The following is a 56,372-nucleotide window of genomic DNA, read 5'->3' on the forward strand; positions in this document are numbered from 1 at the left end:
CTTCCTGCCGTGGCTGTCCGCCCTCGCCGGGCCGCAGGCCGCGCCGCACGTCGCCGAGCTGTCCCGGCGGTCGTGGCGGACGCTGAGCGGGTTCATCCGCGCCCAGGCGGCCGTCGGCCTGGTGGACGCGGTCGCGATCGGCATCGGGCTGGTGATCATCGGCGTCCCGCTGGCGCTGCCGCTGTCGGTGCTCATCTTCTTCGGTGCGTTCATCCCCATCGTCGGCGCGACGGTCACCGGGATCCTGGCCGCGCTGGTGGCCCTCGTCAGCAACGGCCCGACCGCCGCGCTCATCGTCATCCTGCTCGTCCTGGTGGTCCAGCAGATCGAGGGCAACGTGCTGCAGCCGATCCTCGTCGGGCACACGCTGAACCTGCACCCCGCGCTGGTGATCCTCGCGGTCACCGCGGGTGGGTCCTTGTTCGGCATCGTCGGCGCGTTCCTGGCGGTCCCGATCGTGGCGGTCGGCACCGCGATGGTCCGCTACGGGCGCGAGCAGCTCGACGGCCCGGACGCTCCGCAGCAGGTCGAGCCGCCGCCGCCGCCCGCCCCGGCGCCCGTCCCGAGCGACGGGACCGACGGCGCCCCGCACACCGAGGACGACGCGTGACGTCGGGGCGGCACCGGCGCGCCGTCGTGCGACGCTGGGCGACATGACCGACCGCGACCCCGCGCCTCCGCACCGCCCCTCCCCGGCCCGGCCGGCCCACCCGCCAGCTCACCGGGCGACACCTCGGCCGGCGCGTCGCTGCGGGACCGCTGGTGGTGGTCGCCGACGCTGGCGATCGCCCTGGGCGTCGTCGTCGTGGGCTACCAGGTGGGGGCGCTGCGCAGCGACGACCCGATCTGGCTCAACTGGGTCGTCGCCGCCCTGGGCGCGGTCGCTGTGCTCTACGGCGCCGTCGCCCTGCTGCGCGCCTACCGCTCGCGCTGAGCCTCGCGGTGGTCCGGCTCCGACCGCGCGACGTCGGCCACCTCCTCCTCGGGGCGCGGGGGCACGGTCTCGTCGGGCTCGAGGTGCGGGACGTCGTCGTGGGACGGCTGGTCGGTCATCGTCAGACCTCCGGGGTGCGGATCGATGGGTGGAGCCACACCGTACGACGCACCCCCGCAGCGGCGCGCGCACCGCCGCGCTGACGCATCGGGGTGATTCCTCGCTCGCTGAGCCGCGTCGGTTGCACCGTGGCAGCCGGAGCCTCCTACGCTGTGGCGTCCGCGTGTCCCAGCGCCCCGAGGAGCGAACGCGTGCTCGAAGGTAGTCCCTGCACCGTGCTCGTCGACGACGAGGAGGTCGCCCGCGGCGTCGTGAGCGTCGACAGCGGCCTGTCGCTGGAGGTGTCGCTGCACGACGGCGCCGACGCCGTCCCCGACGCCGGCAGCTCCATCGTGCTGCGCACGTTCGAGGAGTCACGCGGCCGGCGCGACTACGCCGTCGTCGTCCGGGCCCGGACCGACGACGGCCTCGTCCTGGACGAGCTCGCCCTGCTGTCCGCCTACCAGCAGCGGGCGATCGTCCGGGTCGCGACCGACCTGGGGATCACGCTCGAGTACCAGGTGGTCGACGACCGCCCGGTCGATCTCGACCCGCCGATCGAGGCGGCCGTGATCGACCTCAGCGCGACGGGCATCCGCGTGCACTGCCGGGTGCCGCTCACCGAGGGGCAGCGGGTCGGCTTCACGCTGCGCACCGACTTCGACGAGCTGCCGCTGGTCGCCGAGGTGCTGCGCCGCGAGGAGGCACCTCGCGGCTACCGCTACGGCTGCCGGCTGATCGGGACGACCCAGCGCGAGGCCGACGCGCTGCACCGCTACGTCCTGAGCGAGCAGATCGCCCGCCGCTTCCGCGCCGGGGACGACGACTGACCCCACCGGAGGACCCGGTGGGGTCGGCGCCGGTCGCGTCCCGGGTCAGCCGGCGCTGATGGTCTCGCCCGGCTGCACGCGCGTGTACTGAGTGTCACCGATGCCCGGTCCGCGCTCCCCCAGCAGGCCGTCGACGAGCGTCCGGCCGGCGTCGGCCAGGATCGCGTCGTGGATCGGGACCGCTCGGCGGGCGCCGACCGCGCGCACGTAGTCGATCGCCTCGGCGGTCTTGAGCCAGGGCGCCGCGACCGGGACCAGCAGGACCTCGACCGCGGCATCGGGCACCGTGAACGCGTCCCCGGGGTGCAGCACGACGCCGTCGACGAGATACCCGACGTTGGCGATCTGCGGCACGTCCGGGTGGATGACGGCGTGCTTGTCCCCCACCACGTCGACGGCGAAGCCGGCGACGTCGAGGTGGTCGCCGGGGCTGACGGTGTGCACCCGGGACGCGACGGCGTCGTCGTCGCCGACGACGGCGCCCACGACCGCCTCGGGCGCCCACACCTCGAGCTCCGCGCGGCCGACCAGCGCGGCGCGCAGCTCGTCCGGGACGACGTGGTCGACGTGGTCGTGGGTCACGAGCACCGCGGTCGCGTCGTCGAGCGCGTCCGTGGCGCTGAACGCGCCGGGGTCGATGACGAGGCGGGACCCGTTCTTGTCGAGGCGTACGCAGGCGTGCCCGAGCAGGGTGATGTCCATGCCGGTCAGCCTGCCACGACCGCCGCGGGCCCACCGCTCGAGCGGCGGTGGGCCCGCGTCCCGCGGGGTCGGGCGGAGCTCGGGCGGGGTCAGCCGACCACGAGCACGAGGTCGCCGCCCTCGAGCTGCTGCACCGCGCCGATCGCGAGCCGGGTCACCTTGCCGGCCACGGGCGTGGTGATGGCGGCCTCCATCTTCATGGCCTCGACCGTCGCGACGGTCTGACCCGCCTCGACGCTCTGGCCCTCCTGGACGACCGGGGTCACCGCACCCGCGAACGGTGCGGCGATGTGCCCGGGGACGCCGGGGTCGGCCTTCTCCGCGGTCGCGACGTCGACGTCGACGGTCCGATCGCGCACCTGCAGCGGGCGCAGCTGGCCGTTGAGGGTGAACATGACGCTGCGCATGCCGCGCTCGTCCGGCTCCCCCACCGCCTCCAGGCCGACCAGCAGCCGGACGCCCTTCTCCAGGGCGATCTCGACCTCGTCGCCGGCCTGCATCCCGTACAGGTAGCTGCTCGTGGTGAGCACCGACACGTCGCCGTAGGCGGCCCGTGCGGACTCGTACTCCTTCGTCGGCCCGGGGAACAGCAGGTGGTTGAGACGGTCCCGGCGGGTCGCGGAGTCACCGGCGAGCTCGGCGCGGTCCTCCTCGGTCAGCGGGGTGACCCCGCGGCGGACCGTGCGCCCGGCCAGCGCCTTGGTCCGGAACGGCTCGGGCCATCCGCCGGGCGGGTCGCCCAGCTCGCCGGACAGGAAGCTCACCACCGAGTCGGGGATGTCGAAGCTCGCCGGGTCCTCGGCGAACCGGGCCGGGTCCGCCCCGCGCGCCACGAGGTGCAGGGCGAGGTCGCCGACGACCTTCGACGACGGTGTGACCTTGACCAGCCGGCCGAGGATGCTGTCGGCGGCGGCGTAGGTCGACTCGATGTCCTCGAACCGGTCCCCCAGGCCCAGGGCGATCGCCTGCTGGCGCAGGTTGGACAGCTGCCCGCCGGGGATCTCGTGGTCGTACACGCGTCCCGTCGGGCCGGGCAGCCCGGACTCGAACGGCCGGTACAGCCGCCGGACGGCCTCCCAGTACGGCTCGAGGTCGGACACCGCGCGCAGCCCCAGGCCCGTGTCGCGCTCGGTGTGCTCCAGGGCCGCGACCAGCGCGGACAGCGACGGCTGGCTCGTGGTGCCGGCCATCGCGGCGCTCGCCGCGTCGACGGCGTCCGCGCCCGCGGCGGAGGCCGCGAGCAGGGTCGCGAGCTGACCGCCGGCGGTGTCGTGGGTGTGGACGTGCACCGGCAGGTCGAACCGCTCGCGCAGCGCCGTGACCAGGCGCGACGCGGCGGCCGGGCGGAGCAGGCCGGCCATGTCCTTGATCGCCAGGACGTGCGCGCCGGCCTCGACGATCCGGTCGGCGAGGTGCAGGTAGTAGTCGAGGGTGTAGAGGTCCTCGGCCGGGTCCAGCAGGTTGCCGGTGTAGCACAGCGCGACCTCGGCGACCGGCGTGCCGGCCTCGCGCACCGCCTGGATCGCCGGGCGCATCTGCTCGACGTCGTTGAGCGCGTCGAAGATGCGGAAGATGTCGATGCCGGTGTCGGTCGCCTCGCGGACGAACGCGTCGGTCACCTCGGTCGGGTACGGGGTGTACCCGACCGTGTTGCGACCGCGCAGCAGCATCTGGATGGCGACGTTGGGCAGGGCCTCGCGCAGCGCCGCGAGGCGGTCCCACGGGTCCTCGCCGAGGAAGCGGAGCGCGACGTCGTAGGTGGCCCCGCCCCACGCCTCGACCGAGAGCAGGCCGGGGGTCAGTCGCGCGACGTGCGGCGCGACGGCGACGAGGTCGAGCGTCCGCACGCGCGTCGCGAGCAGCGACTGGTGCGCGTCCCGGAACGTCGTGTCGGTGACCGCGAGGGACGGCTGGGCGCGCAGGTCCGCCGCGAACCCCTCCGGGCCGAGCCTGAGCAGCCGCTGGCGGCTGCCGTCCGGCGCGGGCGCGCCGAGGTCGATGGCCGGGAGCTTGACGGCCGGGTCGATGAGGGACGGCGCGGGGCCGTTCGGCTTGTTGACGGTGACGTCGCCGAGGAAGGACAGCAGCTTGGTCCCGCGGTCTGCGCTGCGGCGTGCGGCCAGCAGCTCGGGGCGCTCGTCGATGAACGACGTCGCCAGGTCACCCGCGACGAAGCTGTCGTCCGCCAGCACGGCCTGCAGGAACGGGATGTTGGTCCGGACGCCGCGGATGCGGAACTCGGCCAGCGCGCGACGGGCCCGGCGGACCGCCGTCGGGAAGTCCCGGCCGCGGCAGGTGAGCTTGACCAGCATGGAGTCGAAGTGCCCGGAGATCTCGGCGCCCGCTGTCGCGGTGGCACCGTCGAGCCGGACGCCCGCGCCGCCCGGGGAGCGGTAGGCGATGATCCGGCCGGTGTCGGGGCGAAAGCCGTTGCCCGGGTCCTCGGTGGTGATGCGGGACTGCAGCGCGAAGCCGTTGACGTGCACGGTCTCCTGGCTGATCCCGAGGTCGGCGAGGGTCTCCCCGCGGCGATCCGCATCTGCGACGAGACGAGGTCGATGTCGGTGACCTCCTCGGTCACCGTGTGCTCGACCTGGATGCGCGGGTTCATCTCGATGAACACGTGCTTGCCGGCACGCTCGCCGACCGTGTCGACGAGGAACTCCACGGTCCCGGCGTTCTGGTAGCCGATGCTGCGCGCGAACGTCACGGCGTCGCGGCACAGCGCGTCGCGGATCTCCGGGTCGAGGTTCGGCGCGGGCGCGATCTCGATGACCTTCTGGTGACGCCGCTGCACCGAGCAGTCACGCTCGAACAGGTGCACGACGTCGCCGGTGCCGTCGGCGAGGATCTGCACCTCGATGTGGCGCGGGCGCAGCACGGCCTGCTCGAGGAACATGGTCGGGTCGCCGAACGCGCTGTCGGCCTCGCGCATCGCCGCGGACAGCGCCTCGCGCAGGTCCTCGCGGCGGTCGACGCGGCGCATGCCGCGCCCGCCACCACCCGCGACCGCCTTGGCGAAGATCGGGAAGCCGATGCGGTCGGCCGCGGCGACCAGCTCGTCGACGTCCGACGACGGCTCGGACGACTCGAGCACCGGGATTCCGGCCTCGCGCGCCGCCTTCAGGGCGCGGACCTTGTTGCCGGCGAGCTCGAGGACCTCGGCGGGCGGGCCGACGAAGGTGATGCCGGCGTCCTTGCAGGCCCGGGCGAGGTCGGGGTTCTCCGACAGGAAGCCGTAGCCGGGGTAGACGGCGTCGGCGCCGGCGTCCTGGGCGACCCGGATGATCTCGTCGATGTCGAGGTACGCCCGGACGGGATGGCCGGCCTCCCCGATGGGGTAGGCCTCGTCGGCCTTGAGCCGGTGCTCGGAGTTGCGGTCCTCGTGCGGGAACACCGCGACGGTGCGGGCTCCGAGCTCGTAGGCGGCGCGGAACGCCCGTACGGCGATCTCGGCCCGGTTCGCGACGAGCACCTTCGAGAACACGGCTCACTCCATCCATCGATCGGCAGGCGCACGCGGAGGACCCACGCGGGCCGGCGGCGCTGCTGGTGGGACGCCGCGGCGCTGCCGTCGGCCGTCCTGACGGCGGCGATCCTCCCACGGCTCGACGCCGTGCGTCGTCACGGTCCGGATCGTGTCCGGGTCATGCGGGGTCACGCACGCGTCATGGACGCCTGGGGACGCGTGCAGCGGACACGTGTAGGTGACGCGTGCCGGGGCCGGCGAGGAGCGCCGGGGGTGGATCCGGTCGCCGGCTCAGCCGGCGGTACGTGCCTGACGACGGCGCGCCAGCTCGTCCTGGGCGGGCGTCGGCACGACCGCCTCGTCCTCGGCGCGCTCGGTCGGCAGCTCGGCGAGCGTCCCCTCCACCTCGCGCCACACCCGGCCGACGGCGATGCCGAACACACCCTGCCCGCCCTGGACGAGGTCGATGACCTCGTCGGCGGAGGTGCACTCGTAGACCGACGCGCCGTCCGACATCAGGGTGATCTGCGCGAGGTCCTCGACCCCGCGCTCGCGCAGGTGGCCGACCGCGGTGCGGATCTGCTGCAGGGACACCCCGGTGTCGAGCAGCCGCTTGACCACCTTGAGCACGAGGATGTCGCGGAAGCTGTACAGGCGCTGGGTTCCGGAGCCCGTCGCGGGGCGGATGCCGGGCTCGACCAGGCCGGTGCGGGCCCAGTAGTCGAGCTGGCGGTAGGTGATCCCGGCCGCGCGGCACGCCGTCGGGCCGCGGTAGCCGGTCGTCTCGTCCAGGTCGGGGAGGTCGTCACCGAACAACAGGCCCTGGGCGCGCTGCGGAACACCGCCGGCGGCCTCCAGGGACTCTCCGCTGCCGCTCACGCGTCCTCCAAGTCGAAACCTCTGCGCATCCGCCGGGTTCGGCGCACGCACCCCGATCGCGGCGCGTGGCGCCGGCGGGAGGGTCGAGTGCTACGGATGTCATTCTGCACGCTAGGCCGACCGGGGGCCGGGTCAACGACGCGGCCGCCGACACGCTGACCGCGTGTCGCACCCGGTGTGTCCGAGGTCCAGGTCGAGGTCGAACGTCGCTACGGGAGCCCGCCGCCCCCGGACCGCGGACCCGGGCGGCCGCCGGGCGGCTCACCGCCGCCCGCGTCGCCCTCCTCGAAGTCGTCGGGGGTGACGTGGTCGAGGAACTCGCGGAACCGCTCGAGCTCGGCCTCGGCCGGCTTGGTGGAGACCTCGACGCCGGCGACCGCGACCACCTCGGCCGAGCACAGCACCGGGCTGCCGGTCCGGACGGCCAGCGCGATGGCGTCCGACGCGCGCGAGTCGACCCGCGCACCGGTCCCCAGCACGAGGGCGGCGTGGAAGACGCCGTCGGTCAGCTCGGTGATCTCCACCCGGGTGAGCCCGACGCCGACGGCCGCGAGCACGTCGCGCAGCAGGTCGTGGGTCATCGGACGCGGCGTGACGATGCCGGCCTGGGCGGTGGCGATCGCGCTGGCCTCGGTCGGGCCGATGAGGATGGGCACGAAGAGCTCGGCGGCCGGGTCCAGGAGCAGCACCACGATCTCGTCGTCGACCAGGTGCTGACGCACCCCGACGACCTCGACCGGCACCATCTCCTCGTCACCCATCACACGCCCACGCTACGACCCCTGCAGCCTCAGGGCGCAAGGTCGGCGACGCCGGCGCGGACCATCACCGTGTGCAGCTGACCGCACAGCTCGCCGACCTCCGCCGCGAGCGTCGCGGCCCGCGCCCGCGACGAGCTGGTGTGCTGGCCGCGCCACGGCGCGACGACCTGCTCGACGAGGTCGACCTGGCGGTCGGCGGCGGCACGGAAGCCGCGCAGGTGCCGCGCGTCGATGCCGTGCTCCCGCAGCGTGGCGGCCAGCACGACGACGTCACGCGCCCACAGGTCGAACTGCCCTCGCGGCCCCGGGCGCAGCACGCCGGCCTCGACGAGCTCGGTCACCACCTGCTCGTCGACGCCCGCCTCCGCGGCGAGGCCCGCGGCGGAGAAGCGCCCGGCGACGGTGGGTGCCTGGCGGACGCCGTCGGCGGTCGCCAGCCGGGCCGGCGCGGGCGCCTGGCTCTCGTCGCCCGCGTCGAGCGCCGCGAGCTGCTCGCCGATCACCTTGAGCGGCAGGTACCGGTCGCGCTGCTGGCGCAGGACGAACCGCAGCCGCTCGACGTCCGCGGGGCTGTACTGGCGGTAGCCGGCCTGCGTGCGCACGGGCTCCACCAGGCCCTGCTCCTCGAGGAAGCGGAGCTTGGAGTTGGTCACCGTGGGGAACTCCAGCTGCAGCGCACCCAGGACGTCGGAGATCCGCATCGACGCCCGCCGTGAGATGCCCCGGGGCCACGGCTCGACGACGTGCGGCGACGACCCCGCCGGCGTGGTCGCCTCGGGGGCGGCCGCGGGGCGCGCGTGGTCCTGCGCTCGGCTCACGACCGGCTCACGACTGGGCGGCTGCGCCGGCGCCGCCTGCGTCACGCCGGGGGCTCGGGTGGAACGTCAGGCGGTACTTGCCGATCTGCACCTCGTCGCCGGCCCGCAGCACGGCGGTGTCGATCCGGTCCCGGTTCACGTACGTCCCGTTGAGCGACCCGACGTCGCGCACCACGAACTCGTCGCCCTCGCGGACGAACTCCGCGTGCCGCCGGGAGACGGTGACGTCGTCGAGGAAGATGTCGGTCTCCACGCTGCGGCCGGCGACGGTGCGCTCGGCGTCGAGCAGGAAGCGGGCGCCGGCGCTCGGCCCGCGCTGCATGATGAGGAGGGCCGACGTCGGCGGCAGGGCCTTGACGGCCGCCGTGTCGTCCGGGGTCAGTCCCGCCGGCGCGAACGCCTCCGGGTCCTGGTCGACGGTGCCGAGGTTCCCGAGGTCGCCGAGGTTCACGGTCGTCTCGGCGCTGCTGCGCGGCGCGCTCACGGAGTGGGCCCCGCCTCGCCCGGGCGTCGGCGTACCGCCGTCGCGCACGGGGTCGGGCACGTTCGGGCCGTCCGTCATCTCGCCTCCCGGGAAGGTGGTGGGTACGGCGGCGCGCCGCCGACCCGGATATGAGCACAGACTATGGGGTCGCGAGGGGGCGTCGCAGCCCTACCCCTCGTCGGCGGGGAGGGGCGTGGCGAACCTCGGCTCGGGGACGCTCCGGGTCGCCGTCACCTCGACCTGGAGGCGGCCCCGCGGGGTCCCGCTGCCGCCGTTGTTGCGCACCGCGGACATCGCACCGCCCGGGATCTCCAGCGCCGGACCGAGGGTGTCGGGGTCCCCGATCGCGATCCACCGGTACGGGGGCCTGACCAGGCCGCCGTCGACCACGACGCCGTCCGCGCCGTCGAGGAAGTAGCTGCTCGCCACGATCCGGCGGTCGTTGAGCTGGACGGCCTCGGCGCCCGCGTTGCGCAGCTCCTCGAGCACGTTGAACAGCACGAGCGCCGGGACCTGCGCGTCGGGGTCGGCGATGACGAGCTCGATGCCCGGCCCCTGGGCGGGCAGCCGCCCGGAGAGGATGCCCTGGGTCGCGGCCGCGGCGGTCGCCGCCTCCAGCGCCGCCTGCTGCTGGTCCGAGCCGCTGAGCAGCTCCTCCCGTGTGGCCTCCAGCGCGGCGGCCTCCCGCTCCAGGTCCTCGGTGCGCTGGTTCGCCTGGTCGAGGATGCGGACGAGCTCGGACTGCGGCAGCCGGTCCAGGCCCTCGACCTGGTTCTGGCGCACCTGGACGACGACGGCGAAGCCCAGCAGCCCGCACAGCACGCCGGCGAGCACCTGGGACCGGGACCCGCGCGGGCGCAGCGCCCGGGCGAGCGTGCGCCACGGCGAGCCGCCCCCGCGCGACGGCGCGGGCTCCGGGGTGCGGTGCGGGACGTCCGGCACGGTCACGCCTTGAACAGGTGCCGACGGATCGCGGCGGCGTTGGAGAAGATCCGGATCCCGAGCACGACGACGACGGCGGTCGACAGCTGCGTGCCGACCCCCAGCTGGTCGCCGAGGAAGACGATGAGCGCGGCCACCACCGCGTTCGAGAGGAACGAGACGACGAACACGCGGTCGTCGAAGATGCCGTCGAGCAGCGCCCGCATGCCTCCGAAGAGCGCGTCCAGCGCCGCGACGACCGCGATCGGCAGGTACGGCTGGAGCGAGGGAGGCACGGTCGGCTGCAGCACCAGCCCACCGACCACACCCACGATCAGCCCCAGCACTGCGATCACGAACCGCTCCCTCGTCCGGAGCGCCCGACGATGCCACATCCGACGCCGCACCCCGCACCACCCCGGTGCTGCGTCCCGGGCCGTGCCGGCTCGCGGGTCGGGGGCGGGCGGCGCCAACGGGCGGGCCGACTGCAGCCGGGTGCGGGCCGAGCCGGGGAGCTGCATCTCGCTCTGGACGGCGACCTCGCTGTCGATGTCGTAGTTGTTGCGCAGGATCGCCAGGCGGTCACCGGCGCTGGTGCGGGCGAAGGCCGGCTCCATCGCCTCGGGGTCGCCGATCGCCTCCACCACGTACGGCGAGCTCAGCGGCGCGAGGTCCACGAGGATCGCGATGTTCGCGCTGCGGATGGCGGTCAGCGCCGTCAGCCGCTGCCCGTTGATGGCGACCGCCTCGGCGCCGGCGGCCCACAGCCCGTTGACGACCACCTGCAGGTCGACGTCCTGCACGCGCAGATCGGGGTCGGCGCCGTCCGGGTCGTTCTGGGTGACCTCGGCGTCGGCGAGGGTCACGCGCAGACCGGGCCCGGCGACCGCGGCCGTCCCGGCGGCGAGCTCGTCGCGGGCCAGGACCTCCAGGAGGTCGGGGTCCTGCGCGGACAGCGCCGCGGTCCGCAGCTCGGCGATCTCCCGGCTCAGGGTGTCGGTCGCGGCCTGCAGCTCGTCCGCGACCGCGCTGCGCTCGGCGATCTGCTCGGTGAGCAGCGTCCGGGCCTGGACCGCCTCCGGGCGCGGAGCGCGCAACGTGGTCGAGGCGGTGGTCATGGCGATCCCCAGACCGACCGCGGCGGCAGCGAGGAGCACGCGGCGCCACACCGGCGACGCCGGCTCGTCGCCACGCCGGCGTCGCGCGGTGGCCTCGGCGTACCCGGGGTCGAGCGGCCGGTGCATGACCTCGTTGAGCAACGTCATGGACGCGTCGACCGGCCCGCGCACCCCGTCAGGACGCGCGGGGCGCGGCGGTCGCTGGTCGGCGGACCCGCTCACACCGTGACCCGGGCCGGGGTCAGCAGCGCGCGCGCCTGCACGAGGTACAGGGCGGCGGCGAACCAGTACAGCCCCAGCCCCCACCAGGCGAACGCCCAGCCGAGCACCGCGGCCGTCGTGCCGACAGCGCCGGGCCACTCCGCCAGCAGCAGCAGCGGGAAGGCGTAGAGCAGCGCGAAGGTCGCGGCCTTCCCGGCGAAGTGCACGGGCAGGGGTCCGTAGCGGTGGCGGGCGAGGAACGGCATGAGGCACGCGAGCAGCACGTCACGGCTCACGAGCGCGACGACCAGCCACAGCGGGATCGCGTCCCGCCACACCAGCGCCACGAGCGTGACGAGGATGAACAGCCGGTCGGCCGCGGGGTCGAGGACCTTGCCCAGCCGGGACACCTGGTCGAACCGACGGGCGATGACGCCGTCGAGCCAGTCGCTCGCCCCGGAGACGGCGAGCACGACGAGCGCCCAGACGTCCTCGCCCTGCACGATGAGGATCGCGAAGACCGGGACGAGAGCCAGCCGCAGGGCGCTGATCACGTTGGGGACGGTGAGGATGCGGCCGCTGACCACCTGCTCGCGTCCCACGTGTTCCCGCCTCCGCTCCTCCGACCCGCCGATCCTAGGGCCCCGGCCCGGGTGCCCGTGCGGACCGCACCGGACCGCCGTAGCGTCGGGGGTCCACCGACCGAGGAGGCAGTCATGGGACTGGACGACAAGATCCGCAACGCGGCGCAGGACCTGAGCGGCAAGGGCAAGGAGGCCGCCGGCCGGGGCACCGACGACGAGCAGCTGGAGGCGGAGGGCCGGGGCGACCAGGCGTCGTCGGACCTCAAGCAGGCCGGCGAGAAGGTCAAGGACGCCTTCAAGCACTGACGTCGGCCACCGCGCACACCGCAGCGTCGCGACGCCGGTGGCACCGGGCACACCGCCTGGTGCCACCGGCGTCGTCGTACCCGGCTCAGCCGTCGTAGGTGAAGCGCACCGTCCGGGTGTCGAGGTCCGCCTCGGTGAGCCGGACCCGCACGTGCTCGCCGGAGGGCAGCGGCTCGCCGTCGCAGCGCGCGACCACCGCCGGCTCCCGGAGCTGGACCGAGTCGTCGGACAGCGCGATCGCGTCCATCTCGGCGCCGAGGTGCGGGGCGAGGACGGCGGCCTCGACGAGGTCGGTGCACGCGCGGTCGACGGCGCCACCGCGCTGCGCCCCGGACGCCATGTCGGGCCCGAGCGTGTCGAGCGCGTCGAGCACCCACCCGGGGACGTCCCGCCCGGCGCATGCGGCCAGGCACACCTCGAGCCCGTAGCGGTCGACCAGCCGGCGCAGCGGCGCCGTCACGTGCGCGTACGGCGCGGCGATCGCCGAGTGCCCGATCACCTCGGGGGCGCGCCCCGGAACGCGGTCCACGCCGCACCGCGGAACAGCCCGGTCGCCGCGGCGAGGAAGGCCGCGGTCCGGGGCAGCGTGCGGTCCAGCGCGGCGAGCACGTCGCCGTAGTCCGCACCGTCCGGCCACGGCACCCCCAGCGCGGTGGCCTGCCGGCGCAGGCGCGCGAGCGCCTCGGGGTCGGCGGGCGGCATGGTCCGCAGGATCCCGACGCCGGCGTCGAGCATCATGGCCGCGGCCACCGTCCCGGTGAGCAGCGAGATCTGCGCGTTGTGCTCCTCGACCGGGAGCGACGCGCGGTACTCCAGCGCGAAGCCGTCACCGCTCGGCACGACCTCCTGCTCGGGACGCGACAGCGACACACCCCGCGCGACCGCTCGACGGCCGCGCGGGCCGTGCCGACCTCGGCGAGCAGCACCGGCAGCGTGTCCCGGTCGCCGGGCCCGGCCGCGTCCAGCGCGGCCTGCACGGCGGCGTAGTCGAGCCGGGCGGTGCTGCGCACGGTCCCGCGGCGCACGTCGGCGGTGACCACCTCGCCGGCGTCGTCCAGGTCGATCGTCCACACCACCGCGGGGCGGTCCCCGTCCGGGAGCAGCGACGCGGCGCCCTCGGACAGCACCGGCGGGTGCAGCGCGATGCGCCGGTCCGGGCAGTAGACGGTCTGACCGCGGGCGTGTGCCTCGGCGTCGATCGCGCCGCCCGGCCGGACGAACGCGGCGACGTCGGCGATGGCATACCGGACGCGGTACCCGCCGCCCGGGCGCCGCTCGAGGTGCACCGCCTGGTCCAGGTCGGTCGAGCCCGGCGGGTCGACGGTGACGAACGGGACGTCACGCAGGTCCGCGCGCTCCCCCGCGACGCCGAGCCGCTCGTCGTCGGGCCCCCGGTCGGCGGCGGCCTCCGCCTCGGCGAGCACGTCGTCGGGGAACGTCTCGGGGACGCCGAGCTCGGTGCGCAGCGCCACGAACCGCGCCGCCAACGCCGGCGCCCCGGCGTTCAGCACCAGGCGGGTGCCGGTCACCGCGTCAGCCCTGCGGTCGCAGGAGCGACTTCACGGCGCGCCGCTCGTCCATCGCGGCGTACGCCTCGGCCACCTGGCCGAGCGGGACCTGCAGGTCGAACACCCGGCCGGGATCGATGGTGCCGTCGAGGACCTCGGTGAGGAGCTCGGGCAGGTAGGCGCGCACCGGGGCCACACCGCCGGCGACGTTGAGGTTGCCGGAGAACATCGTGCCGATCGGCAGCTCGGGCCCACCCGCCGGGACCCCGACGTACCCGACGTACCCACCGGGGCGGGTGACGTCGAGCGCCTGCTCCATCGACTCGCGCGTCCCGACGCACTCCAGGACGGCGTCGGCGCCGATGCCGTCGAGCAGGTCCCGGACGACGGCTGCCCCCTCGGCGCCCCGCTCGGGGACGACGTCGGTGGCGCCGAAGTCGCGCGCGAGGGCCTGCCGGTCGGCGTGCCGGGACATCGCGATGATCCGCCCGGCGCCCAGGCGGCGGGAGGCCAGCACCGCGCACAGCCCGACCGCGCCGTCCCCCACCACGACGACCGTCGAGCCGGGGCCGACCCCCGCGGACACCGCGGCGTGGTGACCGGTGCCCATGACGTCGGAGAGCGTCAGCAGCCCCGGGACGAGGGCGTCGTCGGGCACCTCGGGGGTCGCCACGAGGTTCGCGGCGGCGAACGGGACCCGCACGTACTCGCCCTGGGCGCCGTCGACCAGGTGGCCGTCCTTGTCCTTGGCCCCCAGGCCGCGCCGCGCACGCAGGACGTCCAGATGCCGTTGCGGCAGTGCGCGCAGGTCCCGTCACCGAGCGCGAACGGGGCGATGACGAAGTCGCCGGGACGCAGGGTGGTGACCTCGGACCCCACCTCCTCGACCACCCCGACGAGCTCGTGGCCCACCCGCCGCGGCTCGCCGACGGGTCGCACGCCGCGGTAGCCCCACAGGTCCGAGCCGCAGACGCACGCGGCGGTGACGCGCACGATCGCGTCGGTCGGCAGGTGCAGCACAGGGTCCGGGACGTCCTCGAGCCGGACGTCGTGGGAGCCGTGGAGGAGGGTGGCACGCATGGCGCACACCCTACGAAGGCGCCGGCCCGTGCGCGCGGGCGGCCTCCGCGACGTGTGCTTGGCTGGCGGCGTGCCGACGTACCAGGACCCCGCCGTCATCCGCCGACTGCTCACGACCCCCGCCCGCTGGGCGGTGGTGGGGCTGTCGACCAACCGTGCCCGCGCCGCGCACGGGGTCGCCGCGTTCCTGCAGCGCGACCTCGGGATGACGATCGTGCCCGTGCACCCCGCCGCCGAGACGGTGCACGGCGCCGCGGGTCACCGGCGGCTGGTGGACGTGCCGGGGCCGGTCGACGTCGTCGACGTCTTCGTGAACTCCTCCCGTGCGGGTGCGGTGGTCGACGACGCCATCGCGATCGGGGCGCGCGCGGTCTGGCTGCAGCTCGGCGTGGTGGACGACGACGCCGCGCAGCGCGCCGCCGCGGCGGGCCTCGACGTCGTCATGGACACCTGCCCGGTGATCGAGGCCCGCAGGCTCGGCGCCCGCTGACCGACCGTGTGCCCACCGTCACGCGGCCCGTCCCGGACGTGGGGACCGCTCCCCGGTAGGCTGGGGGTCTCTTCGGAGTCCTGTCGTGAATCCCCTCGTGTGTCTGTGCCGGTGATGAGTCACCGTCGTTGTCTCGGGATGCGACCTGCGGTACGCCCCCTGGCACCCGTACACCGGCTCCACGCGACGGACGGATCGTTCCTTCATGACTGCTGCCCCTGACCTCGCCATGCCCACGACCGACCAGCCGACCGGCGGGTCCACGGACACCGCCGCCGCGGCCGCCGCCACGCCGGCCGCCCCGGTCGATGTCGTCCCCGGCGTGACCTTCGCCGACCTCGCCCTGCCGGCCGCGCTCGAGCGCGCCGTGGCGGACCTCGGGTTCACCGTCCCGTCCGCGATCCAGGCCGAGGCCATCCCGGCCCTGCTGTCCGGTCGCGACATCACCGGCGTCGCCCAGACCGGGACCGGCAAGACCGCCGCGTTCGGTCTGCCGCTGCTGGCTGCGCTGAACCCCGACATCCACCAGGTCCAGGCGCTCATCCTCACCCCGACCCGCGAGCTCGCGATGCAGGTCGCCGAGGCGATCGAGACCTTCGCCAAGCACCTGCCCGGTGTCGAGGTCGTCGCGGTGTACGGCGGCTCGCCGTTCCTGCCGCAGCAGCGGGCGCTGGCCCGCGGCGCGCAGGTCGTCGTCGGGACGCCCGGCCGCGTCATCGACCACCTCGAGCGCCGCACGCTCAAGCTCGACGACATCAACTTCCTCGTCCTGGACGAGGCCGACGAGATGCTGCGGATGGGCTTCGCGGAGGACGTCGAGAAGATCTTCGGCGCCGCGCCGGTCGAGCGTCAGGTCGCCCTGTTCTCGGCGACCATGCCGCCCGCGATCCGCCGGGTCGCCAGCCAGCACCTGCGCAACCCCGTCGAGGTCGCCACCTCGCGGCAGTCCTCCACCGTCGTCGGCGTGCGTCAGACGTACGCCACGGTCCCCTACCGCCACAAGGCCGGCGCGCTGGCCCGCGTCCTCGCGGTCTCCGACGCCGACGCCGCCATCGTCTTCGTCCGCACCCGCGGCGCGGCCGAGGAGGTCGGCAGCGCGCTCGTCGAGCGCGGCATCTCCGCGGCCTACATCAGCGGCGACGTCGCCCAGGGCGAGCGGGAGAAGATCGTCGAGCGCCTGCGCAGCGGCGCCCTGGACGTCCTGGTCGCGACCGACGTCGCCGCCCGCGGGCTCGACGTCGAGCGCATCGGCCTGGTCGTCAACTTCGACGCCCCGAGCGAGCCCGAGACGTACGTGCACCGGATCGGCCGCACCGGCCGGGCCGGCCGCACCGGCGAGGCGCTGACCTTCGTCACGCCGGCCGAGCAGCACCGCCTGCGCCAGATCGAGCGGACCACGCGGACCCCGCTCGAGGAGATCCGGATCCCCTCCCCGCCGACGTCTCCGCGCACCGCGTGCAGCGGCTGCTCGGCAAGGTCCCGGCCCGGGTCGCGGCCGGCCGTCTCGAGCTGTACCGCGAGGCCGTCGCCGTGACGCTCGCGCAGCAGCCGGACCTCGGCATCGAGGACCTGGTCGCCGCCGTCGCCGCGCTCGCCGTCGGCGACGAGGGCCCGAACGCCCGCCCGACCGAGGGCGACGACCTCGACGACGCCCTCAACCGGGCCCGCGTCGGCGCCAAGCGCGCCGGCGACCGCCCGGACCGGGGCGACTCGCGCTCGGAGAACCGCAACGGACCTCGGGGCGGCGCACGCCGCACCGAGGGCGGGACGATGTACCGCGTCGCCGTCGGGAACCGTGACGGCGCCCAGCCCGGCGCCATCGTCGGTGCGCTCACCAACGAGGGCGGCCTGACCGGCAAGGACCTCGGCAAGATCGACATCTTCCCGAGCTTCAGCCTCGTGGAGATCGCCACCGAGCTCACGCCGGACGCCGTCGACCGCATCTCCCGCGTGAAGGTCGCCGGCCGACCGCTGCGGATCCGTGTCGACGAGGGCCCCGGCCCCCGCAGCGGCCACGCCTCGTCGCGTCCGAGCCACGGCCCGGGCGGCGGACACCGCGAGCACGGCGGCGCCGACCGCAAGCCGCGCACGCACCGCCCCGCGGCGTACTGAGGCACGGCGTGTCGATCGACCTGGAGTCCGGCCGGCTCGGTGACGAGCCGGCCGGCACGGCGGCCCACGACGGCGCGGAGTCTCTCGAGCCCAGCGAGGCCGACCTCGCGGCGGACGCCATCCGCATCGCACCGCAGGACATGGCGACGTTCCTGCGCGTGATCGCCGAGCTGTCCGCGCTGCCCGCCGACCACCCGGACAACGCGGTGGCGCGGCGGGCGACGTCGGGCCTGTTCAAGGCGGTCAAGAGGGACCGGCGCACGGTGCGCCGGGCCGCGGTGAGCGCCGCGGACGCCGCGGTGGTCGCCGCGACGGCGACCGGGAGCCCGGGCCGCATCGACGACGAGACCCAGGGCCTGCCCCTGGTGTCGTCCGCGGCCGGTGCTCTCGCCGGCACGCTGCTGCGCGCGCGCCCGTGCTACATCTGCAAGGAGCTGTACCAGGACGTCGACGCGTTCTACCACCAGCTCTGCCCGTCCTGTGCGGCGCTGAACCGCGCCAAGCGCGACGCCCGCACCGACCTGACCGGCCGGCGCGCGCTGCTCACCGGCGGGCGGGCGAAGATCGGCATGTACATCGCGCTGCGGCTGCTGCGCGACGGCGCCCACACCACGATCACCACGCGGTTCCCGCGCGACGCCGCCCGGCGGTTCGCCGCGATGCCGGACAGCGCCGACTGGCTCGGCCGCCTCGACATCGTCGGGATCGACCTGCGCGACCCGGCGCAGGTCGTCGCGCTGGCCGACCGGGTGGCCGCCGCCGGACCGCTGGACATCCTCATCAACAACGCCGCGCAGACGGTCCGCCGTCTGCCGGGCGCGTACGCGGCGATCGCGGCCGCCGAGTCGGCGCCGCTCCCGGACGGGCCGATGCCCGCGATCACCGTCTTCGGGCACACGTCCGACGCGCACCCGCGCGCGCTCGCCGGGTCGGTGTCCCAGCTCGCGGAGACGGTGCACGCCGTCGGTGCGCCCGACGTCGCCACCCTCGCGCTGACCGCCGAGGCCGCGTCCCTCGAACGGCTCGTGGCAGGGACCTCGATCGACGCCGGCGGCCTCGTGCCGGACGCCGTCGACCACAACAGCTGGGTCGCGACCGTCGAGGACGTCGACCCGCTCGAGCTGCTCGAGGTCCAGCTGTGCAACCAGACCGCGCCGTTCATCCTGGTCAGCCGTCTGCGCGCCGCGATGAAGGCCTCGCCCGCGCGCCGCACGCACATCGTCAACGTCTCGGCGATGGAGGGCGTGTTCTCGCGCGGCTACAAGGGCCCGGGGCACCCCCACACGAACATGAGCAAGGCCGCGCTCAACATGCTCACCCGGACCAGCGCCGGCGAGATGCTCGAGCAGGACGGCATCCTCATGACCGCCGTCGACACCGGGTGGATCACCGACGAGCGACCGCACACCACCAAGGTCCGCCTCGCCGAGGAGGGCTTCCACGCCCCGCTCGACCTGGTCGACGGCGCCGCCCGCGTCTACGACCCGATCGTGCGCGGCGAGGCCGGCGAGGACGTGCACGGCGTGTTCCTCAAGGACTACCGGCCGTCCGGCTGGTGACGGCGCGCCTGCCGGTGACGGGGCGGCCGAGCGACGCCGTCGTCGCCGCGTTCGGCGCCGCGGGCCCGGTCCACGCGCTGCCCGGTGGGCAGGGCACGTCGTGGCGGGCCGGTTCCGTCGTGCTCAAGCCCGCCGATGACGCCGCGGAGGCGCACTGGCTGGCCCAGACCCTGAGCACCGTGCCCCAGGACGGCTTCCGCCTCGCCGACCCGGTGCGCGCGCACGACGGCCGGTGGGTCGTCGCCGGGTGGACCGCGACGCGGTGGGTACCGGGCGACCCCGGCCCGGTCGCGCACTGGGGCGAGCTGTTCGCGGCGAGCCACGCGTTCCACGCCGCCGTCCGGCACGTGCCCCGGCCCGCGCTCCTCGACGCCCGGACCCACGCCTGGGCCCGGGCCGACCGGTCCACCTGGAGCGAGATCGAGCCGCCCGCCGCCGCGGGCCTCGCCACGGTGCGCGCCGCGCTGCACCGGCTGACGCGCCCGATGACGGACCAGCCGCAGGTCGTCCACGGCGACCTCAGCGGGAACGTGCTCTTCCACGACGGGCTACCCCGGCGGTCCTCGACGTCTCGCCCTACTGGCGCCCGCCCGTTTTCGCGGACGCGATCGCCGTCGCCGACGGGCTGCTGTGGCACGACGGAGGGGCAGACCTCCTCGCACTGGCGGGCGGCGCCGGACGCCCCGACCGGGTCGCCCGCGGACTGCTCTTCCGGCTGGACACGCTGGGGCACTCCCTCGCCGACCGTGGCGACGCGGCCCGCGCCGACGACGTCGCGCGGTTCGTCGCGGCCCTCGACCTGCTGCGCGGGACGGCGTAGCGCCGCGTACCGTCGCGTCCATGAAGCGCGTGCTGTGCCGGATCCTCGGGCACGACCCCACGAAGATCCCGCGCGACGACGAGGGCGGCGGCTGGGTGCTGCGCTGCCGCCGGTGCGGGCTCGAGGGCGTTCGCCCCAAGCCGCCCGCGCGACGGCCGCCGGGCCGTCCGTCACCGGGGCCGGACCGGTCCGCAGCCGCTCACCCCGGCCCGCGCCGCGACGTCCGCGACCGCTGACACGAGCGCGGGACCCTGCGCGAGCCGTGCGTCGTTGTGCCCGGCGCCCGGTACCTCGACCTCGACGACGTCCCCGCCGGCGTCCCGCACCGCCTGCGCCACCGCACGGCTCTGCGCGGGCGGCACGATGGTGTCCCCGCCGCCGTGGACGACGACGACCGGCGCGTCGACCCGCCGGACGTCGTCCGCGACGGCGTACCGGTCCCGCAGCAGCCAGCCCACCGGCACCCCGTAGGCGGCGCGGCCCGCGTCCGCGAGCGACGTGAACGGGGAGCGGAGCACGAGCGCCGCGGGTGGGTGCTCGACCGCGAGTGCGCTCGCCGGACCCGTGCCGATGCTCTCGCCCAGGTACAGCAGGTGCTCCGCGCCGATCCCGGCGTCGTCGAGGAGGAAGTCGCGCGCTGCGCGCACGTCGCGTGCCAGGCCCACCTCCGACGGCGCCCCGGGGTTGCCCCCGTAGCCGCGGTAGTCGACGAGCAGGACGCCCAGGCCCGTGGTGCTCAGCGCCTCCGCCAGGCCGGCGCGGCCGGCGCGGTTGCCGCCGTTGCCGGGGGCGACCAGGACGGCGCCCCGGCTCGGGGCCGACGGCGGGACCCACCAGGCGCCCAGCGTCAGACCGTCGGAGGTCGTCAGGGCGACGTCACGGGCACCGGTCAGCACGGTGGCCGCCGGCGGTGGGGCCGAGCGGTCCGGGACGTAGACCAGCCACCGCTGACCCAGCCACACCAGGATCACCAGCGCGACGGCGACGAGCAGCACCACCACGCCGGCCACCGCGCACCGCCGGCCCACTCGCCGTCAGCGACCGAGGAGTCGCCGCCACCACGGACGCGGCTCGTCGTCGTCCTCGCCGGGCGGCGGCGGCACGTTGGACGGCGGCTGCGAGGAGTCGTTGAGCACCCCGCCGGTCTCGGTGTCGTACGGCACCACCCCCAGGGCCCGGGACACGTCGAGCACGACCCCGACGGCGCCGTCCCCACCGTGGATGTAGAAGGTCACCTCCTGCACCCCCAGGCCCTTGCCGATGGCGATCTCGATCTCGTGGTCGGGGCCGTTCAGCCGCAGCCAGCCGCGACCGGCGTCGTCGAGGTGAGGTGCGACCTCGCGGATCTTCGCGACGACGACGTCGGGGTCACCGATGGACGGCGGGGTGTACCCGTCGGGGAACTCCTCGACCGATCGGGCACCACGCGGCGGGCGGAGGGCGTACACGTCCCAAGTCATGCCGTCATCCTCCCCCACGGCGCGGCGGGCGGCGACGCCCGCTCCGCCCACGCCTCGATCAGGCGACCCGAGCCGTTTCGCGGCGGATCGCGGCGGCGAACGCGTCGACATCGGCCTCGGTGGTGTCCCACGCGCACATCCAGCGGACCTCCCCGCGCGCGGGGTCCCAGTCGTAGAACCGGAACCGTTCGCGCAGCCGGTCGGCGACCCCGGCGGGGAGGATCGCGAAGACGGCGTTGGCCTGCGGCACGTTGGTCATGGTCACGCCCGGGATCTCCCGCACGGCGTCGTACAGGCGGCGCGCCATCGCGTTCGCGTGCCCCGCCGAGCGCAGCCACAGGTCGCCGTCGTAGAGGGCGAGCAGCTGGGCGGACATGAACCGCATCTTCGACGACAGCTGCATGTCGACCTTGCGCAGGTAGCGCAGCCCGACGGTCGTCGAGGGGTCGAGCACCACCACCGCCTCCGCGCCCAGCAGGCCGTTCTTGGTGCCGCCCAGGGACAGCAGGTCGACGCCGACGTCGGCGGTGATCGCGCGCAGCGGCACGTCGAGCGCGGCCGCGGCGTTGGACAGCCGCGACCCGTCCATGTGCACCGCGAGCCCGAGGGAGTGCGCGTGGTCGGCGACGGCGCGGATCTCCTCGACGGAGTACACCGTGCCGAGCTCGGTGGACTGGGTGATCGACACGACCCCGGGCTGTGCCCGGTGCTCGTCGTCGCGGGAGCCCCGCGCGTGACGGTCCACGAGCTCGGGGGTCAGCTTGCCGTCGACCGTGTGGACCGTGAGCAGCTTGATCCCGCCCACGCGCTCCGGCGCGGCGTTCTCGTCGGTGTTGATGTGCGCGGACTCGGCGCAGATGACCGCACCCCAGCGCGGCAGCATGGACTGCAGCGACAGCACGTTCGCCCCGGTGCCGTTGAACACCGGGTACACCTCCGCCGCCCCGAGCTCGCGCCCGAGCACCTCGGCGAGGCGGGCGGTGTAGACGTCCGCGCCGTAGGAGATCTGGTGGCCGCCGTTGGCCGCGGCGATCGCGGCGAGCACCTCGGGGTGGACACCGGCGTAGTTGTCCGAGGCGAAGCCGCGGACGTCGGGATCGTGGAGCGTCGTCACGGGTCCATGATCCCGTACCGCGGCCGGTGCCCCGTTCCGCTCACGCCCGCCGGGGGCCGGTCGATGAGGCACGCGTACGGGTACCCGGACGAACAGGACAGCAGTGGACGGCATCGCCGCGATCACCAGCCGCATCGCCGAGATCCGGGGCACCCTCGCCTCCTTCGGCGGGCCCCCGGTCGCCGCCGCGGCGGTGACGTCGACCGCGCGCGCCACGGCGACGTCGTCGGCGCTCGGCGGGACGTCGTCGACGAGCACGTTCGCGACCGCGCTCGCGAGCGAGGTGGGGCGGACGTCGGCGACGGTCGGGAGCGCCGGGACCGGCACGCTGACCGCGAAGGGCGTGCCGACCGACCTCGCCGGCTACGGCAACGGCCGGATCCCCCGGGAGGCGCTCAGCGAGATCTCGGGGACCGGGCACCGCCTGTGGGCACCCGCCGCCCGGCAGTACGAGGCGCTCAGCGCCGCCGCGAAGCGCGACGGCGTGACCATCGGCATCACCGACTCCTACCGGACGTACGAGTCCCAGGTCGACCTGGCCGAGCGCAAGGGGCTGTACAAGAACGGCGGGCTCGCCGCCGTCCCCGGGACGTCCGACCACGGGTGGGGACGCAGTCTCGACCTGAGGCTCGACGGCAACGCCCTGTCGTGGATGCGCGAGAACGGCGCCCGGTACGGGTTCCGGGAGGACGTGCCGCGCGAGTCCTGGCACTGGACGTACTACCCGCCCGGCTCGTAGGCGGCCCCGTCGGCGACCTCGGGTCACGCTGTCCCGAGCTCCACGCGTCCGGCACCGCTCACCGGCCGCGCGCCCGGGCGCGCGGGCCGTGCCAGGGTGGTCGGGCCGGTGGCGCCGAGCCGGACGCACCGGCACAGGTCCAGGACGTCCGGCCCGAGCGAGGAGGCGGCACATGGGGCTGACACCGGCCGGCGGCCTGCTCGCCGCGGCCTCGCTGCACCTGGGCTTCCAGGCGGTGGTGAGCGCGGTCGTCTACCCCGCGCTCGCGGAGGTCCCGCCCGAGCGATGGCCGCAGGCGCACGCCGCGCACTCGCGACGTGTGGCCCTGGTCGTCGGCCCGGTGTACGCGCTGCTCGGGACGGCGTGCCTGCGGGTGCTCGTCACCGGTCCGCGGTCCCCGCTGCTCCTCCTGGCGGTGGGCGGCGCCGCGGGCGCGGCGGCGTCCACGGCCGTCGTCGCTGCACCGACGCACCGGCGGCTCGGCGAGGAGGGCCCGACGGACGACGGGCTGTCCCGCCTGCGAACGGCCGACCGCGTCCGTCTGTGCGGTGCGGTCGTCGCGGGTGGTGCCGCGCTCGCCGCGGTGCTGACGGACTGACGCGACGCCGTCCGCGCCGCACGCGATCAGCGCGTGCCCACCGCGTGATGCCCATGCCCGCGACGGGGCCGACTGCCTATCGTGGACCGGGTGGACCACGTGTGGACGGTCGAGGACCACCTGCGCGACGCCTCCGCGGAGCACGTCGCGCTCTACCGCGAGGTCGAGCGCCTCATCCTCGGCCAGGGCGCCGTCACCGTGTCGGTCTCGAGGACGACGATCACGTTCAAGGGGCGTCGCCGCGGGTTCGCCGGCGCACGGCCGACGGCGAAGGGGTCCAGGGGTATCTCGACCTCATGCGCCCGCTCCCCCGAGCCCCGGATCACCCGGGTCGACCCGTACACGGCGCGCCTGTTCGTCCACCAGTACGTCGTCCGGACCCCCGACGACGTCGACGCGACGTTCGCCGCGTGGGTGCACGAGGCGTTCCGCGTGGGGGAGGGTGACCATCTCCGCGCCGGCCCGACCGACCACCCGGCACCCCTGACATCCCAGCCCGGCAGCGACGACCGAGACGGAGACCACGATGACGGCCGAACGTGACGCGCTCGCCGAGCGGGTGCGCGCCCTGCTCCCCCACGACCGTGCGACCCGCGAGGTGGCGATGTTCGGCGGGTTGTCCTTCATGGTCGACGACGCCATGGCCGTCGCGGCCGGCCGCGACGGCGGCCTGCTGGTGCGCACCGACCCGGCACGTCACGAGGAGCTCCTGGGTGTGCGGGGCGCCGAGCCCGCCGTCATGGGGACCGACCGGCCGATGGGACCGGGATGGATCACGATCCGCCCTGACGGGCTGGCCACCGACGAGCAGATCGCCTTCTGGATCGGCGTCGGCCTGGAGGGTCGCCGGGGCTGAGAGCCTCCGGGGTCCGGGCATGGCCGGCTGGCTGCTGGCTGGCTGGCTCGCGGAAGTCCACCTTCTTGGCTGAGGTGGACCTGTCGACGTCGCCGCCCGGGCGCGCCGAGATGGACGGAGGTCACCGCGTGAACGAGAGCCAGCTCCTCTGGGACGGCTAAGACCCGATCCTGCGCATCCTGCTGGTCGGCACCTTCGGGTACATCTGGCTCGTGCTGCTGCTCCGCGGCACGGGCCCCCGGAACATGGCCAAGATGACGCCGTTCGACTTCGTCATCACGGTGACCCTCGGGTCGGCGTTCGGTCGGGTGCTCACGGCCTCCGAGGTGTCCCTCGCCGAGGCCTTGGTGACCTTCACGCTGCTGATCGCGCTGCAGTGGGTCTTCGCCACCGGCCGGGCCCGCTGGCCCGCGATCGCCCGGCTCCTGGACCCCGGCGCCACCCTGCTGTACCACGACGGGCAGCCGATGGAGCGGGCGTTGCGTCGGCACCGGATGGTCGAGTCTGACCTGCACTCGGCGGCGCGGGAGAAGGGCTTCGGGTCGTTGGACGAGGTGGCGGCGGTGATCCTCCAGGCGGACGGCACCTTCGCCGTCATCAGTACCGACAAGATGGGGGACGGCGCGTCGTTGCGTCCTGTCGCCGCCCCGGAGGGCAGCATCAGCGGCGGGTGATGGCGGTCTGCCAGGTGGTCGAACGACGGGCAGCCGCGAAGATCCGCTCGACTGCGCCCGGGTCGAGCATCGCGGGTTGCCGCTCGAGCCACTTCACGAGCGCCTTGCGGTAGACGACGTGCACGCCCTCGGGCGGCCGGTCTCGCGATAGGTGCGACCTCTGGACGACGAGCAGTCCGTCGGGGTAGATCTCCGGCTCGTCGGGCGGTACCGCGGAGGGAGGCGGCACAGCCGCCACCGCCTGGACGATCTCCTTGTCGGAGGGCTGGTGTCGCCGAGGCACCATGCGCCGCGATGTCGACTTCCGGCCGCCCCGGGGGTCTGATGGAGCGAGCGTGGTCGATGACGACGCCGTATCCGTGAGGAGTCCACCATGGTGTTCGATGCGACGAGTAGCGATGCCCGGGACGTGGCGCCTGCACGGGACCCGGTCTCCGCGCGGTCTCGAGCCGCCGCTCGCGAGATCGCCGACGTCGAGGCGTTCATCAACGCCTCCGGCGCCCTCGGGGCCTTGGACCCCGACATCAGCGACTTCACGTTCGGCAACCCGCATGAGATGCCGCTGCGTGGTCTCGTCGATGCCCTGACCCGCAGCGCCGAACCGCGCGCCGTGGACTGGTACGCCTACAAGGCGAGCGAGGAGGCACCGCGCGCCTTCCTCGCCGAGTCCCTCAGGCGCGAGCTCGACCTCCCGTTCGATCCGCAGGACGTCGCCCTGACCGCCGGCGCGTTCGGCGCGATAGGCCTGGCGTTCCATCTGCTCACCGATCCGGGCGACGAGGTCGTCATCCCGGTCCCCGGGTGGTTCCTGTACGCGCCGATGCTGCGCCAAGCCGGCGCAACCCCGGTCGAGGCGCCTCTTCACCCCACCACCTGGGACCTCGATCTCGAGGCGATCGACGCGGCGATCACTCCACGGACGCGGATCGTCGTCGTGAACAGTCCGCACAACCCGACCGGTCGGGTCTACGGACCCGAGGTCTGGACCGAGCTGGCCGCGGTGCTCGACCGGGCGTCGGAGCGGATCGGCCGGCGCATCTACCTGCTGTCCGACGAGCCATATCGCCGCCTCCGGTTCGACGGTCGCGGCTTCGTCAGCCCCGCGGCCCACTACCCGTGGACGTTGATCGACTACTCGTACGGCAAGGTCCTGCTCGCTCCCGGGCAGCGCCTGGGCTACCTGGCGCTCTCCCCGTTGATGCCGGCGACTGACCGCCTCGCTCTGCGCGCCGCTGCCTTCCCGACGCAGGCCGCGCTCGGCTGGACGTTCCCGGAGGCGATCATGCAGCACTCGGTCGAGGCCCTGGAGAGGCTGTCGATTGACACCGCGGAGCTCGAGAGCAAGCGGAACCTGATGGTCGACGCGCTGGCGGGCTGGGGCTATGCCGTGGTGCGGCCGGAGGGGACGTTCTACCTCTGGGGCACCGCGCCGGGCGGAGACGCGGTGGCATTCGCCGCATAGATGCGCGCACGATCGGTGTTGGTCATGCCCGGGACACTCTTCCACCGGCCAGCGCACTTCCGGCTCAGCCTGACCGCGACGCGAGCGACGATCGAAGAGGCGCTGCCAGTCTTCCATGAGGCGGCATCACTGATATGACGCTCTCGCGAGCGATCATGCCGGGTTTCGGCCGAGGTCTCGCCTGGCCAGCGTCCTGGGGTGGCTGTCCCGGACTCGCTCGGCGCCCGGGTCAAGAACGTACGCAGGTCTGATTGGCCTGGCGGCCGGATTGCCGCTGTAGTGCTGCCGCGTCAGTGAGCGGATCACGGACGTGAACGTAGTGATGGGCTGGGGTGGGCTGGGTATTCGATCGTGGAGCGCTGTCGCGACACACTCCTCGGCACGGGCCGTGACAGCGGCGACGAGCGGCTACCTGGTGCCGATGGACGGTGCTGCTCACCCCGATGGGTGAGCCCATGAGCGCGCGTGTGAGGAATTCGGGCTCGTGTCGCGATTCAAGCAAACGGCAGTGATCGCGCTACTGCTCGTGTGCGGCAACGCCTGTGTTGCACTCTCGATGGCGTTCACCATCTGGAACCGAGGACTGAGCCCAACCAGGTGGCTGCTCTTGATCGCTGCTCTCGTCCTCGTTGCGCTGACTCTGTTGATCCTGGCCCGAGAACGTCGACGAGGGTCGCGTCGACCGACCTGAACTGCTGCAGCCGCGCGACTTGCGGCAGATCCGGGCGAGCGTAGCCGCCCTCACCGCGGCATGTCCGGATGCAGTGAGCGACCGCCGTCGGAAGAAGCGGGCGCGTTCAGCGGCGTCGATAGACCTCGCGGCGGTGGCCGACGGCGATGACGAGGACAAGTAGGACCTCGTCGTGGATCTCGTAGATGATGCGGAAGTCACCGGTTCGCACTCTCCACTCGCCGTCACCGCCGACGAGCTTCTTGGCGCCGCTGGGTCGAGGCTCGTCTGCAAGGAGTTCGACGGCTGCCTGGACTCTGCGCCTCGCGGTCTGGTCGAGCTTGCGCAACTGGCGCACAACTGTGGGCGCAACCTCGATGCGATAGGTCATGCCAGGCCGAGGTCGGCCTTGACCTGCTCCCACGGGACGGCGTGCTCGCCGGCCTCCAACTGCTCCCTGGCGGCGCGCGCGGCCAGGATGTCGGCCAGATCCTCGGCCGCCGCGATGAGAGTGTCCAGGTCCTCGGCGCCGACCACCGCCGCCACCCGCTGGCCGCGGCGGGTCAGATAAACCGGGTCGTGCTGGACTCGTGCCGCGTCGACCACGTCAGCCAGCCTCGCGCGCGCGTCACTGACGGTCATGTCGCTCATCTCCACAGCCTAAGCGGGAACCGCTCAGTTGTACATCTCCGCGGTGGCCGTGTGCGTCATTCCGCTCGTCCCGGCGTCTCGAAAGACGACTGCAAGCCAGCTCGAACGCGACCGAAGCGCTCCACCATCAGGTTCCGGAGGCCATGTAAGCGGCGAGGATGTAGTTGGGGTGTCGGTCAAGAGTGGTGCGGGCGCGGTCGTATCGCATGGTGGTGCGGGGGTCGGCGTGTCTGGCGGCGATCTGGACGTCGCGGAGGTCGACGCCGGCGTCGAGCATGGTGGTGACGTAGGTGTGGCGCAGCATGTGGGGGTGCATGCGCGGCAGCCGGACGCCGGCGTCGTTGGCAAGGTGGCGCAGGCGCCGGGTGGCGGAGTGCCGGTCGAGCCGGCGGCCGACGGTGTTGAGCAGCAGTGGGCCGTCGGTGCGGGCATTGATCGCGCGGTCCACTGAGCGCGCGACGGCTGGAGGCAGCGGGACCAAAACGACCTTGTGTCCCTTGCCCACGACGCGCAGGACGCGGTGGCCGTGCTCCTCGCCAAGGTCACCGATGTCGAGGGCGCACGCTTCGAAGATCCGCAGACCGAGCAGCCCCAGCAGGCAAACCAGGGCGAAGTCACCGGTGTTGGTGGAAAGGCGTGCGGCGGTCAGGAGCGCTTCGAGCTGCAGGTGGCTCAACCCGAGGGTGGGGGACTCAGGTGGCACGTTGGGGCGGCGGACGTAGTCAGCGGGCGAGTGCTCGAGGAGGTCGTCGATCACGCACGTGCGGTAGAACCCGGCGACGATGGACATGCGCCGGGAGACGGTCGACGCCGCGTAGCGGCGGGTCTCCTGCATCCACCGCACGTACAGCTCGACGTGCGGGCGGCGGGCGGCGAGCGGCTCCAGGCCTCGCTCTGCGCACCACATCAGGTACGCGCGCAGGTCCGACTCGGCGTGCCGGCGGGTCTCGCCGCGGTAGCGGGCGAGGTATCCGGCGACGGCCAGGCGCAGCGGGTCGGCCCGCCAGTGGTCGTCGGTCAGCGGCACGGGCAGGTACTCGGGTGTTGAAGTCATAGCCGAGCATGCGCCGCCGCCACACCCGCCCGAAGCCGAGCGGGGAGGACGCCAAGCGGGGCGGACGGGCCACTCCAGGCGCGGCATGACCGCGCGGTCGGGTGACCCGGTCCGGCAGCGTCGTCCTCGCCAGCGTGCAACCTTGAGCCTGCGGCCGGAGTCACCGTCGCGCCCGCGGCGCCCCGCGCTCCCACCAGTCGAGGGGCAGTTGCTCGCGCACCGCTGTCGCGACGGACTCGACATCGCCCGCGTTGCAGAACTTCCAGAGCTCCTTCGCTGCCCGGGAGTACTGGAGCAGCACTTGGTCTACTTCAAGTGCATCGAGCTGGCCGTCGCGAAAACCGTCGACCGCAGCTCCGACGCGCTCCACCAACGCCGCGAGCTGAGCCTCGTGGTAGGTCGCTACGGCTTCGCGCGCAGTCTTCCGGTCGGCCTTGGAGGACACTCATCGAGGCTAGGCCCGGAACCGCCCGACGCCGAGGGCAGCACGGAAGGGTGCCGGGGCGGGGACACGCCCCCACGCGGTCTGAGCGTGAGGCTCGACGGAGCCGCCTCAAGCGAATGGTCGCCGCCAGCGGCGCCAGCGGCCGCCGCCTTGGTCACGTGTCGTTGGCACGAGCCGTGCTGGTAAGGACGCGCGTACCTGATCGAAGGTCTCGACGAAGCGGCGCAGCGCGATCTCGTACTGCACGCGCTCGAAGATGAAGGGACCGGCGGACACGAAGTCGTCGTCGTCGTCCTCGTCGGTCTCGTAGTTGACGTCCCATCCGAAGTCGCGCCAGACCACAGTCTCGGATGTCCACTCGACCGCTGCTGTGATCGCGCCACACCCGAGGTCACCGCAATCTGGACAGACGAAGAGTGGAATTCGGCCACTGGCCAGTTCCGGTGGCCGCTGCCCTAGAAGGACGAAGACGTCGTCCAGCAGCCCTACGGGCCAGTCGTGCACCAGGACCGGGACGTTGTCGTTGACTCCCCACGGCGTCGGCTCGTCTCCCGGCGTGTCGTTGAGGATGTGACGGAGCGGTCGCCCATCGATCACCGGCTCCCAGAAGTGCAGTCCGCGCGTTGGCGACTCCCCGGGGAGCAGAGTCAGACGGTTCACCACGTTCTGATCTTGTACCACCACCACCCGTCCGGGCATCGGCAGGGCCGCGAGGCCAGCCGTCGACCAGCTGCCTGGTGACGCGGCGTACCGGCCGGCGGCATGACCGTGCGTCGTCCGCTGCGCCCGACGCCGTGTCACTCTTTGGTGGCCACCGCTCGAAGAGTCGGCCCTCTGGTGCAGGCTCAGGGTGCCTGTCGAAGTTGTCGCCGACGAGGGAGCGGTCCTCCCGGGCGCGTGTGGGTGCGTCATCTCCAGCAAGACCTGGGCAGGGAGGTAGAGGGTATGGCTGGTCGCCGACTGCTCGCGCTTGCTCTTCTCGTCCTGTGCTTCTCTATCGCTGTCACAATCGAATGGCTCCGCAGCGGGCAACTCGGCGAGGCTTTCCTCACGGCCCTAGTCCTGCTCGGCGTTGGTCTAGTGGCCGGCCCTCTCGGTACGAAGCTGGCCGTCCACGAAGAACGCAAAACGATCGCCCAGGGCTACCTCGACGTCGGAGTCCGGTCGCCAGATGGTCACTCGAGGTTCGGTCCGCGGTGGCGCCGTGCGGAAATCCGTCCAACTGACGGGCAGGTACGCATCTCACCCCTCGCCGCCTCATCCGCTGTCCCGCTCACCATCGAAGCGACCGCGGTGAAGCCGGCAGAATCCCCTCTGGGGAAGCGGGAGCAGGTTCGTGCCGCCTTCCGCCGGCCGAGCGTCGTCCTTGAGTTCGCCGACCAGCAAGCAATCGTGCAGGTGCTCGTTCCTCAGCCGCATGTGGAGTGGCTGCTGGACGCGATCGGTGGGAGCGGCGACCAGGGTGCCCTGGAATCGGTCGACCTGCATCCGGCCCAGCTGCTGAGCCGCATGGGCACGATGCCTGAAGGGTCAAGCAACCTCGCGAATTCCCGCGTGACAGCGGCATGAGCGCGCACTAGAGCGAGCCGTCCGAGCGTGATTCCAGGGCCGAGCGGAGGCGCTCAAGTTGCCTCCCTGCCTCTGCCGGCGACCAAGGCTCGCCCGAGTCGTCGCAGAGTTCGAAAGGGACGTCGCGTCCGAGCACCTCGAGGACGGATCGCGCAACTTCCTCTCGGACGCCATCCGGATCGACGGCTTCTGTTGAAAACGGCCCGAGGGGCGCGTCGATCACCGCGATCCAGCGGTCGGGCGAGATGGGGAAGACTTGTACGTCCAGCCGTCCAGTCATGACGTCGAAGTCTGCACCAGCCTTGCGGGCGGCTGTCCCTTTCATAGCGCGGACAGCGCGGCATGACTGCTCAGCGGCATGAGCGCGCACCGGGGACGCTACGGTCGCAGCTCCGAGGAGGGGACGGGAGGGACCAAAATGGGGCCGACTCGCGTCGACGTGGGTGAGTCCCCTGGAGTGGTGTAGTTCGGGCTCCTGGCGTCGGTGACCGTGTCGGTCCCGGACGTTGAGGGGCCACCGCGTGAGGCTCCGTGAGAAGCGACAGTGAGTATGGACCCAGCGCTCCCGGCGGGGTCTGACTCGGGTTAGCGACTGGCGCCCTCGTTGGACGGGGACTGCCTGGGCTTGGATATGTCGACCCCGCTGGTGGCGCGCCACCGGACCGAGAGCGTGACCTTATAGGAGCTTGTCTTTCGCCTCTTCACTGTCCTGTCCGCTCCCGATCTCGGTGGCTGTTGCTTGTCATCGATGTGTCGAAGAACGGGAGTGCAGCGTGACCGAAGTGGTTCAGAGCGCCAGCGTGTACGTCGGGGTGGACACGCACGCCGACATCCACCACCTTGCCGTCGTCGATCCGCTCGGGCGCAGCCTGGCCGACCGCACGTTCCCCACGACGACGGCCGGGTATGAGCAGATGGTCCGCTGGTGTGCTCAGTTCGGCGACGTCGTCGCCGTCGGTGTCGAGGGAACGTCGTCCTACGGGGCCGCGCTGACGCGTCGTCTTCGCGACGCCGGGATGAGCGTCGTCGAGGTCGATCGTCCGGACCGCAAGAGTCGCCGACTGCACGGCAAGACCGACGCCTTGGACGCGTACTCCGCCGCCCGAGCGGTCGCGGCTGGACGCGCCACCGCGGTGCCCAAGGGCAAGGACGGGCTGGTGGAGTCGATCCGGTGTCTGCATGTCGCGCGCCGCTCCGCCGTGAAGGCACGCACGCAGGCCATCAACCAGATCCGCGGCATGCTCACCACCGGACCGGTGGAACTGCGCGAGCAACTGCGTGGCCTGGGTACCAAGGCACTGATCAAGACCGTGGCACGGCTGCGGCCGGCGGCCGATGCCAGCGACCCGGCGGTCGCGGTGAAGATCGCAATCAGGGGCCTGGCTCGTCGCTGTCAGGAGCTCAACGAGGAGATCGAGGTGCTCGACGGGCACCTGACCCGGCTGACCGCGCGGGCCGCTCCGGCCCTGCTCGAGCGACCCGGGGTCGGCGTTGACACCGTCGCGCAGCTGCTCATCACCGCTGGCGACAACCCCGAGCGAGTGCGCTCTGAAGCGGCGTTCGCGCGGTTGACCGGCGTCGCGCCGATCCCGGCGTCCTCCGGCCGCACCGACCGGCACAGGCTCAGCCGCGGCGGGGACCGCCAAGCCAACAGAGCGCTGCACACGATCGTCCTGGTCCGAATGTATCGCGACGAGAAAACCCAAGAATACGTCCAGCGGCGAACCCAGCAAGGCTTGGGGAAGAAAGACATCATCCGGTGCCTCAAGCGGGCCGTGGCCCGCGAGATCTACCACCACCTGCGGGCGGCGACGCCGGAAAGAGAACGCTCACGGCCGCTCTGAGGTCGCAGATCGGGTGCTCCGACGCCCTTGACGCGTCATAGGAGCATCCAAGCGACTCATAGAACGGACTCACACGATGGCCCTGGATCAGTCTGCCCTGCTCGAGCTTGCCGAGGCGATGCGCACCGCGGACGGCGGTGACCTGATGCGCAGGCTCCTCGAGACGATGCTGCAAGCCCTCGTCGACGCCGAAGCCACCGCGTTCATCGGCGCCGCCCCGCACCAGCGCACTGAGACCCGAACAACTCAGCGCAACGGCACCCGCGACAAGCTCGTCGCCACCACGACCGGGGATCTGACGGTGAAGATCCCCAAGGTCCGGGCCGGGTCGTTCTTCCCCTCGCTGCTGGCCCCGCGCCGGCGCATCGACGTCGCGCTGCACGCGGTGGTCATGCAGGCGTGGGTCGAGGGCGTGTCCACCAGGAAGGTCGACGACCTGGTCGCGGCCCTGGGCGTGGAGTCCGGGATCAGCAAGAGCGAGGTGTCCCGGATCTGCGCTCAGCTGGACGCGGAGGTCGACGCCTGGCGGTCCCGCCCGCTGGACGAGGTCGCGTTCCCGTACGTGTTCTTGGACGCCACGTACTGCAAGGCCCGGGTGGGTGGCCGGGTGGTGTCCCGGGCGGTCGTGATCGCGACCGGGGTGTCGGCTGACGGGCGCCGTGAGGTCCTGGGGTGCGACGTCGGCGACAGTGAGACCGAGGCGTTCTGGACCGACTTCCTACGGGGCCTGCGTGAGCGTGGGCTGGGCGGGGTGCAGTTGGTCATCAGCGACCAGCACAGCGGCCTGACCAAGGCGATCACCACGGTCATGGCCGGCGCCGCGTGGCAGCGGTGCCGGGTCCACTTCATGCGCAACGTCCTGGCTCGGGTGCCCAAGACGTCCGCGGAGATGGTCGCCGCCGCGATCCGCACGATCTTCGCCCAACCCACCGGCCCCGGCGTCCGGGCGCACGTCGAGGTCGTCGCCGCCACCCTCGAACAGCAGTACCCGGCCGTGGCCGACATGCTGCGCGACGCACGCGAGGACATCACCGCGTTCGCCGACTTCCCCGAGAGCCACTGGCGCGAGATCTGGTCGACGAACCCCTCGAACGACTCAACCGCGAGGTCAAGCGCCGCACCGACGTCGTTGGAATCTTCCCCGACGACAAAGCCCTGCTGCGCTTGGCCGCGTGCGTCCTGATCGAGGCCCACGACGAATGGCAGGTGTCCGACCGGCGCTACCTCGCCGAAGCCTCCATGGCCCTGCTCACCCCACCCGAGCCCACCGTCCTGGAACCCCGACGCGAGAACCCCAAGGAGGTGATCGACGACCCCGCCCTGCAGACGGCATAGTCAGCAAACACCGCGAAGCAACACGCGACGAACTACACCACTCCCGGGGACGCGATCGCCGACGTAGAGGCGCAATTCTTGGCGCTGCTCGACGGGCGCCGTAGCCGCGACGAGGTCGACCGTTGGGCCTCGGTGTGGGTTACCACCCGCGAAGACGAGGTCGAGGACGAAGCGGTGTGGTGGGCGCTCGGCGTGCTGTGCGGCATTGACCTTCGCGAGGCAGCAGACGGTCCGTACCTGCACCCGGACGACCAAGTGGCCGAGTGGCTCGAGGAGTTCCGACTCCGCTGCCGTTCGTCGTAGAGCGCGGCTCAGGCTGGGCGCCAGGTGTACCGGTCGGCGGCATGAGCGGTAACCCGCTCGTGAACTGATCTCGGCACTACGAACCAGCATGAAACTCTCGTCCAGTTGCGCGCCGAGGTCGCGGTCCTGCTGATGAGCGCCGCGGCCGACACTCCCGTCGAAGCCCGCCGTCAAGTCAGAGCGCCCAAATAGTGTGGCCGAATCGGTCCCGCTGCTGCTCCGCGTCGCCGACACCCAGCACCCTCCGGACGTCGTTGATCGACAGGTGAGCGGCGACCGCGATGTCGTCCGGGGTCGCACCAAGAGCTGCCACCCGGCGCACTTCCTCGACCACGCGATCAAGCACCTCGAGTGGGACCGGCCCGCCGGTGCCTTCGACGAGGCGCGACGCTTCACGCACGAGCATGTGCAAGCGCGACAGTGCGGCGTCCACGTCCGCTCCCATCTCGTGACAGTACCGAAGCGCACCCACCGCAATAGATGCCGTCGCGGAGGCGGACCACCTTCGCGCTGCGCCACCCGGAGCAAGCCGTGCGCCGTGCGCGCGACCGGCGGCATGTGCGTGAACTTGCAACCGATCCACCGACAGGTCACCTCACTGCGTGACGGGCTCTGCGTTCTGCCGGGACGTGACGCGTCAAGCCGTTGCGGGCACCGTGTGCCTCGTCACGCAGAGGTACGCGGCCGGCCCCAGGATCGGGACCAACACGATCAGGACCATGGCGAGAATCGCGGTGATCGTGTCGTGCTTCGTCCGCATGAAGCGGACCAGCGCGACCACCACCAGGACCACGGCGACGACTAACGGCACCGAGAACATGTAGTCGTACGCCGCCGACGAGAACTCGACGTACGTGCCGCCTTCGGTGGTGACGCGATCAGTGGTGGTCATCGCCCCATCCTTCACTGTCGGGGCTCGCTCCGGGCCCGGCTGGGGGTCAGCGGGCAGCCAGTCGGGTGCGACGTTGTTGAGCGCTACCGCGAGCAGGTGGGCCAGGCTCCGTGGGTGTACCCGATCGCGGCTGTTTGTTGCTCGAGAGCTGGCTGGCCGGTCAGTCTCGGGTAGGTGCCCGGGCCGGGTCGCTCTGATCGCGGCTGCCCACCGGCGTGATCGGTGTGGCTCATTCATGGAGTGCGTCCGGGCCGGGCACCGCGGCGGGGGTGTGGCTCACGAAGGGTCTGCTCTGCTCGAAACAGCGTTGCCCGTCCTCGCCTTGGCGTCGGTCAGCCCTGGCCGGCGCCGGTTCTCAAGGTGGAGGACGGCATGCACGAAGCACAGCACGACGAGGAGCTGGGCGCGGGTGACGTGGTGATCATCGGCGTCGACCCGCACAAGGCGTCGGTGACGATCGAGGCCCGTGACACCCGGGAGATTCTGCGGGCCACCGGCACGTTCCCGACCACGACGGCCGGGCACGCCGCCATGGTCAAGCTCGCCCGGCAGTGGCCTCGGCGCGTGTGGGCGGTCGAGGGCGCCCGCGGTGTCGGACGCGCACTGGTCGCCCGGCTCGTCGCCAATGGCGAACGAGTCGTGGACGTCCCGGCCAAGCTGTCGGCCCGGTCTCGGGTGTTCGACACCGGGCAGGGCCGCAAGACCGACTCCCACGACGCGCACGCCATCGTCATGGTGGCCCTGCGCGACAAGCGACTGCGGGAGGTCGTGATCGACGAGGACCTCGAGGTCCTGCGGCTGCTGGTCGACCGGCGCGACGAGCTCGCCGCCGCCCGCACCCAGGCACTGAACCGGGCGCACCGGCTGTTTGCCGAGGTCACACCCGGTGGGGCGCCGACGAAGAAGTCCATCGCCCAGTACCAGGCGCTGCTGGCCGGGATCCGTCCCCGCGACGGCGCAGGCAAGGTCCGGCGGCGGATGCTGTCCGAGGAGCTCACCGAGGCCCACCGTCTGGATGTCCGGGTCAAGGAGCTCACCGCCGAGATCAAGGCCGCGGTCCTGGCCCGCGGGTCGCACCTGATGGACTTGCCCGGCATCGGCCCCGCCGGCGCGGGTCGCATCCTGGCTGACGTCGGCAACGTCGCCCGCTTCCCGTCCCGGCATCACTTCGCGTCCTGGACCGGCACCGCACCGATCGACGCCTCATCCGGTGCCCACCAGCGCCACCGGCTGTCCCGGGCCGGGAACCGGCGGCTCAACCACGTGCTGCACATCGCCGCGACCGTCCGTCCAGATGCGCCACCGCGGCACCCTCGGCAAGGCGTACTACGACCGCAAGAGGGCCGCCGGCAAGCGACCCTGGAAGCGATGCGGTGCCTGAAGCGGCGGCTGTCCGACGTCGTCTACCGACAGCTCGTCAAGGACGCCGTCGTGGCTGAGATAGCGACGATGAACGCGGGCCCGGGAGGGCACGGCGGGGCGACTGTTCAATCCAGCGCGGCCGGCCTGCCCCCGCACACCGGCACTTTGGATCAGCCACTTCCCGGACCCGCACCATCCACGCTAGACCCGACGACCACCGCTCGACAGGTCTCCATCACGGCCGGTTGACAGCCGCCGCAACAGAAGGGAGCCATGAGCGTGAACGCCATGCCGCCGTGCTGCTCAGCGGCTATGAGCGCGCGCCCACCGAGGCATGACCACGCACAGCTACCGGTGGTCGGGCAGGGAATCCCAGGTAGGGCCGCCCATGCGCTTCTGAAGCCAGCAGACTGCGGGCCGCCCCCCGGCTATCTTCCCCGCTCCCTCAACTGATCGATTGACACACAGGTGAGGATGGGAAGCGCAGCCCCGCTGAGTGGTGCCGGACGCGCCGGCTCGCGGAGCAGGGGGCATTGACCGTGAGTAGGCGGAGAAAGGTGTGCAATCGTGACGTTCGCGCTTGCGGTGGTCCTAGCCATCGGAGCAGGGGCGTTGACACACGTCACCGCTCGCCGCGGCGACCGACTCGGTCAGGCGCTGCTGACCGCCTACTGGCTGGTGGCCGCCGTCGCTCTGTGGATGGTCGATGGCTACGGCACGAGCGGGCGCCTCGTCGCTGGCGCCTCTGTGGGGCTGGCGGTAGTCAGCGTCGCGCACACCGTGCGGGACCTATCTCGCCCGCAGAGCCCGACGACCGGGAAAGCGCGAACCTCAGGCCACTAGCGCGGCCACTACGACCGCCGTGTCAGCGGCATCACCGCGCGAGCGGCGCGTCGCCCGCACTCAGCGGCCATCGAGTTCGAGCGCGATGCGCTCCAGAAGCGCCCTCGTCTCCGAGCGGTCAGCTCCCATACGGGTGTGGAACTCCCACTCCTCGATAGCGTCCGGCTCGTGAAGTACCTCGTTGAGGGCCTGCATGACGATCGCCAAGTCGGCTTCCGATAGGTTTATGTGCTGCACGGTAGGCCACACGACTAGCGAATCGGTGGCGAGTCGCCCCCCAACCGCGAGAGGCGCGCCCGTGGTCGCAGGCGGAACATGCCACATCGCGGCCATGAGCGGAACGCTATGCCGCCGTGCCGGTCAGCGGCAGATCCGGACGCCGGCGAAACGCACCATCCGCGGCCATGACCGGACAGGGCCCTCAAACAACGTCCTTCGCCTCACGTTTTCGCCGAGATGACGATGGTCAGCCATGCCGCATGCGCGAAGTTCTTCAATGCTGTTCGGTCGACGTGGTCTCCGCCGAACTGCACGTCCAAGCGTGCGGCGACGTCTTGCTCAGACCCGCCCTCGGCCGTCGTGTCGCGGACGGTTCGCACCCACGCGGCGTACTCGTCACCGAGTTCTGATCGCCACTCGTCGAGGCCGAGCGGGTCATGCTGCCAAGCGAGTGCGGTCAGTGCTTCGTCGAGTTCGCTCCCAGACGTTGCCGGCTGCAGCCAAAGACTCAGCGCATTCGACAAGCTGATATCAGCTCCAACAGTTTCCATCACATCCTCCTGAGCGGGCTCGAACATCGCAGGCGGCACGACAACGCCCAGCTTCTCGAGCTGCATCCGGCGCATGTGCTGGCGGGTCAGCGTGCCGAGACCGTACGGGGCGCCTTCCAGCTCTGCTACCGCCTCGTCGAGGTCGGGCCGCCGACGAAGTCGCCCCGGGCCCACTGCGATCGCGTACCACGCCAGGTAGCCCAGCGCATGACCGCTGGCGACCACCACGAAGGATCCCCAACCCTCCGTGACGAAGCCGGAGTCATCGGGGAAGTAGGGGTTGCGACAATTGCCCTGACGGTCCGCGGGGAAGGCGTACACCTCTCCGACGTTGAGGAGCAGTGGCTGCGGCGCTGTGAGCACCGTTCTGCGCTTGGCCGGCGGAGGCTTGACCAATCGCAGCCGGAGGTTTTGGAGGATTTTCGCCCGCTTCCGCAGGTCCGCCTCGGACATCTCGAGTGACTCCAAAACCGCCAGATTCGTGCCGTCATCGATGACTTCGATCGCCCTATCCGTCGCCGCGGACTGGATGCCCCGCCGGTGGAGTTGGTCTGCGACCACGAGCCAAAACGTCGAGTACTCCTCGTCGTCCGGCATCGTCGCGGACGGTTCGAGCTCGATCAGCGTGGCGAGAATTTCGGCTGGCGAGAGCGGTAGTCGGCACACGCTCCCAACTGTTGCCCTTAGATCGGCGGCGAAGTCGTCAGAGTAGAGTCCTGGCCCGTCCGCGCCCACGTGTTCCCCCTGCCGTCGGCCCGACCATACCGCCCATCCTGCGAGGCGTTCTGTGCCGTAAGCCCTCGCCAACGCCACCCGGTCATCGGCATGAGCGCTAGATGGCAGTGTCCGGCGGACATCGCAGCGCGGGTACCCGGGAGCTCGGGCTCAGCGAGCCCGTTCTGAAGTGGCCAATCCGCCAAGTGCGGAGTGACACGCGTCGACACCGGCACGCTCGTCACCACGAGCCGACCCTCTGGCGAAAGCGGCGCCCACGGCGACGGTCATGGGCGCCACCTTCACCGTCGCCCGTGACACGGGCAGCGGCGGCCACATCAGGGCGTCACGCGCTCTTTCGACGACCTTCCGGCCACCTTCTCTTCATCAGCTCCCCGAGCTCGCGACTCGCGACAGGGGGCTGCGTATCACGGCGACGTCGCCGGGGCCGAGCACGACTTCATGCCGGGTTTCGACCGCGTGTCCGGTCAGCAGATCCACTCCGGAGCGGTCCAGCGTGAGGGTCGCTGTGCCCTCGCCGTGGTTCAGAAGGAACAGAAACCGATCGTTCGCGGTCTGCCGTTCGGTGACCTCCACACCGCTCGGAGCCGCGTGCACGGACTCGACCCCGGCCCTCTGGAGCACCGCGGCCACGAGCTCTCCGAGCGCGTCATCGTCCAATTGCGTGCCGAGGTAGATGGCTCGGCCGGCGCCGAGGTGGTGGTCGAGGATCGCGGGCTGTCCCGCGAGGTAGCCCTGGGTGTACTCGGCGACGGCAGTCGCTGACTCGGTGACTAGGTCGTCCTGCCACAAAGCTGCCGCCGCACGGAAGCCGCCGTCCAGCAGTGACTGGTGGGCGGCTGCCCGCACCGTGACCGCCGTGTCCACGGGCAGGGGCGAGAAGTCCCGGACGTGTCCGCCGATGACATTGCGCAGGGCGCCGGGGTGGCCGTGCTCGTGAACCCGGTCGTCTTCGTCGACAATGCCGGAGAAGAAGGACACCAGCAGGTGGCCGCCGTCCTCCAGGAAGCGCCGCACGGCAGCACTGTGGGCCTGGGTCATCAGGTACTGGTTGGGGACGACGAGCACGCGGTAGGCCGACAGGTCGTCGTCGAGGGTGACGACGTCGACGGCGACGTTCCGGCGCCAGAGGGCGCGGTAGTGCCGGGTGACGATGTCGCGGTAGTCCAAGCTGTTGATTGGGTGCGCGACCCCCTCGACGGCCCACCAGTTGGTCCAGTCCCAGACGATCGCGACTTGGGCGGCCGTCCGGCCGGTGGCGACCTCCCCGAGCCTCACGAGCTCCTCACCGAGGTCGCGGACCTCCTGCCACGTCCGGGTGTCGGTGCCACCGTGGGGCAGCATCGCGGAGTGGAACTTCTCCTGGCCCTGCCGGGAGGCTCGCCACTGGAAGAACATCACGCTGTCGGAGCCGTGCGCGACGGCTTGCAGGGATCCCAGCCGCATGCGGCCGGGTTGTTTGACGAGGTTGAGCTTCCACTGGCTGACGGCCGCGGCGGCCTGCTCCATGAGCATCCACGGTGCCCCACCGCCGACCGAGCGCATGAGGTCGTACTGAAACGCGGCGTCGGCGAGCGAGTTTACGTTGGCCGGGTCGGGGTAGATGTCCAAGGCGACGACGTCGACTTCCTGCCCCCACCGGTGCAGGTCGACCAGGCGGAAGAACTGCATGAAGTTGGTCGTGGCGGGTACCTGCGGTGTGACGGACCGGAGCAGGTCCCGCTCACCGGTGAACAGCTCGAGTTGCAGGTCGGAGGTGAAGCGGGCGAAGTCCAGTTCCCGGCTCGGATTGACGGACCCGCGCACGGGACGCGGCAGGTGCACCTGGCCCCAGTCGCTGTAGTGCTGGCTCCAGAAGCGCGTGCCCCACCGGCGGTTGAGCTCCTCCAACGTCCCGTACCGTTCGCGCAGCCAGCCGCGGAACCGGTCGTCGCACAGGTCGCAGAAGCAGTGGGCGTGGTATTCGTTGCCGATGTGCCACATCGCCAGGGCCGGGTGGTCGGCGTAGCGCTCGGCCAGTGCCCGGGCGATGCGCCGGCTGCGGTCGCGGTAGACCGGCGACGACGGGCAGAAGTGCCCTCGGCTGCCGATGCTCACGCGGGTGCCCTGCCGGTCGACCAGGAGGGTCTCGGGGAAGTTCTCGGCCAGCCACGGCGGCGGCGCCGCATTCGGTGTCGCCAGGTTGACCGCGATCCCGCCCGCCGCTAGCAAATCCATCACCTCATCGAGCCAGGTGAAGTCCAACTCGCCGTCGGTGGCCTCCAATGCCGACCAGGAGAAGACGCCGAGGTTGACCAGTCGCACACCCGCCTCGCGCATCAGGCGGACGTCCTCGGGCCATACCTCCCGCGGCCACTGCTCCGGGTTGTAGTCCCCGCCGTAGACGACGCCGGGCAGCCGGCGGTGGAAGGTCGACATGGGTGAGTCAGTCATGGTGCTCCTCGCTGCCGTGCCGAGCGGGTGGGCGGGCGCTAGGTGTTCTGGCTCAGGACGTTGGTGACGCCTGCGTGCAGGCGTGAGGCCGGTGGTTGGTTGCCGGCGGCAGTGTGAGCGCGATGGTAGTTGTAGTGCACGTTCCACATCGTGATGGCCGCGGCGCGCTCGTCCTCGCAGGTCCAGACGCGGGCGTAGAGGAGCTCCTCGGCCAGGGTCCGGTTGTACCGCTCGACCTTGCCGTTGTGGCGCGGGGTGTGGGGGCGGATGCGCTGGTGGCGGGACGCGACGGCGGTCACGGTGCGGGCGAACGCGGTGGCCTTGTAGTTAGCGCCGTTGTCGGTGACGACGCGGACCAGGCGCACGATGCCGTGAGCGGCGAAGAACGCCCGGGCCCGGTGGAAGAACCCGATGGTGGTGACGGCCTTCTCGTCCGCGAGGTGTTCGGTGTACGCCAGCCGGGAGTACCCGTCGATCGCCGAGTGCAGGTACACGTACCCCGCACGGGCCCCGGTTGTCTTGGCGCGCCGGGCGGCCTTGTCCTGGGCTGAGCCGCGGCCGTGGGCGCGCCATCCGCCGCCGTCGGGGATGCGGCCGACCTTCTTCACGTCCAAGTGCACCATGTGCCCGGGGTACCGGGCCGTGATCGCCGTGGTGGTGCGGTTGGTCTGCCCGTCGGGGTCGATGTCGCGGCGGCGGTTGATCCCCAACCGGACCAGCCACCGTGACACGGTCGCCAGGGACACCGTGTGTCCGGTGCGGATCAGCTCGAGGTGGATCTGCCGGGCGGTCCACTTGTGCGTGCGCCGCCACGTCTCGATTTGCTCGACCACGTCGGCCGGGACCTGGGTCGGGGTGCGGTGCGGGACGCTGGGCCGGTCGACCAGGCCGGCGTCGCCGAGGTCGTCGTACCGGGTCTTCCACTTCGACAGGCACTGGCGCGACACCCCGGCCTCAGCCGCGACGTGCGCGATCGGACGGGACTCGCACCGCAGGACCAGACGGAGCCGGCCGGCAGGGGTCAACGGAGCGTTAGCGTGGGTCATCGAGGGGTAGGTCCTTCAGCTCGCAGGAGGTTGGTCGCACTTCCATCCTGCCGCCGGGACCTACCCCTCCCTCACACCCCGCCGGCGTCACCAACCTCATGAGCCACAACAGCTAGTCGTTCTCGACGAGGACCTTCACGTCCCAGGCGCCCAGCGCGACGGCGTCCCCGGCGATGAGCGCGACACCCGACACGGCGTCCGTCACCGCGGACGGCGCCGGCACCGACGTCGGCTCCCAGGACCAGTTGTGGACGAACCGCACCCGTCGGCCCTGCCGCGTGGTCGCGCTCAAGACGGTGACGGGCTGGACGGCGATCCGGCGCCAGTCGTCGTCGAGCGGGACGAGCCAGCTGAGGAGCGCTCGGGCGAAGGCCGGGCCAGGCACGGTCCCAACGGTCGTGATGCGCCCGGCGCCATGCTTGGCGGTAACAACCGCGGGCCAGCGCCCGTGGTGCGGGTGCTCGTAGCTGGCGAGGACTTCGGCGCCCTCGGCGATCAGGCCGTCCACCCACCCGGTCGCCGCCGCGTCGTCCGGGAGCTCGAGGCCTCGGCCAGTGCCGCGCACCGGCAGCGCGGACCCGAGGTTCGCAAACTCCTGGTAGCGGACGCGCGCCGCATCGGCGAGGCGTGCGGGCTTGGGCTCGAGCCGCGCCCGGGCCTCGTGGTCGGCATAGGCGGTGCGCGGGCCCAGCACCAGGTGCCCCCGGCCACGGCGTACGCACGCAGCCAGTCGAGGAGGGCGTCGTCGGCGACATAGAGGGCCGGAACCACCAGCACGGGTAGCTCACGTGCGACGTCGCCGGGGTCGCGCCCCTGCGGGCCGACCACCTGGACGTCGTGCAGGATGCGCACCCCGAGCCCAGCGTCGAAGGCGCCGCGGTGGAACGCTTCGACGATGTGCTCGTAGGTGCGCGGGTCGGAGTCGCGTTCGGTCGCAAGGGACGGCTGGAACGTCAGCCCCCAGTTAGAGGCGTTGGAGTACAGCACGCCCACGTGCGCGTCCGGGACCAGATCGGTGACGACGTCGCCCACCGCACGCAGCTCCTGGCCCAGGGCGACGAGCTGGTCGTAGACCCGGCCGGGTTGCTGGTCGTGCGGCAGGATCCCGATCCAGTACGTCTCGGCGCCGAACTGCAGTGTGTGCCAGTGCCAGTACTCGATCATCTGCGCACCGCGGGCGACCATCGCCCAGGCGACCTGCCGCCACTGGCCGTCGAAGGCCGGGTAGTTCGTCCAGGGTCTGCCGATCGCCCCGGCGTTCGTCTCGGCGACCAGGAACGGCGCCTGCTTTGAGGAGTACATCCGGTCGGCGCTGAGGACGAGGTTGGACGTGCCGGTAGTTGTCCACCCCTGGGGTGCCGTGACCGTGGAGGGCAAGGCCAGGCCGTCCTGCATGGCGTAGTACGGGTTGCCCGCGGTGACGTCGAGGGACGCGGTGAGGTCCGGGTCGTCGATCGCGGGGCGGGCGTACGCCAGGCAGGTGGTGACGAACTGGTCCTCGCGGGCGTACTCGCGCACGATGCCGGCCTGCCAGGCGATGAACTCAGCTGTCAACTTCGCCTGGAAGCGACGCCAGGCCAGGTCGTACTGCGGCGCGGAGTTGCCGTCCGGAGTCCACAGGTCGCTCCACGTGGACAGCCGGTGCGACCAGTAGACCAGCCCCCACTCGCGATTGAGGGTGTCGACGTCGCCGTAGGTGTGCCGCAGGTGGTCGACGAAAGACTGGAAGATTCCGCGGTTGTACAGCAGGTGCAGGCCCGGCTCGTTGTCGACCTGGTAGCCGATGACGCCGGGGTGCCCGGCGTACCGGCTCACGACCGCGCGCACGATCCGCTCGGCGTGGAACCTGAACGCCGGGTGGGTGAAGTCCATCTCCTGCCGTGCGCCCCAAGGGATGCGATGACCTGTTGCCCGCTCGCCGGCGATCTCGGGGTACTTCCGGGCCAGCCACGGTGGGACCGCGTACGTGGGGGTTCCCAGTATCGTGGAGATGCCCCGCTCGTAGGCCCCGTCGATGACCGGCTGCAGCCAGTCCAGTTCCAGGACTCCGTCCTCCGGCTCCCAGGTGGACCACGTGGACTCCCCGACGCGGATGACCGAGAACCCGGCTGCGGCCATGAGATCGAGATCCTGCTCGAGTCGCGGTGCGGGGTGGTACTCGTGGTAGTACGCGGCTCCGAACAGGATGGCGTGCGGCAAGTCGGCCATGAGGTACCTATGTCCTTTCGTTGAGTAAGCCGACGTCGTCGTGTGGTGCAGATGAACGGCGTCGTCGTGGAGCTGCCAGCGGGATAGCACGGCGTCACGGGAGCGCGCTGTAGCGCGTGATGCATCCGCGTCCCACAAGCGCCGTGGTGTCGGTCCGGCAACGTCGAGCCCGTCGTCGACGGGCCCGTCGTTCGGCGACGGGCCCGTCGGTGTGCTTGGGGTCAGAGCGCTGCGGTGACCTCGGTGATCAACTGGTCGGCCGCCTCCTCGGGGGTGAGCCGGTCGAAGAGCACCTCCTGACTGAGGCGAGCGTTGGCCGGGACGAGGACCGGCCCGGCGTCAGCGTTCTGGTGCGGGAACGGCCGAGGATCAAGGTCGCTCACGCGCTGGAAGTACTCCGAGACCGCCTGCTCGGTGGGTGACAGCTCGGACTGAATCTCTTCCAGGACGTCCTTGTTGGGGGTGACGCCGCGGTCGAACTTCATAATTCTGGCGGACTCGGGGGAGTTCACCAGGAAGTCGATGAGCTGGGCGGCCTCCTCCGGGTGCGGCGAGCTCGACGCGATCGCCCAGAAGATGCCCGGCTTGGTGTAGATGCCGGTCGTCTCGGCGTCCGCCTCGCCCGGGAAGAGCATGACCTCGATCTCGTGGCCCACGACGTCCTCCAGCACCCCGAGGTTGGGTACCGGCGAGATCTGCATCGCGCCGGTGCCCACACCGATGGCCGACCGCTCGATCCCGACACCAGCCGCCTCAACCGCCGCTGCGGCGCTCGGCGTCCCTCCGCTGTCCCGCAACGTCTCGAGCAGGGTGTAGTACTCCGCCACCGTCTCGGCCGTGAAGCCAATGTCGCTGCTGTCCTCCGACCACAGGTCCTCACCGTGCTGACGGAGGAAGACGATGAACATCTGCTCGTCGAACGGGAGCTGGGTGCCCGCGACGCCGGGCAGCGCCTGTGAGATCGCGGCGGCCGTCTCGACGTAGTCGTCCCAGCTCCACGTGGTGTCGTCCGGCATCTCGACCCCCGCCTTCTCGAAAACCGTCGGATCGGCAAACACCCCGAACCCGCTCAGGCCGGCCGGCATCCCGTACAGACCGCCGTCGACCGTCGTGTGGAAGAGCGCACTTTGGTCGAACCCGTCGCTCGGGAGGCTGTCCGAGAGGGGGTTGAGGTCCAGGATCTGCCCGTTCTCGATGTAGGAGTACATATACGGGTCGGTGATCGCCATGACGTCCGGCAGGTCGTTCGCGGCGGCGCTTGTCGAGAGGCGGCTGAAGTAGTCATCGAAGCCGGCGAACTCCGGCTCGACCGTGATGTTCGGGTGCTCTGCTTCGAACAGGTCGATCACCTCCTGCGTGATGGCGCCACGCACGTCGGAGCCCCACCAGTTCATGCGCAAAGTGACCTGCTCGCCGCCCTCGGCGGCGGGCTCTTCCTCGCCCGTGTTCTCGGCGACGTTGTCGCCCTGGCCGCAGCCGGTCAGGGCGAGGGACCCCGCCGCTAGCACGGTGGCGACGGACATGAGGCGCCGGCGGGAGCCGGTGAGTTTGGTTCGCATGGGTTTCTCCTGTGCTCGGGTTACTTGATGCCGGTCGTCGCGATCCCCTTGACCAGGTACTTCTGGCCGAAGAGGAAGACGAAGAAGACCGGGATGAGGGACACGATGGACATCGCGAACAGCGAGCCCCACGAGCTGGCGCCGGTGGAGTCCACGAACGTCCGCAGCGCGACCGGGACGGTGTACTTGTCCGGGTTGGTGAGGAAGATCAGCTGCGAGAAGAAGTCGTTCCAGGTCCAGATGAACGTGAAGATCGCGGTGGTCGCCAGCGCCGGCAGGGACAACGGCAGCATGATGCGGAAGAAGATCCGCAGGTGGCCCGCGCCATCCAGCCGGGCCGCCTCGTCGAGCTCCTTCGGGATGCCGCGGAAGAACTGCACCATGAGGAAGACGAAGAAGGCGTCGGTGGCCAGGAACTTCGGCACGATCAGGGGCAGGAACGTGTTGATCCAGCCCAGCTCCGAGAACAGGATGTACTGCGGCACGATCACGACGTGGATCGGCAGCATGATCGACATCAGCATGATCGCGAACCACAGCGTGCGGAACCGGAAGTTCAGCCGGGCGAACGCGTAGGCGGCCAGGGCGCACGAGATGAGGTTCCCCAGGACCGAGCCCATGACGATGATCGCCGAGTTGATCAGGTAGTGGCTGAACGGGTTCAGCAGGGCGTCCCAGCCGACCGAGTAGTTGCTGAGGTCGAACTGCGACGGGATGAGCCCGGGCTCGCGGAAGATGAGGTCGTTCGGCTTGATCGACGACGAGAGCATCCACAGCAGCGGGTACAGCATCACCACCCCGAGGGCGATGAGCAGCACGTGCTTGATGAGCGAGCGGGCGCGTCGGCGCTTGGTCCTGTCGTGGTGCTCCGCGGGAGCCTTCGGCTCGACGACGAACGTCTCGGCGGCGTTCTGGAGATCAGTCATTGTAGAAGACCCAGTACTTGGAGAGGAAGAAGTTCAGGGCGGTGAGGACGGCGATGATGACCAGCAGGAGCCACGCCATCGCGGAGGCGTATCCCATGTTCAGGGCCGCGAAGCCCTGCTGGTAGAGATACAGCGTGTAGAAGAGCGTCGAGTCGGCCGGGCCACCCGTGCCGCCGGAGACCACGAATGCCGGGGTGAAGCTCTGGAACGCCCCGATGAACTGCAGCACGAGGTTGAAGAAGATGATCGGCGTGAGCATCGGGATGGTGATCGACCAGAACTGGCGGAGCTTCGAGGCGCCGTCGATCGACGCGGCCTCGTAGTACATCTCGGGCACCTGGCGCAGCCCGGCGAGGAAGATGATCATCGGGGCGCCGAACGTCCACACGTTGAGGATGATCAGCGTGCCCAGCGCGTAGTCCGGGTGCGAGACCCAACCCACGCCCTGGATGTCGAAGTAGCCGAGGACCTGGTTGATGAGGCCCGTCGTGCCGAAGATCTGGCGCCACAGGATCGCGATGGCGACCGACCCGCCCAGCAGGGACGGCAGGTAGAACACCGACCGGTATAGGGCCAGGCCGCGCATCCCGCGGTCCAGCAGCAGGGCCAGCCCGAGCGCCGCGATGAGCTGCAGCGGCACCGAGACGAACACGTAGGTGAACGTCACCCGCAGCGCCCGCATGAGTCGCGGGTCGTTCAGCATGTCCTCGTAGTTCCCGAGGCCGATGAACTCCGGGTCGGTCAGCAGGTCGTAGTCGGTGAACGACAGGTAGAGCGACGCGAGCAGCGGGCCGGCGACGATGAGCAGGAGGCCCACGAACCACGGCCCGAGGAAGAACAGCGACCACTTGCCGTCGTTCTTCTCCGACGGGGCCTGGGTCGCGTGGCCCTTCTGCTTTCGCAGCGAGCCGAGCTCAGACAGCGCGGACATCAACCGATACCTCTCGTGGCGCGGTGGATAAGGAGGGCATCGGTCCGCCAATCGGAGCACCGCGGTGCATGGAGGCGTCGCGGTCCACGTTGCGGCCTTGCCCTCCCCGCTGCGTCGCGGTCAATCAAGCCGCGCGCCCGGGTGATCGCCGTCGCGCCGGGACGACCGTCGCCTGCGCGGCAGCGCAGCGAAACCTGGTACATGGGAGCTCCTTCGCTTCCGTGCGGTGACACCTCAGCCCAAGCCCGGTTACGCCATGCCGGTGCAGCCGCCCCGCTGCACATGCTTCCGAGTGATCGATGCCTTTTGGGCCTGCCGCCGACCGTAGTGATGGATCACTCAGGCCGTCAAGACCCCAAGGGCCGATGCAAACTGCGCGGGGAGCCGGCGTTGTGATCGATCACCCTGTATGACAACATCGGACGGCACACAGGCCGACGGAGGACCCCATGAGCAGTGCGGCTTCTGATCGCCCCGCGACGATCTGGGAGGTGGCGCGCCTGGCCGGGGTGTCGGGACAGACGGTCTCCAGGTACCTGCGCTTTGGCGGCGAGGGCATGCGTGAGACGACCCGCGAGAAGGTGAGCGCCGCGATCGCGGAACTAAACTATCGGCCAAACCTGGCCGCTCAAGCGATGCGGGCCCGCAGAACCGGCCGGCTGGCGCTGATTTTGCCGTCGGGGTCCGCCGTCGGCTCGAGCGGGATACTCGCTGGCGCAACGGCTGCCGCCCAAGAGGCGGGCTACAGCCTCGACGCGATCATGCTGGCCGGCGCCTTTCGCGACTCCAGTCACGTCCTGGAGTTGGCCGGGTCGGGATTTTTCGAGGGGGTCGTCTCCGTGACCCCGTTGCCGGTCAACACTGCTGACGGGCCCGGGCAACGAATACCTATCGTGGTTCTGCCCGACTACGACGAGGAAATGCGAGGGATAGGCGACGTCGCCGACGCGTCGCCCATCGCCGAACTCATCGAGGGCCTAGCTCGAGTCGGTCACCGACGGTTCCTCCACATCACAGGGGACCTGGCCTTCGCAAGCGCCCGCAGCCGCAAAGAGATGTACCTGAAGACGATCCAACGGCTACGGCTTGAGTCCTACGGCGTCGTCGACACCAACAGCTGGCTCGCCGAACCCGCTCAACGTGCCGTCGTCGAACTCCCCAGCGACGCAGGCGTTACCGCCATCATCGCGGCCAACGACCTCGTCGCCGCAGGCGCCATCCGCGGCGCACACGAGCGCGGCTTGCGCATCCCCGACGACCTCAGCATCACAGGGTGGGACGACAACCCCATCGGAGCAGCCATGCCGCCCAGCATCACCACAGTGGCGAACAACTTCGAGCAGTTCGGCCGGCGGGCGATCGAATGCCTGCTAGGCGTACTCAACGGCCACCGCGACCGCTCGACCGAAGCCTCAGACGGCTCCTTCATGAGCGTCATCTGGAGAGAGTCCACCGGGCCTGCACCCGCACTAGCCTGCCGGTAACGCGGTGTGTCACAGAGCAGTGCGTCGTCTCCCGCCCTCGGCGCCGGACGCACCTGCCGGCGTGGACGCGCACCATCCGCGGCTGTGACCGGGCGTCGCTCAAAGGATTTCCTCTGGCGCTTCCGCGACGAGTTCCACCTCGAAGCCAGCTGGATCTTCGAGATAGGCGGCGTAGGTGTCCAAGCCGCCGGCGAACGGATGCTTGTCGGCGCACATCAGGGACCAGCCGTGCTGGGCGGCATCGGCGACCAGCGAATCGAGCTCGGTGCGGATGCCCGCCCAGAAGGCGACGTGGTTGACGCCGCTGCGCAGCCGGTCATGGCGCCGCCGCAGGTGTGCCAAGCCGGACTCCAAGACGATGTAGGCGTCCTCCTTCGCCCAGCTGCGGCCGGTCTCCCCAGCTGTTAGTCAGCGAGTAGCCCAGCCGCTGCAGCAAACAAGGCCAGGGGCCGTCGCCTATGTCGCCCCGTCCATTTACGCTCGAGGTGATGAAGGCTTTCGCGTCGGCTCATGAGCGCATCTTGTCTACCTCCTGCGATCTCGCGCTCATCGGCATGTGCGGTAAGGCGCGACGCTCGCTCGTCGAGGCAACCGGACTGACACGTGGCCGCAGATTCGCGGTGGAGCACCCCGCCCGCGGGCCCATCTGTGGGGTGAACCTCTGACTCGGCCGCCGACGGCTTCGGTGAGGTGCGACGGCCGGAGCCAGGCGTCGACCGTCCTCGATCCACGGTGCGTGGTCGCGCGGTGCGACGAGGACGGCCGCCGTGGCCGAGTACGGGTCCATGAGAGCCGGACGGCCTGGTCCTCCAGCACCTCACGGGCTGGGCCTTGCGGGTCACGCAATGGCGCAGAAGTGCGCCCTGTGCCACCGGTACTGGCACCGCTCGTCATGCGCGCAACGGTCGCCTCCCGCCGTGCGGCAGGATGTTCCCCGCAACCGACGAGCGAGGGTGGGCACGTGCACGAGGTCGAACCGGTCAGCGCGGGGATCCGCCGGGTGGGCGGGCAGGTGCGCGCCGAGCACCACACCGTCGGCGTGGTCCGCACGCTCCCGGGTGACGTCAACGAGCTGGACTGCGCGTGCGGCGTCACGCTCACCAACGGCCCGGGGTGGTCCCTCGACGAGCATCTGCGGCTGCACCGCGCCGAGGTGAAGTACGAGGCGCTGGTCGCCGTGGCGCACCCCGGGATGCCGCTGAGCCGGACGACGGGCCGCTCCCCGCCGCGCGTGCGCTGGACGCCCTCGTCGCCGGCGACCCCACGGCCGCCCGGTGGGCGCTCGCCTCGACCGACGACGACGCCCGCCACCGGCTGCGCGCCGCGGCGCACGACCTGGTGTCGCTGATCGACGCGATGGGGACCGACACCGACCCGCGATGACGGCGCGGGCCACAGCCGCGGCGCCGACACCGGCCGCACTGCCGACGGCGGCCCGGCTGACTAGCCTGGGCGGACACCGACGCTGACGGAGGACCCGTGCCCGACCTCGCCGCCCTTGCCGAGACACACCTGGCCGCCGCCCTCGCCGCCCCGAACGGACGCAGCACCGAGCTCGTGGTGCACGACCATCAGCTGCGGCAGACCGTCATCGCCCTCGCCGACGGGCAGTCGCTCGCGGAGCACAACGCCCCGCCAGCCGCGACCATCCAGGTGCTGCGCGGCAGCGTGCAGGTCACGTCGCAGGGCGGCGACGACGTCGTCGTGCGCGAGGGCGAGCTCATGCCGGTGACCCACGAGCGCCACGGCGTGCTCGCCCTCGAGGACTCCGCGTTCCTGCTGACCACGGTGACCGGGATTCCCGAGGGGACCCGCGGGTGACCGCCACCGACACGCTCCCGCCCGGTCCCCCGCCGCGTCCGACCGACCCCGACCCGCCCACGTCCAGCCGGCCACACCGCGCCGCGCGGATCGAGGACCGGTTCACGCGCGCGGTCGCCCGGCAGCTGTGGGCGCACGGGTGGCGCACCCGCATCGAGCCGTTCGTCGGGTACGGCGGTCCGGGGTGGGTCCGCGTCATGGCGCGGACCGTGCTGTCACCGCCGCGACCGCTGGACGGCGTGCCGAGCGCACAGGCGCCGGAGGACGAGCCCACCCGGGCGGTGCGCGGCTGGCGCAGCCTGGCCACCGCGCAGGTGCCGGGCGCCGTCGTCGAGGTCCGAGCCGGCTCCTTCGTGCACCGGGTCACCTCGGACCGCGGTGGGTACGTGGACACCATCGTCGACGCCGACCTCGAGCCGGGCTGGCACGACATCGAGCTCGTCGTGCCGAGCGGGAGCGTCACCGCGCGCGTCCGGGTCATCTCCCCCGAGGCGCGCACCGGACTGGTCAGCGACATCGACGACACCGTCATGGTCACGACCATGCCGCGTCCGCTGATCGCCGCCTGGAACACGTTCGTGCTCTCGGAGACCGCGCGCCGGCCCGTGGACGGCATGGCGGACCTGTACCGCGACCTCCTCGCCGACGACCCGGACGCCCCGGTGCTCTACCTGTCGACCGGCGCCTGGAACGTCGCCCCGGTGCTGGGCCGGTTCCTCGCACGCCACGGCTACCCCGGGGTCCGCTGCTGCTGACCGACTGGGGCCCGACCAACACGGGCTGGTTCCGCAGCGGTCGCCAGCACAAGCTCGGGAGCCTCGAGCGGCTCATGACCGAACTGCCCCAGATCCGCTGGATCCTCGTGGGCGACGACGGCCAGCACGACCCGGAGATCTACGACCGGATCGCCCACCGCTACCCCGACCGCATCCGCGTGGTCGCGATCCGCGAGCTCACGCCGACCGAGCACACGCTCGCCGCCGGTGTGCCGCAGCCGCTGCCGGAGGCGCGGGGTGCGCAGCGCCGGACCGCCCAGGCCGGGGTCCCGGTCGTGCGCGGCGGGGGCGGCGCGGCACTGCGCGCCGCGCTCGCCCCCGTCCTCGCCCGGCGCTGACCGGCCTGCCCGGAGCGGTCAGCGCCCGCGCGGGCGCAGCGGCGGGCTGCCGCCGCCGTCCTGCGCGGCGATGCCGTCGACGATCTCGCGGAGCGCACGGGCGCCCGGGATCGTCGGGGCCCACCCCAGAGCCGCCCGGGCACGCGACGTGTCGAGCACCGGCACGCCCATCGCCAGGTCGACCCATCCCGGGCTGACCGGGACGAGACGCGCATGCCACGCCGTCGCGACCGCGGTGCGTGCGGCCGACGCGGGGACCTCCTGCAGGTTCCCGCCCGCCAGCAGGTCGGCGACGTCCTGACCGTGCAGGACGCCGTCGCCGGCGATGTTGAACGCACCCCCATCCGCCGCACGACCGCCTCGCGGTACGCCGCGGCGACGTCGTCGGCGTGCACGGCCTGCAGCCGCAGCCCGGCGGGCCACGGCAGGGCCGGGAGCTCCTCACCCAGCATGCGGGCGGGGAACAGGCGCCCGAGGAAGTACCGCTGGATCTGCGCGCCGGCGTGCTTCTGGAAGATCAGCGCCGGACGCATCCGGGTCACGACGAGATCGGGCTGCAGCACCTCGGCTTCGTCGAGCAGCCGCTCGACCGCGGCCTTGTCGACGCTGTACTCCGAGCTGCGGATCCCCTCGGTGGGCCACGACTCGTCCCGCGGGGCGTCGTCGGTGACCGGCGAGTAGGCCCCGACCGACGACGCGACGACGAGGTGCGGCACCCCGGCGCGCCGCACCGCCTCGATGACCCGGCGGGTGCCGTCCACGTTGGTGCGGCGCAGCGCGGCGCGGTCGTGGTTCGGCTGGATGAGCCAGGCGAGGTGGATCACCGCGTCGGCGCCGGCGAACGCCTCCGTGAGCCGCTCGAGGACGGGCGCGTCCTCCCCGGCCGGCCGATGTCGCACGCGACCCACTGCGCGACGTCGTACGGCGGCGGGATGTCGCCCGAGGGCGCACGCCGCGCGACGCCGACCACGGACGTGATGATGTCGTCGCCGCTGAACCGCCGCAGCAGTGCGGTGCCGGCGTTGCCGCTGGCACCGACGACGACGACCCTCACGGCGTCACCTGCACGGCGGGGCGCCGCGCGGGCTCGGGGGTGGCGATGCCGCTCACTCGGTCTCGCGCGGGTTCATGCTGCCCGGGTCGGCGTCCTGGTCGTCGACCGGCGAGCCCTCGTCGGCGCCCTGCTCGCGCGGGTTGAGCATGCCGGGGTCGGCGTCGGCGTCCTTCTCGGCGTCGTAGGGGACCTCGGACGGGTTCTGCGTGTTCTCGGTCATGGCTCAAAAGTGCCACTGACCAGGGACGACCGCATCCCGGGGTCACCCGTCGGGACGGCGCCGGCGGCGCACACCGCCCGCGTTCAGCCCCGCTCCCGCCCCGTCCAGGCGAGCAGGCCGTCGACGTCGCGGGTGTTGACGACCCGTGCGGGGTCGAGGTCGTGCTGCGCGGCCCGCTCGCAGCCGGTGATCTGCCAGTCCAGCTGGCCGGGTGCGTGCGCGTCGGAGTCCACCGAGAACAGGCATCCGTGGTCGATCGCCGACTGCAGCAGCGCGTGGGGCGGGTCGCGGCGGTCCGGGCGGCTGTTGATCTCGACGGCGACCGCCGCCTCGGCGCACGCGGCGAACACCGCGTCGGCGTCGAAGTCGCTGGGCGGGCGGGGGCGGCTGCCGATGAGCCGCCGTCCCGTGCAGTGCCCGAGCACGTCCAGGTGCGGGTTCTCCACCGCCGCGACCATGCGCCGGGTCATCGCCGCGGAGTCCATCCGCAGCTTGGAGTGCACCGACCCGACGACGACGTCCAGCTCGGCCAGCAGCGTCGGCTCCTGGTCGAGCTTGCCGTCGTCGAGGATGTCGACCTCGATCCCGGTGAGCACCCGGAACGGCGCGACGGCCTCGTTGAGCGCGCGGATCTGGGCGATCTGCCGGCGCAGCCGCGCCGGGCTCAGCCCGTTGGCGACGGTGAGGCGCGGCGAGTGGTCGGTGATCACGAGGTACTCGTGCCCGATCTCCATCGCCGCCAGGACCATCTCCTGCAGCGGGCTGCCGCCGTCGCTCGCGTCGGTGTGCGCGTGCAGGTCACCGCGCAGGGCGGACCGCAGGGCGGCCCCCGGTCCGTCGGCGGTCGCCGCCTCGGCGACCTCGCGCTCCAGGCGGGTGAGGTACTCGACCTCCTCGTCGCGCCATCGCTGCAGCACGACCTCGGCGGTACGCCGGCCGACGTCGCGCAGCTCCTCGACGTGGTCGTCCGCGACGAGGCGCGCCAGCTCGCCGGGGTCGGCGGCCTCGACCGCGCGCGCGGCCTTGCGGAACGCGTCGCTGCGGTACGACGTCGCCTGCGCGCGCTCGAGGAGGAACGCGATCCGGCGCAGGGTCGCGACGGCGTCGTCCTGGCGCGCCGCCGGGGTGGACGGTCCCATCCGGGTCGGCGGGCCGCTCAGGACGCGCGGCGGCGCGACGCCGTCTTGGTCTCGGCCTTGTCCGCGTCGTCACCGGCCTTGCTGCGGGACTTCGCCGACGACGACCGCGTGCTCCTCGACGCGGTCGTGGACTCCTTGGCGTCGGCCCCGTCCTTCGTCGCCGCCGTCGAGCGTGACGAGCTGCTGGTCTTGCGGCTGCGCGCCGGCTTGTCGTCGTCACCTGCGTCGGCGGCCCCGGCGGCGGACTTCGTCGAGGACTTCGCGGGCTTGCGCGTCGGCGACCGGGACGACGTCGTGCGCTTGGCCGGGGGTGCGTCGTCCGTCTCGTCGGCGTCGTCGGCCGTCGCGGCCTTGCGGGCCGCGGTCTTCGGGGCGGCGCGCTTGCGCGGGGCCGGCACGGCCTCCTCCGTCGCCCGCGCGGTCTGCGCCGGGTCGGCCTCGCCGGCGTCCTCGGCTGCGTCCGTCGCCGTCCCGCCGCGCGCGCCACGGGCCTTCTCGACGCTCCGCTGGAGCGCGGACAGCAGGTCGATCACCTCGCCGCCGCCACCCGCGGCGTCGTCGTCGGCCCCGGCGGGGGTCGGGACGGCCTGGGTGGAGCCAGTGGACACCTTGGCCTCGATGAGGCTCTCGAGCGCCTCGCGGTAGGAGTCGTGGAACTCCGACGGGTCGAAGTCACCCGCGAGCGACTCCACGAGCGAGGACGCCATGGTGAGCTCCTGCGGGCGGACCGTGACGTCGGCGTCGAGGATCGGGAAGTCGGCCTCCCGGATCTCGTCGGGCCACAGGAGGGTCTGCAGGCAGATGACGTTGTCCCGGACGCGCAGGACGGCCATCGACTCGCGCTGGCGCAGCGCGACCTTCACCACGGCCATCCGGTCGGTCGTCGCGAGCGCCTCGCGCAGCAGCGCGTACGGCTTGGCGGCGGTCTTGTCCGGCTCGAGGTAGTACGTCTTGGACAGCATGATCGGGTCGACCTGCTCGGCCGGCACGAACTCCAGGACGGAGATCTCCCGCTCGGTGGTCAGCGGCAGCTGCGCCATGTCGTCGTCGTCGAGCACGACGAGCCGGCCGTCGTCGGTCTGGTACCCCTTGGCGATGTCGCTCATCTCGACCGGCTCGCCGTCGACGCTGCACGTCTTCTTGTAGCGGATGCGGCCGCCGTCCTCCCGGTGCACCTGGTGCAGCGGGACGTCCTTCTCGCCGGTGGCGGCGTACAGCTTGACCGGCACGTTGACCAGCCCGAACGCCACCGCGCCCTTCCAGATCGCGCGCACGTCGTCTCCTCCTCGCACCGGTGGCCCGACCGTGGCGTGAGCGCGCCGGTTCGGGTGTCACTGGGCAGGATGGACCCGTGCAGCCCATGCTCGCTACCCGAGCCCCCACACC

General features: G+C 72.0%; 55 protein-coding genes and 9 pseudogenes (2 of these 64 only partly in view). 23 read left to right on the top strand and 41 right to left on the bottom strand.

From position 1 onward, the window contains the following. Nucleotides 1-610 (top strand): annotated as a pseudogene (locus tag REH70_RS10435) (AI-2E family transporter); its annotated part reaches 158 nt to the left of the window's first position; the annotation flags it as partial. Nucleotides 611-805: 195 nt separating this feature from the next. Continuing rightward, nucleotides 806-934, top strand: a complete 129-nt coding sequence (locus REH70_RS10440; RefSeq protein WP_310747075.1) for a hypothetical protein — start codon at nt 806-808, stop codon at nt 932-934. On the opposite strand, the gene REH70_RS10445 is transcribed toward REH70_RS10440, so the two are convergent. Continuing rightward, nucleotides 919-1,053, bottom strand: a complete 135-nt coding sequence (locus REH70_RS10445) for a hypothetical protein (RefSeq protein WP_310747077.1) — start codon at nt 1,051-1,053, stop codon at nt 919-921. The genes REH70_RS10440 and REH70_RS10445 overlap by 16 nt on opposite strands. Before the next feature lie 192 nt (nt 1,054-1,245). Between REH70_RS10445 and REH70_RS10450 the strand changes: the two genes are divergently transcribed. Continuing rightward, nucleotides 1,246-1,863 carry a PilZ domain-containing protein gene (locus REH70_RS10450; RefSeq protein ID WP_310747078.1) on the top strand — a complete coding sequence of 206 codons (618 nt, stop codon included), beginning with the start codon at nt 1,246-1,248 and terminating at the stop codon, nt 1,861-1,863. A 45-nt stretch (nt 1,864-1,908) separates the two neighbouring features. On the opposite strand, the gene REH70_RS10455 is transcribed toward REH70_RS10450, so the two are convergent. The 10 genes and pseudogenes from REH70_RS10455 to REH70_RS10500 form a co-directional block, all read right to left on the bottom strand. Further along, entirely contained in the window at nt 1,909-2,565 is a 657-nt protein-coding gene (locus REH70_RS10455) for an MBL fold metallo-hydrolase (protein ID WP_310747080.1), read from the bottom strand. Nucleotides 2,566-2,654: 89 nt separating this feature from the next. After that, nucleotides 2,655-6,052, bottom strand: a pseudogene (locus REH70_RS10460) (pyruvate carboxylase). Nucleotides 6,053-6,325: 273 nt separating this feature from the next. Then, on the bottom strand, nt 6,326-6,913 hold the full coding sequence (locus REH70_RS10465; RefSeq protein ID WP_310747082.1) for a MerR family transcriptional regulator: 588 nt from the start codon (nt 6,911-6,913) through the stop codon (nt 6,326-6,328). 209 nt (nt 6,914-7,122) lie between these two features. Beyond that, nucleotides 7,123-7,674 carry a bifunctional nuclease family protein gene (locus tag REH70_RS10470; protein WP_310747084.1) on the bottom strand — a complete coding sequence of 184 codons (552 nt, stop codon included), beginning with the start codon at nt 7,672-7,674 and terminating at the stop codon, nt 7,123-7,125. Nucleotides 7,675-7,703: 29 nt separating this feature from the next. Further along, complete coding sequence (locus REH70_RS10475; RefSeq protein ID WP_310747086.1) at nt 7,704-8,492, bottom strand: MerR family transcriptional regulator; 789 nt, start codon at nt 8,490-8,492, stop codon at nt 7,704-7,706. Nucleotides 8,493-8,499: 7 nt separating this feature from the next. Next, on the bottom strand, nt 8,500-9,054 hold the full coding sequence (locus tag REH70_RS10480; protein WP_310747088.1) for an FHA domain-containing protein: 555 nt from the start codon (nt 9,052-9,054) through the stop codon (nt 8,500-8,502). A 90-nt stretch (nt 9,055-9,144) separates the two neighbouring features. Beyond that, the gene (locus tag REH70_RS10485) at nt 9,145-9,924 is read right to left on the bottom strand and encodes a DUF881 domain-containing protein (RefSeq protein ID WP_310747090.1); all 780 of its coding nucleotides are present in this window, start codon (nt 9,922-9,924) and stop codon (nt 9,145-9,147) included. Beyond that, a complete protein-coding gene (locus REH70_RS10490; RefSeq protein ID WP_310754231.1) occupies nt 9,921-10,253 on the bottom strand; it encodes a small basic family protein in 333 nt (110 codons plus the stop codon). Before REH70_RS10490 ends, REH70_RS10485 begins: the two co-directional genes overlap by 4 nt. Before the next feature lie 138 nt (nt 10,254-10,391). Continuing rightward, nucleotides 10,392-11,162, bottom strand: a pseudogene (locus REH70_RS10495) (DUF881 domain-containing protein); the annotation flags it as partial. Between the two features lie 71 nt (nt 11,163-11,233). Then, nucleotides 11,234-11,818, bottom strand: a complete 585-nt coding sequence (locus tag REH70_RS10500) for a CDP-alcohol phosphatidyltransferase family protein (RefSeq protein ID WP_310747092.1) — start codon at nt 11,816-11,818, stop codon at nt 11,234-11,236. A 114-nt stretch (nt 11,819-11,932) separates the two neighbouring features. Between REH70_RS10500 and REH70_RS10505 the strand changes: the two genes are divergently transcribed. Next, nucleotides 11,933-12,106: a CsbD family protein gene (locus REH70_RS10505; RefSeq protein ID WP_310747093.1), complete on the top strand. Its 174-nt coding sequence runs from the start codon at nt 11,933-11,935 to the stop codon at nt 12,104-12,106. Between the two features lie 85 nt (nt 12,107-12,191). On the opposite strand, the gene REH70_RS10510 is transcribed toward REH70_RS10505, so the two are convergent. From REH70_RS10510 to REH70_RS10525, 4 genes and pseudogenes are all read right to left on the bottom strand, one after another. Then, a complete protein-coding gene (locus REH70_RS10510) occupies nt 12,192-12,635 on the bottom strand; it encodes a hypothetical protein (RefSeq protein WP_310747094.1) in 444 nt (147 codons plus the stop codon). Further along, nucleotides 12,602-12,844 (bottom strand): hypothetical protein, encoded by a 243-nt coding sequence (locus REH70_RS10515; protein WP_310747096.1) that lies wholly within the window; start codon nt 12,842-12,844, stop codon nt 12,602-12,604. The genes REH70_RS10510 and REH70_RS10515 overlap by 34 nt, the downstream gene beginning before the upstream one ends. After that, nucleotides 12,841-13,635 carry an RNB domain-containing ribonuclease gene (locus REH70_RS10520; RefSeq protein ID WP_310747098.1) on the bottom strand — a complete coding sequence of 265 codons (795 nt, stop codon included), beginning with the start codon at nt 13,633-13,635 and terminating at the stop codon, nt 12,841-12,843. The genes REH70_RS10515 and REH70_RS10520 overlap by 4 nt, the downstream gene beginning before the upstream one ends. Before the next feature lie 4 nt (nt 13,636-13,639). Further along, nucleotides 13,640-14,694, bottom strand: a pseudogene (locus tag REH70_RS10525) (zinc-dependent alcohol dehydrogenase family protein). A gap of 70 nt (nt 14,695-14,764) precedes the next feature. On the opposite strand from REH70_RS10525, the gene REH70_RS10530 reads away from it, so the two are divergent. The 3 genes and pseudogenes from REH70_RS10530 (at nt 14,765) to REH70_RS10540 (ending at nt 18,855) form a co-directional block, all read left to right on the top strand. Beyond that, nucleotides 14,765-15,184, top strand: coding sequence for a CoA-binding protein (locus REH70_RS10530; RefSeq protein ID WP_310747099.1), 420 nt, complete (start codon nt 14,765-14,767; stop codon nt 15,182-15,184). A 229-nt stretch (nt 15,185-15,413) separates the two neighbouring features. Continuing rightward, nucleotides 15,414-17,296, top strand: a pseudogene (locus REH70_RS10535) (DEAD/DEAH box helicase). Nucleotides 17,297-17,436: 140 nt separating this feature from the next. Continuing rightward, entirely contained in the window at nt 17,437-18,855 is a 1,419-nt protein-coding gene (locus tag REH70_RS10540) for an SDR family NAD(P)-dependent oxidoreductase (protein WP_310754233.1), read from the top strand. 990 nt (nt 18,856-19,845) lie between these two features. On the opposite strand, the gene REH70_RS10545 is transcribed toward REH70_RS10540, so the two are convergent. Genes REH70_RS10545 through REH70_RS10555 form a run of 3 tightly spaced genes read right to left on the bottom strand, consistent with a single transcriptional unit; the run spans nt 19,846 to nt 22,249 of the window. Beyond that, nucleotides 19,846-20,676 (bottom strand): alpha/beta fold hydrolase, encoded by an 831-nt coding sequence (locus REH70_RS10545; protein WP_310747100.1) that lies wholly within the window; start codon nt 20,674-20,676, stop codon nt 19,846-19,848. Nucleotides 20,677-20,709: 33 nt separating this feature from the next. After that, nucleotides 20,710-21,135 carry a hypothetical protein gene (locus tag REH70_RS10550; RefSeq protein ID WP_310747102.1) on the bottom strand — a complete coding sequence of 142 codons (426 nt, stop codon included), beginning with the start codon at nt 21,133-21,135 and terminating at the stop codon, nt 20,710-20,712. A gap of 58 nt (nt 21,136-21,193) precedes the next feature. Continuing rightward, the gene (locus tag REH70_RS10555; RefSeq protein WP_310747104.1) at nt 21,194-22,249 is read right to left on the bottom strand and encodes a low specificity L-threonine aldolase; all 1,056 of its coding nucleotides are present in this window, start codon (nt 22,247-22,249) and stop codon (nt 21,194-21,196) included. Between the two features lie 103 nt (nt 22,250-22,352). Here REH70_RS10555 and REH70_RS10560 point away from each other — a divergent pair, with 103 nt between their 5' ends. The 5 genes from REH70_RS10560 (at nt 22,353) to REH70_RS10580 (ending at nt 25,116) form a co-directional block, all read left to right on the top strand. Then, nucleotides 22,353-22,988, top strand: a complete 636-nt coding sequence (locus REH70_RS10560) for a M15 family metallopeptidase (RefSeq protein ID WP_310747106.1) — start codon at nt 22,353-22,355, stop codon at nt 22,986-22,988. A gap of 172 nt (nt 22,989-23,160) precedes the next feature. Continuing rightward, nucleotides 23,161-23,586 carry a hypothetical protein gene (locus tag REH70_RS10565; protein WP_310747108.1) on the top strand — a complete coding sequence of 142 codons (426 nt, stop codon included), beginning with the start codon at nt 23,161-23,163 and terminating at the stop codon, nt 23,584-23,586. Nucleotides 23,587-23,676: 90 nt separating this feature from the next. Next, a complete protein-coding gene (locus REH70_RS10570; protein WP_310747110.1) occupies nt 23,677-24,129 on the top strand; it encodes a DUF5655 domain-containing protein in 453 nt (150 codons plus the stop codon). Further along, a complete protein-coding gene (locus tag REH70_RS10575) occupies nt 24,113-24,442 on the top strand; it encodes a TfoX/Sxy family protein (protein WP_310747112.1) in 330 nt (109 codons plus the stop codon). Before REH70_RS10570 ends, REH70_RS10575 begins: the two co-directional genes overlap by 17 nt. Before the next feature lie 182 nt (nt 24,443-24,624). Then, entirely contained in the window at nt 24,625-25,116 is a 492-nt protein-coding gene (locus REH70_RS10580; protein ID WP_396134743.1) for a DUF421 domain-containing protein, read from the top strand. On the opposite strand, the gene REH70_RS10585 is transcribed toward REH70_RS10580, so the two are convergent. Continuing rightward, nucleotides 25,103-25,402 carry a hypothetical protein gene (locus REH70_RS10585; RefSeq protein ID WP_310747114.1) on the bottom strand — a complete coding sequence of 100 codons (300 nt, stop codon included), beginning with the start codon at nt 25,400-25,402 and terminating at the stop codon, nt 25,103-25,105. The two genes, REH70_RS10580 and REH70_RS10585, sit on opposite strands and share 14 nt — an antisense overlap. Nucleotides 25,403-25,489: 87 nt before the next feature. Here REH70_RS10585 and REH70_RS10590 point away from each other — a divergent pair, with 87 nt between their 5' ends. Further along, complete coding sequence (locus tag REH70_RS10590; RefSeq protein WP_310747116.1) at nt 25,490-26,578, top strand: aminotransferase class I/II-fold pyridoxal phosphate-dependent enzyme; 1,089 nt, start codon at nt 25,490-25,492, stop codon at nt 26,576-26,578. Between the two features lie 797 nt (nt 26,579-27,375). On the opposite strand, the gene REH70_RS10595 is transcribed toward REH70_RS10590, so the two are convergent. The 5 genes from REH70_RS10595 to REH70_RS10615 all read right to left on the bottom strand — a co-directional run bounded on the left by REH70_RS10595 (nt 27,376) and on the right by REH70_RS10615 (nt 30,061). After that, on the bottom strand, nt 27,376-27,639 hold the full coding sequence (locus REH70_RS10595; protein ID WP_310747117.1) for a type II toxin-antitoxin system RelE/ParE family toxin: 264 nt from the start codon (nt 27,637-27,639) through the stop codon (nt 27,376-27,378). Beyond that, complete coding sequence (locus REH70_RS10600; protein WP_310747119.1) at nt 27,636-27,899, bottom strand: type II toxin-antitoxin system Phd/YefM family antitoxin; 264 nt, start codon at nt 27,897-27,899, stop codon at nt 27,636-27,638. The genes REH70_RS10595 and REH70_RS10600 overlap by 4 nt, the downstream gene beginning before the upstream one ends. Nucleotides 27,900-28,026: 127 nt before the next feature. Then, nucleotides 28,027-28,953 carry a tyrosine-type recombinase/integrase gene (locus REH70_RS10605; protein WP_310747120.1) on the bottom strand — a complete coding sequence of 309 codons (927 nt, stop codon included), beginning with the start codon at nt 28,951-28,953 and terminating at the stop codon, nt 28,027-28,029. 160 nt (nt 28,954-29,113) lie between these two features. Continuing rightward, nucleotides 29,114-29,398: a hypothetical protein gene (locus REH70_RS10610; RefSeq protein WP_310747122.1), complete on the bottom strand. Its 285-nt coding sequence runs from the start codon at nt 29,396-29,398 to the stop codon at nt 29,114-29,116. Nucleotides 29,399-29,506: 108 nt separating this feature from the next. Further along, entirely contained in the window at nt 29,507-30,061 is a 555-nt protein-coding gene (locus REH70_RS10615) for a hypothetical protein (protein ID WP_310747124.1), read from the bottom strand. Nucleotides 30,062-30,343: 282 nt separating this feature from the next. Between REH70_RS10615 and REH70_RS10620 the strand changes: the two genes are divergently transcribed. The 4 genes and pseudogenes from REH70_RS10620 (at nt 30,344) to REH70_RS10635 (ending at nt 34,449) form a co-directional block, all read left to right on the top strand. After that, a complete protein-coding gene (locus REH70_RS10620; RefSeq protein ID WP_310747125.1) occupies nt 30,344-30,967 on the top strand; it encodes a hypothetical protein in 624 nt (207 codons plus the stop codon). 773 nt (nt 30,968-31,740) lie between these two features. Continuing rightward, complete coding sequence (locus REH70_RS10625; protein WP_310747126.1) at nt 31,741-32,811, top strand: IS110 family transposase; 1,071 nt, start codon at nt 31,741-31,743, stop codon at nt 32,809-32,811. Between the two features lie 76 nt (nt 32,812-32,887). Further along, nucleotides 32,888-34,146 (top strand): annotated as a pseudogene (locus tag REH70_RS10630) (IS256 family transposase). 78 nt (nt 34,147-34,224) lie between these two features. Continuing rightward, entirely contained in the window at nt 34,225-34,449 is a 225-nt protein-coding gene (locus tag REH70_RS10635; protein WP_310747128.1) for a hypothetical protein, read from the top strand. 175 nt (nt 34,450-34,624) lie between these two features. Here REH70_RS10635 and REH70_RS10640 read toward each other — a convergent pair whose 3' ends face one another. Then, complete coding sequence (locus tag REH70_RS10640; RefSeq protein ID WP_310747130.1) at nt 34,625-34,882, bottom strand: hypothetical protein; 258 nt, start codon at nt 34,880-34,882, stop codon at nt 34,625-34,627. A gap of 204 nt (nt 34,883-35,086) precedes the next feature. Next, nucleotides 35,087-35,341, bottom strand: coding sequence for a hypothetical protein (locus tag REH70_RS10645; RefSeq protein ID WP_310747132.1), 255 nt, complete (start codon nt 35,339-35,341; stop codon nt 35,087-35,089). A gap of 372 nt (nt 35,342-35,713) precedes the next feature. Between REH70_RS10645 and REH70_RS10650 the strand changes: the two genes are divergently transcribed. Further along, nucleotides 35,714-36,952, top strand: coding sequence for an IS110 family transposase (locus tag REH70_RS10650; protein ID WP_310747134.1), 1,239 nt, complete (start codon nt 35,714-35,716; stop codon nt 36,950-36,952). Nucleotides 36,953-37,606: 654 nt separating this feature from the next. Here REH70_RS10650 and REH70_RS10655 read toward each other — a convergent pair. The 9 genes and pseudogenes from REH70_RS10655 to REH70_RS10695 all read right to left on the bottom strand — a co-directional run bounded on the left by REH70_RS10655 (nt 37,607) and on the right by REH70_RS10695 (nt 48,154). Further along, nucleotides 37,607-37,783: a hypothetical protein gene (locus REH70_RS10655; RefSeq protein WP_310747136.1), complete on the bottom strand. Its 177-nt coding sequence runs from the start codon at nt 37,781-37,783 to the stop codon at nt 37,607-37,609. Between the two features lie 203 nt (nt 37,784-37,986). Continuing rightward, entirely contained in the window at nt 37,987-39,051 is a 1,065-nt protein-coding gene (locus REH70_RS10660; protein ID WP_310747138.1) for a hypothetical protein, read from the bottom strand. A 366-nt stretch (nt 39,052-39,417) separates the two neighbouring features. Further along, nucleotides 39,418-41,484, bottom strand: a complete 2,067-nt coding sequence (locus REH70_RS10665; protein ID WP_310747140.1) for a beta-galactosidase — start codon at nt 41,482-41,484, stop codon at nt 39,418-39,420. Between the two features lie 38 nt (nt 41,485-41,522). After that, nucleotides 41,523-42,530 (bottom strand): IS481 family transposase, encoded by a 1,008-nt coding sequence (locus REH70_RS10670; protein ID WP_310747141.1) that lies wholly within the window; start codon nt 42,528-42,530, stop codon nt 41,523-41,525. A gap of 112 nt (nt 42,531-42,642) precedes the next feature. Continuing rightward, nucleotides 42,643-43,224: a beta-galactosidase trimerization domain-containing protein gene (locus tag REH70_RS10675; protein WP_310747143.1), complete on the bottom strand. Its 582-nt coding sequence runs from the start codon at nt 43,222-43,224 to the stop codon at nt 42,643-42,645. A gap of 398 nt (nt 43,225-43,622) precedes the next feature. Next, nucleotides 43,623-44,738, bottom strand: a pseudogene (locus tag REH70_RS10680) (beta-galactosidase); the annotation flags it as partial. 221 nt (nt 44,739-44,959) lie between these two features. Then, complete coding sequence (locus REH70_RS10685; RefSeq protein WP_310747144.1) at nt 44,960-46,297, bottom strand: sugar ABC transporter substrate-binding protein; 1,338 nt, start codon at nt 46,295-46,297, stop codon at nt 44,960-44,962. A gap of 20 nt (nt 46,298-46,317) precedes the next feature. After that, the gene (locus REH70_RS10690; protein WP_310747146.1) at nt 46,318-47,223 is read right to left on the bottom strand and encodes a carbohydrate ABC transporter permease; all 906 of its coding nucleotides are present in this window, start codon (nt 47,221-47,223) and stop codon (nt 46,318-46,320) included. Then, nucleotides 47,216-48,154: a sugar ABC transporter permease gene (locus REH70_RS10695; RefSeq protein ID WP_310747147.1), complete on the bottom strand. Its 939-nt coding sequence runs from the start codon at nt 48,152-48,154 to the stop codon at nt 47,216-47,218. Before REH70_RS10695 ends, REH70_RS10690 begins: the two co-directional genes overlap by 8 nt. Nucleotides 48,155-48,603: 449 nt before the next feature. Here REH70_RS10695 and REH70_RS10700 point away from each other — a divergent pair, with 449 nt between their 5' ends. Then, nucleotides 48,604-49,638, top strand: a complete 1,035-nt coding sequence (locus tag REH70_RS10700; protein ID WP_310747148.1) for a LacI family DNA-binding transcriptional regulator — start codon at nt 48,604-48,606, stop codon at nt 49,636-49,638. A 99-nt stretch (nt 49,639-49,737) separates the two neighbouring features. On the opposite strand, the gene REH70_RS10705 is transcribed toward REH70_RS10700, so the two are convergent. Continuing rightward, nucleotides 49,738-49,980 (bottom strand): hypothetical protein, encoded by a 243-nt coding sequence (locus tag REH70_RS10705; protein WP_310747149.1) that lies wholly within the window; start codon nt 49,978-49,980, stop codon nt 49,738-49,740. Nucleotides 49,981-50,599: 619 nt separating this feature from the next. Between REH70_RS10705 and REH70_RS10710 the strand changes: the two genes are divergently transcribed. The 3 genes and pseudogenes from REH70_RS10710 to REH70_RS20645 all read left to right on the top strand — a co-directional run. Then, entirely contained in the window at nt 50,600-50,986 is a 387-nt protein-coding gene (locus REH70_RS10710) for a hypothetical protein (protein ID WP_310747151.1), read from the top strand. A gap of 131 nt (nt 50,987-51,117) precedes the next feature. Then, nucleotides 51,118-51,459: a cupin gene (locus tag REH70_RS10715; protein ID WP_310747153.1), complete on the top strand. Its 342-nt coding sequence runs from the start codon at nt 51,118-51,120 to the stop codon at nt 51,457-51,459. A gap of 542 nt (nt 51,460-52,001) precedes the next feature. Then, nucleotides 52,002-52,351, top strand: a pseudogene (locus REH70_RS20645) (phosphatase domain-containing protein); the annotation flags it as partial. A 23-nt stretch (nt 52,352-52,374) separates the two neighbouring features. Here REH70_RS20645 and REH70_RS20650 read toward each other — a convergent pair. The 5 genes from REH70_RS20650 to REH70_RS10750 all read right to left on the bottom strand — a co-directional run bounded on the left by REH70_RS20650 (nt 52,375) and on the right by REH70_RS10750 (nt 56,260). After that, nucleotides 52,375-53,481 carry an NAD-dependent epimerase/dehydratase family protein gene (locus REH70_RS20650; protein ID WP_396134509.1) on the bottom strand — a complete coding sequence of 369 codons (1,107 nt, stop codon included), beginning with the start codon at nt 53,479-53,481 and terminating at the stop codon, nt 52,375-52,377. Further along, entirely contained in the window at nt 53,394-53,627 is a 234-nt protein-coding gene (locus tag REH70_RS10735) for a hypothetical protein (RefSeq protein WP_310747155.1), read from the bottom strand. The genes REH70_RS20650 and REH70_RS10735 overlap by 88 nt, the downstream gene beginning before the upstream one ends. Before the next feature lie 52 nt (nt 53,628-53,679). After that, on the bottom strand, nt 53,680-53,847 hold the full coding sequence (locus REH70_RS10740) for a hypothetical protein (protein WP_310747157.1): 168 nt from the start codon (nt 53,845-53,847) through the stop codon (nt 53,680-53,682). A gap of 83 nt (nt 53,848-53,930) precedes the next feature. Continuing rightward, nucleotides 53,931-54,986, bottom strand: coding sequence for a PHP domain-containing protein (locus REH70_RS10745; protein WP_310747159.1), 1,056 nt, complete (start codon nt 54,984-54,986; stop codon nt 53,931-53,933). Between the two features lie 17 nt (nt 54,987-55,003). Continuing rightward, on the bottom strand, nt 55,004-56,260 hold the full coding sequence (locus REH70_RS10750; protein ID WP_310747161.1) for a Ku protein: 1,257 nt from the start codon (nt 56,258-56,260) through the stop codon (nt 55,004-55,006). Between the two features lie 86 nt (nt 56,261-56,346). On the opposite strand from REH70_RS10750, the pseudogene REH70_RS10755 reads away from it, so the two are divergent. Beyond that, nucleotides 56,347-56,372, top strand: a pseudogene (locus REH70_RS10755) (DNA ligase); its annotated part runs 475 nt beyond the window's last position; the annotation flags it as partial.

Origin of the sequence: Cellulomonas sp. ATA003, assembly GCF_031582905.1 — a bacterium.
Taxonomy (GTDB): domain Bacteria; phylum Actinomycetota; class Actinomycetes; order Actinomycetales; family Cellulomonadaceae; genus Pengzhenrongella.

What these genes read in the sequence shown, in the direction of transcription:
- REH70_RS10445 (WP_310747077.1), bottom strand. Translation starts at nt 1,053, where the DNA reads ATGACCGACCAGCCGTCCCACGACGACGTCCCGCACCTCGAGCCCGAC.
- REH70_RS10455 (WP_310747080.1), bottom strand. Translation starts at nt 2,565, where the DNA reads ATGGACATCACCCTGCTCGGGCACGCCTGCGTACGCCTCGACAAGAAC.
- REH70_RS10470 (WP_310747084.1), bottom strand. Translation starts at nt 7,674, where the DNA reads ATGGGTGACGAGGAGATGGTGCCGGTCGAGGTCGTCGGGGTGCGTCAG.
- REH70_RS10480 (WP_310747088.1), bottom strand. Translation starts at nt 9,054, where the DNA reads ATGACGGACGGCCCGAACGTGCCCGACCCCGTGCGCGACGGCGGTACG.
- REH70_RS10505 (WP_310747093.1), top strand. Translation starts at nt 11,933, where the DNA reads ATGGGACTGGACGACAAGATCCGCAACGCGGCGCAGGACCTGAGCGGC.
- REH70_RS10515 (WP_310747096.1), bottom strand. Translation starts at nt 12,844, where the DNA reads ATGATGCTCGACGCCGGCGTCGGGATCCTGCGGACCATGCCGCCCGCC.
- REH70_RS10540 (WP_310754233.1), top strand. Translation starts at nt 17,437, where the DNA reads ATGGCGACGTTCCTGCGCGTGATCGCCGAGCTGTCCGCGCTGCCCGCC.
- REH70_RS10550 (WP_310747102.1), bottom strand. Translation starts at nt 21,135, where the DNA reads ATGACTTGGGACGTGTACGCCCTCCGCCCGCCGCGTGGTGCCCGATCG.
- REH70_RS10565 (WP_310747108.1), top strand. Translation starts at nt 23,161, where the DNA reads ATGGGGCTGACACCGGCCGGCGGCCTGCTCGCCGCGGCCTCGCTGCAC.
- REH70_RS10575 (WP_310747112.1), top strand. Translation starts at nt 24,113, where the DNA reads ATGACGGCCGAACGTGACGCGCTCGCCGAGCGGGTGCGCGCCCTGCTC.
- REH70_RS10585 (WP_310747114.1), bottom strand. Translation starts at nt 25,402, where the DNA reads ATGGTGCCTCGGCGACACCAGCCCTCCGACAAGGAGATCGTCCAGGCG.
- REH70_RS10590 (WP_310747116.1), top strand. Translation starts at nt 25,490, where the DNA reads ATGGTGTTCGATGCGACGAGTAGCGATGCCCGGGACGTGGCGCCTGCA.
- REH70_RS10595 (WP_310747117.1), bottom strand. Translation starts at nt 27,639, where the DNA reads ATGACCTATCGCATCGAGGTTGCGCCCACAGTTGTGCGCCAGTTGCGC.
- REH70_RS10600 (WP_310747119.1), bottom strand. Translation starts at nt 27,899, where the DNA reads ATGAGCGACATGACCGTCAGTGACGCGCGCGCGAGGCTGGCTGACGTG.
- REH70_RS10605 (WP_310747120.1), bottom strand. Translation starts at nt 28,953, where the DNA reads ATGACTTCAACACCCGAGTACCTGCCCGTGCCGCTGACCGACGACCAC.
- REH70_RS10620 (WP_310747125.1), top strand. Translation starts at nt 30,344, where the DNA reads ATGGCTGGTCGCCGACTGCTCGCGCTTGCTCTTCTCGTCCTGTGCTTC.
- REH70_RS10645 (WP_310747132.1), bottom strand. Translation starts at nt 35,341, where the DNA reads ATGACCACCACTGATCGCGTCACCACCGAAGGCGGCACGTACGTCGAG.
- REH70_RS10650 (WP_310747134.1), top strand. Translation starts at nt 35,714, where the DNA reads ATGCACGAAGCACAGCACGACGAGGAGCTGGGCGCGGGTGACGTGGTG.
- REH70_RS10665 (WP_310747140.1), bottom strand. Translation starts at nt 41,484, where the DNA reads ATGACTGACTCACCCATGTCGACCTTCCACCGCCGGCTGCCCGGCGTC.
- REH70_RS10670 (WP_310747141.1), bottom strand. Translation starts at nt 42,530, where the DNA reads ATGACCCACGCTAACGCTCCGTTGACCCCTGCCGGCCGGCTCCGTCTG.
- REH70_RS10685 (WP_310747144.1), bottom strand. Translation starts at nt 46,297, where the DNA reads ATGCGAACCAAACTCACCGGCTCCCGCCGGCGCCTCATGTCCGTCGCC.
- REH70_RS10690 (WP_310747146.1), bottom strand. Translation starts at nt 47,223, where the DNA reads ATGACTGATCTCCAGAACGCCGCCGAGACGTTCGTCGTCGAGCCGAAG.
- REH70_RS10695 (WP_310747147.1), bottom strand. Translation starts at nt 48,154, where the DNA reads ATGTCCGCGCTGTCTGAGCTCGGCTCGCTGCGAAAGCAGAAGGGCCAC.
- REH70_RS10700 (WP_310747148.1), top strand. Translation starts at nt 48,604, where the DNA reads ATGAGCAGTGCGGCTTCTGATCGCCCCGCGACGATCTGGGAGGTGGCG.
- REH70_RS10740 (WP_310747157.1), bottom strand. Translation starts at nt 53,847, where the DNA reads ATGACCGAGAACACGCAGAACCCGTCCGAGGTCCCCTACGACGCCGAG.
- REH70_RS10745 (WP_310747159.1), bottom strand. Translation starts at nt 54,986, where the DNA reads ATGGGACCGTCCACCCCGGCGGCGCGCCAGGACGACGCCGTCGCGACC.